The organism is Winogradskyella sp. 266wxhm, assembly GCF_058964685.1.
Map to the genome: position 1 here is coordinate 772229 of NZ_CM179559.1, position 57671 is coordinate 829899.

General features: G+C 32.9%; 53 protein-coding genes, 1 tRNA gene and 1 pseudogene (2 of these 55 running past the window's edge). 23 read left to right on the forward strand and 32 right to left on the reverse strand.

The genetic code is table 11. The annotated features are described in order from the left end of the window. The 7 genes from AC2H4K_RS03540 to AC2H4K_RS03570 all read right to left on the reverse strand — a co-directional run. A protein-coding gene (locus AC2H4K_RS03540; RefSeq protein WP_281138355.1) for a LytR/AlgR family response regulator transcription factor crosses the window boundary here: on the reverse strand, positions 1 to 601 show its 5' portion. 113 nt of this gene lie to the left of the window's left edge; the window shows 601 of its 714 coding nt (coding positions 1-601); it begins with the start codon at positions 599 to 601; its stop codon lies off the left edge, out of view. Between the two features lie 9 nt (positions 602 to 610). Next, positions 611 to 928 carry an Hpt domain-containing protein gene (locus tag AC2H4K_RS03545; RefSeq protein ID WP_281138357.1) on the reverse strand — a complete coding sequence of 106 codons (318 nt, stop codon included), beginning with the start codon at positions 926 to 928 and terminating at the stop codon, positions 611 to 613. Next, positions 915 to 1952 carry a sensor histidine kinase gene (locus AC2H4K_RS03550; protein ID WP_348634878.1) on the reverse strand — a complete coding sequence of 346 codons (1038 nt, stop codon included), beginning with the start codon at positions 1950 to 1952 and terminating at the stop codon, positions 915 to 917. Before AC2H4K_RS03550 ends, AC2H4K_RS03545 begins: the two co-directional genes overlap by 14 nt. Positions 1953 to 1976: 24 nt before the next feature. Next, positions 1977 to 3110, reverse strand: a complete 1134-nt coding sequence (locus tag AC2H4K_RS03555; protein WP_281138359.1) for an FIST signal transduction protein — start codon at positions 3108 to 3110, stop codon at positions 1977 to 1979. Between the two features lies 1 nt (position 3111). Further along, positions 3112 to 5091 carry a PAS domain-containing sensor histidine kinase gene (locus AC2H4K_RS03560; RefSeq protein ID WP_281138792.1) on the reverse strand — a complete coding sequence of 660 codons (1980 nt, stop codon included), beginning with the start codon at positions 5089 to 5091 and terminating at the stop codon, positions 3112 to 3114. Further along, positions 5091 to 5630, reverse strand: a complete 540-nt coding sequence (locus tag AC2H4K_RS03565; RefSeq protein ID WP_281138360.1) for a heme NO-binding domain-containing protein — start codon at positions 5628 to 5630, stop codon at positions 5091 to 5093. Before AC2H4K_RS03565 ends, AC2H4K_RS03560 begins: the two co-directional genes overlap by 1 nt. A 100-nt stretch (positions 5631 to 5730) precedes the next feature. After that, on the reverse strand, positions 5731 to 6141 hold the full coding sequence (locus AC2H4K_RS03570) for a response regulator (protein WP_281138361.1): 411 nt from the start codon (positions 6139 to 6141) through the stop codon (positions 5731 to 5733). Positions 6142 to 6450: 309 nt separating this feature from the next. Here AC2H4K_RS03570 and AC2H4K_RS03575 point away from each other — a divergent pair, with 309 nt between their 5' ends. From AC2H4K_RS03575 to AC2H4K_RS03595, 5 genes and pseudogenes are all read left to right on the forward strand, one after another. Beyond that, complete coding sequence (locus AC2H4K_RS03575) at positions 6451 to 6822, forward strand: transposase (protein WP_281138362.1); 372 nt, start codon at positions 6451 to 6453, stop codon at positions 6820 to 6822. Positions 6823 to 6851: 29 nt separating this feature from the next. Continuing rightward, a pseudogene (locus AC2H4K_RS03580) lies at positions 6852 to 7673 on the forward strand (IS3 family transposase); the annotation flags it as partial. 63 nt (positions 7674 to 7736) lie between these two features. Then, positions 7737 to 8642 carry a hypothetical protein gene (locus AC2H4K_RS03585; protein ID WP_281138363.1) on the forward strand — a complete coding sequence of 302 codons (906 nt, stop codon included), beginning with the start codon at positions 7737 to 7739 and terminating at the stop codon, positions 8640 to 8642. Positions 8643 to 8870: 228 nt separating this feature from the next. After that, positions 8871 to 9464 carry an acyl carrier protein gene (locus AC2H4K_RS03590; protein ID WP_348634880.1) on the forward strand — a complete coding sequence of 198 codons (594 nt, stop codon included), beginning with the start codon at positions 8871 to 8873 and terminating at the stop codon, positions 9462 to 9464. 185 nt (positions 9465 to 9649) lie between these two features. Further along, positions 9650 to 9997 carry a VOC family protein gene (locus AC2H4K_RS03595; protein ID WP_281138364.1) on the forward strand — a complete coding sequence of 116 codons (348 nt, stop codon included), beginning with the start codon at positions 9650 to 9652 and terminating at the stop codon, positions 9995 to 9997. Positions 9998 to 10137: 140 nt separating this feature from the next. Here AC2H4K_RS03595 and AC2H4K_RS03600 read toward each other — a convergent pair whose 3' ends face one another. From AC2H4K_RS03600 to AC2H4K_RS03635, 8 genes are all read right to left on the reverse strand, one after another. Continuing rightward, the gene (locus AC2H4K_RS03600) at positions 10138 to 10338 is read right to left on the reverse strand and encodes a hypothetical protein (protein ID WP_281138365.1); all 201 of its coding nucleotides are present in this window, start codon (positions 10336 to 10338) and stop codon (positions 10138 to 10140) included. Between the two features lie 55 nt (positions 10339 to 10393). After that, positions 10394 to 10466: transfer RNA gene (locus AC2H4K_RS03605), tRNA-Met, on the reverse strand. Positions 10467 to 10585: 119 nt separating this feature from the next. Continuing rightward, positions 10586 to 11428 carry a leucine-rich repeat domain-containing protein gene (locus AC2H4K_RS03610; protein WP_281138423.1) on the reverse strand — a complete coding sequence of 281 codons (843 nt, stop codon included), beginning with the start codon at positions 11426 to 11428 and terminating at the stop codon, positions 10586 to 10588. A 141-nt stretch (positions 11429 to 11569) separates the two neighbouring features. Continuing rightward, a complete protein-coding gene (locus AC2H4K_RS03615) occupies positions 11570 to 11752 on the reverse strand; it encodes a CPXCG motif-containing cysteine-rich protein (RefSeq protein WP_281138424.1) in 183 nt (60 codons plus the stop codon). A 14-nt stretch (positions 11753 to 11766) separates the two neighbouring features. Further along, entirely contained in the window at positions 11767 to 13083 is a 1317-nt protein-coding gene (locus AC2H4K_RS03620; RefSeq protein WP_281138425.1) for a TolC family protein, read from the reverse strand. Continuing rightward, positions 13073 to 16270: an efflux RND transporter permease subunit gene (locus AC2H4K_RS03625; protein WP_493742840.1), complete on the reverse strand. Its 3198-nt coding sequence runs from the start codon at positions 16268 to 16270 to the stop codon at positions 13073 to 13075. The genes AC2H4K_RS03620 and AC2H4K_RS03625 overlap by 11 nt, the downstream gene beginning before the upstream one ends. After that, positions 16270 to 17409 carry an efflux RND transporter periplasmic adaptor subunit gene (locus tag AC2H4K_RS03630; RefSeq protein WP_281138427.1) on the reverse strand — a complete coding sequence of 380 codons (1140 nt, stop codon included), beginning with the start codon at positions 17407 to 17409 and terminating at the stop codon, positions 16270 to 16272. The genes AC2H4K_RS03625 and AC2H4K_RS03630 overlap by 1 nt, the downstream gene beginning before the upstream one ends. A gap of 63 nt (positions 17410 to 17472) precedes the next feature. After that, the gene (locus tag AC2H4K_RS03635; protein ID WP_281138428.1) at positions 17473 to 19383 is read right to left on the reverse strand and encodes an ABC-F family ATP-binding cassette domain-containing protein; all 1911 of its coding nucleotides are present in this window, start codon (positions 19381 to 19383) and stop codon (positions 17473 to 17475) included. Positions 19384 to 19491: 108 nt separating this feature from the next. Between AC2H4K_RS03635 and AC2H4K_RS03640 the strand changes: the two genes are divergently transcribed. After that, the gene (locus tag AC2H4K_RS03640) at positions 19492 to 19881 is read left to right on the forward strand and encodes a DUF983 domain-containing protein (RefSeq protein ID WP_281138429.1); all 390 of its coding nucleotides are present in this window, start codon (positions 19492 to 19494) and stop codon (positions 19879 to 19881) included. Between the two features lie 3 nt (positions 19882 to 19884). Here the strand turns inward: AC2H4K_RS03640 and AC2H4K_RS03645 are convergent, their stop codons facing one another. The 9 genes from AC2H4K_RS03645 to AC2H4K_RS03685 all read right to left on the reverse strand — a co-directional run bounded on the left by AC2H4K_RS03645 (position 19885) and on the right by AC2H4K_RS03685 (position 30975). Then, positions 19885 to 20931 (reverse strand): NAD(P)/FAD-dependent oxidoreductase, encoded by a 1047-nt coding sequence (locus tag AC2H4K_RS03645; protein ID WP_493742841.1) that lies wholly within the window; start codon positions 20929 to 20931, stop codon positions 19885 to 19887. Between the two features lie 108 nt (positions 20932 to 21039). Continuing rightward, entirely contained in the window at positions 21040 to 21951 is a 912-nt protein-coding gene (gene porN, locus AC2H4K_RS03650; protein ID WP_493742842.1) for a type IX secretion system ring subunit PorN/GldN, read from the reverse strand. Between the two features lie 49 nt (positions 21952 to 22000). Continuing rightward, positions 22001 to 23575, reverse strand: coding sequence for a type IX secretion system motor protein PorM/GldM (gene porM / locus AC2H4K_RS03655; RefSeq protein ID WP_493742843.1), 1575 nt, complete (start codon positions 23573 to 23575; stop codon positions 22001 to 22003). Positions 23576 to 23627: 52 nt separating this feature from the next. Then, positions 23628 to 24260, reverse strand: coding sequence for a type IX secretion system motor protein PorL/GldL (gene porL / locus AC2H4K_RS03660; protein ID WP_281138433.1), 633 nt, complete (start codon positions 24258 to 24260; stop codon positions 23628 to 23630). Positions 24261 to 24345: 85 nt separating this feature from the next. Beyond that, positions 24346 to 25692, reverse strand: a complete 1347-nt coding sequence (gene porK, locus AC2H4K_RS03665) for a T9SS ring complex lipoprotein PorK/GldK (RefSeq protein ID WP_493743059.1) — start codon at positions 25690 to 25692, stop codon at positions 24346 to 24348. A gap of 165 nt (positions 25693 to 25857) precedes the next feature. Further along, positions 25858 to 27024 carry a formimidoylglutamase gene (locus AC2H4K_RS03670; protein ID WP_493742844.1) on the reverse strand — a complete coding sequence of 389 codons (1167 nt, stop codon included), beginning with the start codon at positions 27022 to 27024 and terminating at the stop codon, positions 25858 to 25860. Positions 27025 to 27030: 6 nt separating this feature from the next. Continuing rightward, positions 27031 to 29544, reverse strand: a complete 2514-nt coding sequence (topA, locus tag AC2H4K_RS03675) for a type I DNA topoisomerase (protein WP_493742845.1) — start codon at positions 29542 to 29544, stop codon at positions 27031 to 27033. Positions 29545 to 29703: 159 nt separating this feature from the next. After that, positions 29704 to 30138, reverse strand: coding sequence for a hypothetical protein (locus tag AC2H4K_RS03680; protein ID WP_493742846.1), 435 nt, complete (start codon positions 30136 to 30138; stop codon positions 29704 to 29706). Between the two features lie 45 nt (positions 30139 to 30183). Next, entirely contained in the window at positions 30184 to 30975 is a 792-nt protein-coding gene (locus AC2H4K_RS03685; protein ID WP_493742847.1) for a hypothetical protein, read from the reverse strand. A gap of 144 nt (positions 30976 to 31119) precedes the next feature. Here AC2H4K_RS03685 and miaB point away from each other — a divergent pair, with 144 nt between their 5' ends. The 8 genes from miaB to groL all read left to right on the forward strand — a co-directional run bounded on the left by miaB (position 31120) and on the right by groL (position 38800). Then, positions 31120 to 32565, forward strand: coding sequence for a tRNA (N6-isopentenyl adenosine(37)-C2)-methylthiotransferase MiaB (gene miaB, locus AC2H4K_RS03690; RefSeq protein WP_493742848.1), 1446 nt, complete (start codon positions 31120 to 31122; stop codon positions 32563 to 32565). A 12-nt stretch (positions 32566 to 32577) separates the two neighbouring features. Further along, positions 32578 to 33507: a hypothetical protein gene (locus tag AC2H4K_RS03695; protein WP_493742849.1), complete on the forward strand. Its 930-nt coding sequence runs from the start codon at positions 32578 to 32580 to the stop codon at positions 33505 to 33507. A 2-nt stretch (positions 33508 to 33509) separates the two neighbouring features. Next, complete coding sequence (locus AC2H4K_RS03700; protein WP_281138441.1) at positions 33510 to 34778, forward strand: sigma-54 interaction domain-containing protein; 1269 nt, start codon at positions 33510 to 33512, stop codon at positions 34776 to 34778. A gap of 78 nt (positions 34779 to 34856) precedes the next feature. Beyond that, positions 34857 to 35363, forward strand: a complete 507-nt coding sequence (locus tag AC2H4K_RS03705; protein WP_281138442.1) for an LptE family protein — start codon at positions 34857 to 34859, stop codon at positions 35361 to 35363. A 7-nt stretch (positions 35364 to 35370) separates the two neighbouring features. After that, the gene (locus AC2H4K_RS03710; protein WP_493742850.1) at positions 35371 to 36306 is read left to right on the forward strand and encodes a DUF8458 domain-containing protein; all 936 of its coding nucleotides are present in this window, start codon (positions 35371 to 35373) and stop codon (positions 36304 to 36306) included. Position 36307: 1 nt separating this feature from the next. After that, entirely contained in the window at positions 36308 to 36649 is a 342-nt protein-coding gene (secG, locus tag AC2H4K_RS03715; RefSeq protein WP_493742851.1) for a preprotein translocase subunit SecG, read from the forward strand. A 144-nt stretch (positions 36650 to 36793) separates the two neighbouring features. Continuing rightward, the gene (locus tag AC2H4K_RS03720) at positions 36794 to 37069 is read left to right on the forward strand and encodes a co-chaperone GroES (RefSeq protein WP_281138445.1); all 276 of its coding nucleotides are present in this window, start codon (positions 36794 to 36796) and stop codon (positions 37067 to 37069) included. A 102-nt stretch (positions 37070 to 37171) separates the two neighbouring features. Continuing rightward, positions 37172 to 38800 carry a chaperonin GroEL gene (gene groL / locus AC2H4K_RS03725; protein ID WP_281138446.1) on the forward strand — a complete coding sequence of 543 codons (1629 nt, stop codon included), beginning with the start codon at positions 37172 to 37174 and terminating at the stop codon, positions 38798 to 38800. Between the two features lie 373 nt (positions 38801 to 39173). On the opposite strand, the gene AC2H4K_RS03730 is transcribed toward groL, so the two are convergent. The 4 genes from AC2H4K_RS03730 to xrtF all read right to left on the reverse strand — a co-directional run bounded on the left by AC2H4K_RS03730 (position 39174) and on the right by xrtF (position 41606). Continuing rightward, entirely contained in the window at positions 39174 to 40031 is an 858-nt protein-coding gene (locus tag AC2H4K_RS03730) for an HAEPLYID family protein (protein ID WP_281138447.1), read from the reverse strand. Between the two features lie 82 nt (positions 40032 to 40113). After that, positions 40114 to 40500, reverse strand: coding sequence for a hypothetical protein (locus AC2H4K_RS03735; protein ID WP_281138448.1), 387 nt, complete (start codon positions 40498 to 40500; stop codon positions 40114 to 40116). A 133-nt stretch (positions 40501 to 40633) separates the two neighbouring features. Next, entirely contained in the window at positions 40634 to 41062 is a 429-nt protein-coding gene (locus tag AC2H4K_RS03740; protein ID WP_281138449.1) for an exosortase F system-associated membrane protein, read from the reverse strand. Further along, a complete protein-coding gene (xrtF, locus tag AC2H4K_RS03745) occupies positions 41055 to 41606 on the reverse strand; it encodes an exosortase family protein XrtF (protein ID WP_281138450.1) in 552 nt (183 codons plus the stop codon). The genes AC2H4K_RS03740 and xrtF overlap by 8 nt, the downstream gene beginning before the upstream one ends. A 95-nt stretch (positions 41607 to 41701) precedes the next feature. Here xrtF and AC2H4K_RS03750 point away from each other — a divergent pair, with 95 nt between their 5' ends. Further along, complete coding sequence (locus AC2H4K_RS03750; protein ID WP_281138451.1) at positions 41702 to 42157, forward strand: GAF domain-containing protein; 456 nt, start codon at positions 41702 to 41704, stop codon at positions 42155 to 42157. 43 nt (positions 42158 to 42200) lie between these two features. On the opposite strand, the gene AC2H4K_RS03755 is transcribed toward AC2H4K_RS03750, so the two are convergent. After that, the gene (locus AC2H4K_RS03755; protein WP_281138452.1) at positions 42201 to 43451 is read right to left on the reverse strand and encodes an ABC transporter permease; all 1251 of its coding nucleotides are present in this window, start codon (positions 43449 to 43451) and stop codon (positions 42201 to 42203) included. A 139-nt stretch (positions 43452 to 43590) separates the two neighbouring features. Between AC2H4K_RS03755 and purH the strand changes: the two genes are divergently transcribed. From purH to rodA, 6 genes are all read left to right on the forward strand, one after another. Beyond that, complete coding sequence (purH, locus tag AC2H4K_RS03760) at positions 43591 to 45120, forward strand: bifunctional phosphoribosylaminoimidazolecarboxamide formyltransferase/IMP cyclohydrolase (RefSeq protein ID WP_493742852.1); 1530 nt, start codon at positions 43591 to 43593, stop codon at positions 45118 to 45120. A gap of 125 nt (positions 45121 to 45245) precedes the next feature. Next, a complete protein-coding gene (locus tag AC2H4K_RS03765) occupies positions 45246 to 46274 on the forward strand; it encodes a rod shape-determining protein (RefSeq protein WP_281138454.1) in 1029 nt (342 codons plus the stop codon). 10 nt (positions 46275 to 46284) lie between these two features. Further along, positions 46285 to 47106 carry a rod shape-determining protein MreC gene (gene mreC, locus AC2H4K_RS03770; RefSeq protein ID WP_281138455.1) on the forward strand — a complete coding sequence of 274 codons (822 nt, stop codon included), beginning with the start codon at positions 46285 to 46287 and terminating at the stop codon, positions 47104 to 47106. Beyond that, positions 47099 to 47605: a rod shape-determining protein MreD gene (locus tag AC2H4K_RS03775; RefSeq protein ID WP_281138456.1), complete on the forward strand. Its 507-nt coding sequence runs from the start codon at positions 47099 to 47101 to the stop codon at positions 47603 to 47605. Before mreC ends, AC2H4K_RS03775 begins: the two co-directional genes overlap by 8 nt. Next, complete coding sequence (mrdA, locus tag AC2H4K_RS03780; protein WP_281138457.1) at positions 47602 to 49545, forward strand: penicillin-binding protein 2; 1944 nt, start codon at positions 47602 to 47604, stop codon at positions 49543 to 49545. The genes AC2H4K_RS03775 and mrdA overlap by 4 nt, the downstream gene beginning before the upstream one ends. Before the next feature lie 3 nt (positions 49546 to 49548). Then, positions 49549 to 50826 carry a rod shape-determining protein RodA gene (rodA, locus tag AC2H4K_RS03785; RefSeq protein WP_281138458.1) on the forward strand — a complete coding sequence of 426 codons (1278 nt, stop codon included), beginning with the start codon at positions 49549 to 49551 and terminating at the stop codon, positions 50824 to 50826. 56 nt (positions 50827 to 50882) lie between these two features. Here the strand turns inward: rodA and AC2H4K_RS03790 are convergent, their stop codons facing one another. Both AC2H4K_RS03790 and AC2H4K_RS03795 read right to left on the reverse strand, forming a co-directional pair. Further along, on the reverse strand, positions 50883 to 51551 hold the full coding sequence (locus AC2H4K_RS03790; protein WP_493742853.1) for a hypothetical protein: 669 nt from the start codon (positions 51549 to 51551) through the stop codon (positions 50883 to 50885). A gap of 235 nt (positions 51552 to 51786) precedes the next feature. After that, positions 51787 to 54420, reverse strand: coding sequence for a valine--tRNA ligase (locus AC2H4K_RS03795; RefSeq protein WP_493742854.1), 2634 nt, complete (start codon positions 54418 to 54420; stop codon positions 51787 to 51789). A gap of 186 nt (positions 54421 to 54606) precedes the next feature. Here AC2H4K_RS03795 and AC2H4K_RS03800 point away from each other — a divergent pair, with 186 nt between their 5' ends. Beyond that, a complete protein-coding gene (locus tag AC2H4K_RS03800; protein ID WP_281138461.1) occupies positions 54607 to 55032 on the forward strand; it encodes a DUF1573 domain-containing protein in 426 nt (141 codons plus the stop codon). A gap of 33 nt (positions 55033 to 55065) precedes the next feature. Here AC2H4K_RS03800 and AC2H4K_RS03805 read toward each other — a convergent pair whose 3' ends face one another. Continuing rightward, the gene (locus AC2H4K_RS03805; RefSeq protein WP_493742855.1) at positions 55066 to 56445 is read right to left on the reverse strand and encodes an aspartyl protease family protein; all 1380 of its coding nucleotides are present in this window, start codon (positions 56443 to 56445) and stop codon (positions 55066 to 55068) included. A gap of 116 nt (positions 56446 to 56561) precedes the next feature. Between AC2H4K_RS03805 and AC2H4K_RS03810 the strand changes: the two genes are divergently transcribed. Continuing rightward, on the forward strand, positions 56562 to 57671 hold the 5' portion of the coding sequence (locus AC2H4K_RS03810; RefSeq protein WP_281138463.1) for a pyridoxal phosphate-dependent aminotransferase. 81 nt of this gene lie beyond the right edge of the window; only the first 1110 of its 1191 coding nucleotides appear in the window; it begins with the start codon at positions 56562 to 56564; the stop codon falls past the right edge of the window.

Here is a 57671-nt window from a genome sequence, read left to right on the forward strand (position 1 = left end):
TGATGATATAGGAACGATGAATTTTTAAAAATAGACTGTCTGGTAATTTGTCTTCAATCTTTTTTAAAGTGGAGTGTACGGTGTAGTTTTTTTCTTCGGTCTTTATTTGAATATAATCACCTTTAGCTTCAACCAAATAAATGCTAGGAATATCTATCTTAATAAGGCGTCTATCAATATTAACATAGAGATCATTTCCTGAAGTAGTTTCTACCTCATCGAAAGCTTTTGCTTTAGATTTTATAGGTTTTGCAGAACTCTCCGCTTTTTGTATCGCTTTACTAAAACGGTCTGGTGTAATTGGCTTTACTAAATAATCTACGATACAATCATATTCAAAAGCTTGAATGGCAAAATTAGCATCTGAAGTAGTAAGTATAATCTTTGGTGGGTTTTTAATGGTTTCAATAAAATCGAAACCTGTAAAATCTGGCATATGAATATCCAAGAAAATTAAATCTACATCATTTTGATTTAAATATTTAATAGCCTGAATTGCATTTGGAAATTCCTCGAGAACATTTAAGCTAGATTCGTTGGTACAAAGCTGAGATATAATAGCTCTGGCTGTGGCTTCATCATCAATAATTATACAATTCATAAAATAGGGTTATAAGGTCTCTAAAAAATCGGTTATGTTTTGCAAAATTGATTCAAATTCAATTTTGCCTTCTGTACTGTGTTCCATGAGGTTATTCTCATAATTCACAGCAACTTCATAACTCTTCTCAAGACCTAAAATACTAATTTTATGTTTAATCTTATGTACATTTCCTGCCGTTTCTTTATAATTACCAGCCTCTATATTACTGAAATAGAATGCTTTTTCATTTGGAAACTCTGCTTTAATAATATCTATGAGCTTTTGCTCAAAGTCTTTATCGCCACCAGACATATTATAAATGTAATTGAGATTAGGCTGCTCCACGAGGTTGTTTTTTTATAGTGAAATAAAATGTTGTGCCTTTACTCATTTCAGAAGTTAACCAAATTTCGCCACCATATATTTCTACTATCTTTTTTACGATTGATAAGCCAATTCCTGTAGAATCTCCATTGTTTTCAAGCTTTTCAAATGTGTTGAAAATCTTATCGAAATATTGCTCCTCAATCCCTAAACCATTGTCTTTAACGTAAAATTCCCAAAATGGTTCTTTGTTGCTAAAGCCTATCTTAATCTGGCATTGAGGTTTATCATTATACTTAATTGCATTACCAATTAAGTTTTGAAATAACTGTTGCAATCTGTACTTATCACCAATTATGGTTGGCAAATCTTCTATTTCAATGGAAACATGTTTCGGTATTTCCATCATTTTAAGCACATCTTTCAGTAATAAATTAAGATCTATGTTATATGCTTCTATTTGGTTTTTACCAATAGTTGAATAGTTTAAAATACCATTAATAAGCGCATCCATTTTTTCAACGTTTGAGCGGATTAAACCAAGTTGCGCAGTAACATGACCATCTAGCTTGTCTTTATTATCTTCCATTAACCAAGCGGTTAGTGTATCTACACTACGGAGTGGTGATTTTAAATCGTGAGACACCATATGTGCATAATCGCTAAGCTCTTGATTTTGATGCTCTAGCTCCTTCAAAAGTAGCTCTCTTTGATTATTTATCTCAACAATTTCCTTAGCCTGATTTTCTATAAAACCAACAAGTTCTATTCCGTTGAGTTCTTTGTCTTCTTTACTTTCAGAATTACTGTCAAAAAACTTTAATCTATTGATAACATTTTTAAGCTTGTCTATTAATTCTTTTTGTTCTTTAGCTTCTCGCTGTAGTTTTCTGTTGGCTTCAAACAACTCTTCAGAACTAATTTTCATAGCTCTTTGAATCATATTAGACTGTTCTTCAAAATTATTATAAGACAAATCAACAGCATTTAGAAAAGCTTCCAAATCTTTATTCTCCTTAAGTTCTTCACTTAAGAACTTGCGCATTTGTCTTTTGAGCAGTGAATTCATTTATTCACTAATTAAAGTAATAGTCATTGTTTGATTATGTAATTGGCATGCAACTTCACCATGAAAAGGAGCTATTTCTCCATAGGAATAAAAACCTGAAATAGTAGTGTCTTTCCCCAACACTTCAATGACCTCTTCTATTTCTTCTTCAACACGTTGGTCTAAAACCAATTTTCTACCTATGCAGCTAATTAGCATGGCAAGTTCAGGTTTTGTTTCTCTTAGCTCTAATGCTTGTTTTGCAGCTCTCTCTGATGCGTTGGCTATATTGTCTACATTGGTCATCATGAGTTGTACTTTAGCATTTTCTGCTATATCGCCTGCTAAAATTACAGCATTGGTTTCTTCATCAATATTTAAAATAGACCTTACTATAGATTGTTTTTCATTTTCTGAAGTTACATTCAATGGGTAAAGCAAAGCCGCACTTGGAAGATCTTTTGCTTTATCTCCTAAATACGATTTATACAAATCTAGTGCAGGTTTTCCGTCTAATTCATATAGAGTGTTACCTTCAGATTTAGTGACGATTCGTTCTGGTCCAAACGGTGTCCAACCACCATGAATAGAGAAAGAAATATCTAAAGTATCCCCATAAAAACCAATAGCTACAATTTCGCCTGACTTCGGATTTTCATTGTAGCCTGCTATTGTTTTTTCAAATCGGGTATCGTCACCACATAATCCACCTGTGATAATAATGTTATCTCCAGTTGAAGAACTCATTCCTTTTGTGAGCTGACTTCCGTTTATAAAACTTCCTTCAGATACCACAAAAATATATTTTAATCCTTCTTTTGGAAACTGACCAATTAACTCATCACCTGTTTTATAACTATCTAAATCTTTATTTAAAACATTACTAGTTTTAACTATAAAGTTGCTTTTTTCAAACTCTATGGCCGTTATGGTAATACTATTTTCATTAACTGTATCAGAAGATATTTCTGCACATGCAGATCCAAAAATAATTTCACCATCAGGAAAGAGCTCCTTTATTTCGTCATAAATTTTGGTATCTTCCAAAGCAAAACGATTACCGAACACTAATACTAAAGGTCTTTTCAAGTCTTGTTTTGGGGTTATATAATCCCAGCTTTTATTACCTTTTTTTACTAATTGTAATGTTTTCATATTATTTTTTTAATGTAAAATGAAACGTAGTTCCTATTCCTGGCTTACTGTTTAGCCAAATTTTGCCATCATGAAGGTCAACAATTTTTTTCACTATGGAAAGTCCGATACCTGTTGAATCTTTACTTTTATTTAAAGAATGAAAAATCTTAAATATTTTTTCATGAAATTTTTCTTCTATGCCTATACCATTATCACTAATTGAGAACTGGTAATAGTCAGAAGACACATTTAATTTTATGTCTATCTTTCCTTTAGGCTTATCAATGAACTTTACAGCATTACTGATAAGGTTTTGAAACAGCTGTTGCAGTTTTGTTTTATCACCAGTGACTATAGGGAGTTTATTATGAACCTCTACCTCAATATGCTCTGGGATGTACAGAATCTTTATTAAGTCATTAACTAAATCATTAGTGTCCACAGACTCATTTTTACTATTATCTGAACCTACACTAGAATATTCTAAAACATCAGAAATCAGTTGCTCCATTTTCTCTAATGTTGTTTCAATATGACTAATATTTTGCATACTCGCTTCATCCAACTTATCCTTATTATCTTCTTTTATCCATTGTAATAAAGCATCAATACTACGTAGCGGAGATTTTAAATCATGAGAAACAATATGTGCATATTCTTGAAGTTCATCATTACTTTTTTCTAGCTTTAAGAGCAAGTTTTCTTTTTGAAGATGAAGTGCCTTTATTTCTGTAATGTCATAAACAATACCTATAGAACCTGTGACTTGACCATTAAAATTATAATTCGGTGCACCACTTATTAGCCAGTGTCTTAATTCTCCTTTTTTATTTTTTATCCTAATTTCATAAGCGTTGGTTAATCCATTCTTTCTTTCCTTCATTCTCTCTTCCACCATATCTCTATCAGCTTTTGCTAATAGTATATCCTTACCTACCTTACCTAAGACTTCATCTTCAGAGTAACCTGTCATTTTAAGATAGCTCTGATTAGCCATCACAATGCGTTCTTCTTTATCTAGTTCTACCAAACCGAGATGCATGTTGGCAATGATGCTTCTGTATTTTTCTTTCTCTATTTCAATACTCTGCCTGTATCTCCTTTTTAAAGTTATATCTCTATATTTCCACAAATGACCTTTGTATTTAGAGTCACTAAAAACAGGTATATAATCTCGCTCTAGAATCTTTCCATTAACCATTTTGAGTTCATCGCCTAGAGTCAATTCCCTTTTTTCAACAATTTCATTGATTCTTTCTACGAATCCTTCTGGATCTAGAAACATGTTTTTACTTTGCTCTGCTGAATTTGAACAATCAGATCCAACTAACTGTTCTGGTAGTAGAGGAATCTCAAACAAGTTGCAAAACTTGTTATTAGTTAATACAATTTTTCTGTTTTCATCCTCTAGAAGAACGCCAGAATCTAAATTTCTTATGAGTGTAGATAATCTGTTTTCTGATTGTATAAGATGTTCTTCAGCCTCTTTATCCTTGGTAATATCTCTAACAATACCTTGTGCTGCTATAGGCTTGTTTTCTGAACCTATAATAATACTTGCATTGATTTGAACTAGCTTTTGTTCACCAGATTTCGTGTTAATTTTAACCTGAAAATTAGTTACTGCTCCTTGATTCATTAAAATATCGAAAGCTCCCATAACATTATCTACCTCTGATTCATCAGCCAATGTAATGAGATTGAAATCCTCTAATCTTTTATCATAGCCCAAAAGATGGACTGCGGCATCATTCATCTTTAGAACATTTCCCCACAAATCCATAACAACGTAAGCATCAATGATGTTTTCAAATACGCCTTTTAGTTCTGAAGTACGTTCTTGAACAATCTGCTCTAGCTTAGTGTTCGATATCTTTAACTCTTGGGTTAGGTTGTAAAGCTCAGTAGATTTCTCTTCAAGAATTTTTTCAGCTGCTTTTCTTGAAGCTCTTTCACGCTCTAGTGCTCTTTTTAAGATTTCTGTTTCATCTAAGGTCATCATGCTTTATTGATAAAAAACCGTACCTCTGTACCAGCTTCATTTAGTTTTTCAAGATTAATTTCAACAGGAGTTTTGAAAAGCTTGAATGTTTCTTGCATTAGACCTTTACCTAACATATACAATGCCTTATCTGATTTATAAACCATAACCATCTTATCGTCATTTCTATCTTCTAACTCAAAGGTTGGTAATTGGGCATCTGGATAAATTTTTTGAACCTCTACATGAATATGGTTTTCTATTGAAGCCAATAAATCCATAGGGTCTTTGTAGTGGTCTACAAGATTTGGGTGCGATCGCACAAGCGCTTTAAATAAATGCTCTGAGTACACTAACAATAAATCGTCTTTAGAAATATCTGTATTCTCACTAAGGTGCGTAAGCAATTGAAGCATTTCTGAAAACTCATAAGTTCCTACTGAAGTATAGATACCACCAGATTGTAGCTCGGATTGAGTGATAATTTTATCTACCATAGCTAAACCAAACTTCTCTTCTACGAGTTCTAAAAATTCAGTAAAAATTATTCCTTTCATGTGTTTATTTATATTGCTTTTGAATGACTACATGAAACCTTAATTATTAAAAATAATTACATAACTCTATGTCAATATTTATTTTAAAATCTTGAGTTCGCTATACCGTAATCAATTCATTTATACTCCAATATGCTAATAATTTTTCAATTTTAGAAACATAATCTTCATATTTTAAGGGTTTTAACACATATCCTGCGATACCGATTTTAAAACATTCTAAAAGATCACGTTGATTATTAGAGGTGGTTAATATAATTGTTGGAATATATTTTAAACGGTCATCGGCTTTTAAGATTTTTAAAAACTCAATACCATTGATTTTTGGCATATTTAAATCCAAAAGAATAATATCTGGAAGACTGTCTTTTTTCTCTAACAATTGTAAAGCTTCTTCACCATTGTTGGCTTCAGTAATTTTATGATTTAACTGTAATGAATCTGTAGCTCTTTTGAGCTTCATTACTTCTATCATATCGTCTTCTATAAGTAAAACATTGAGGGATTTCAAAGCATTAAATTTTAAATTTCCACACAAAATAACCTATTTATAATGCATTATTTTTTGAATTTAGTCTAAACGGAGTTTAACGTAGACGAATGGAAATTAAGTGTCGACGAATGGTAAAAATAAATACTAATGTTTACGATAATAAATCCTTAGAAACATATACTTATCTCACTTTTAACAGCTTATTAAATGATTTAAAAGATTTGTTATCTTAGTAAACCTATAATGTGGATATAGTTAATGCGTATATCCTGTTGTTGTGAGCAATTATGACCCGTCCTGAATAAAGGCTACATAATTTTAAACATTATGTACAAAAACGACAAAATCATCAGAAGGTATTCAGAACCTTTTAAACTGAAAATTTTAGACGAACTTACAACCGGTAAATTAAACAAGTATCAATTAGGTAAGGCTTATGGAATTAATCCAACCACAATCAACGAATGGATTAAAAAGTACAATCGTAAAGACCTTATGAACACTAGAATAACTGTGAAAACTAAAGATGAAATAACACGCATTAAAGAACTTCAAAAAGAAATTGAACAGCTTAAAAAACTCTTGTTAAAAAAAGACCTAGATGCCATGATTCAAGATTCATACCTTGAAGTTGCTGCGGAAGACCTTGGCTATAAATCGGTTGCTGAACTAAAAAAAAAGCTAAATATAGAGCGTTAGATAAAACTAAAGTCAATGCTAAAGGATTTGCGTCTTTAACCACAATTTGTAACGCTTTCGGACTTAAACGTGATGCTTACTATAAGTATAAAATCAGAGCTGATAATCGTTTAAAACTCGAACAACAGAGCATTCAAATTGTCAACCAAAAACGCAGATCCTTACCTAGAGAAGGTGTGCGTAAACTCAAAATATCTCTAAAAGATGATTTTGACAATGCTAACCTTAAAGTAGGCAGGGACACACTTTTCAACATTCTTAGAAAACACAATATGCTTATTAACAGAAAGAAACCTAGCTATAAAACAACCAATTCGTTACATAGGTTCTACAAACATAAAAACATTATCAAAGATGTCATTGTTAATAGACCTAATCAAGTCTGGGTAAGTGATATCACCTACATCAGAACTGTAAAAGGGTTTTGTTATTTAGCGCTTATAACCGACATGTATTCTAGAAAAATTATAGGTTATGACCTTAGTGACAGCCTTGAACTTAGCGGTTGTACCAGAGCGCTTAAAAAGGCTTTATATCAAGCTAAAAGCACAGAGAACCTCATACACCACTCAGATAGAGGAATACAATATTGTAGTAATGTGTACACGCAAATTTTAAAGAAAAACAACATCAAAATTAGTATGACAGAAGATAACCATTGCTACGAAAACGCTATTGCGGAACGTGTAAACGGCATCCTAAAAGACGAATTTTATCTCGACCAGACCTTTGATAGCGTGAAACACGCGAAAAGAGCTACCAAAAATGCTGTTAATCTATACAACCAAATAAGATTACATGTATCTTTAGACTATAAAACACCGAATATGGTATATTTAAAATCAGCTTAAAATCAATTTTTAACCTGTAGCCATATTTCAGGACTAGACATTAAAACCAACATTCGTAAAATTATGATGAAATCGCCATTATATGTAAGTGCAATAGAATTATTAGCACACGCTACCGAACTTTATGGAGAAAAAAATGATAGAAAATTTAAGTTTGTAATTCTTCATTTAGCGAATTCAGTAGAGTTAATTCTTAAAGACAAATTGTTAGTAGAAGGGAAATCAATTTACAGTACAAAAAATCAGAATTTGACAATTGGAATTTGGGACTCTTTCAAAGGTTTGGCAGATTTAGGAATTACTATACCTGAAAAACCAATAATTGAATTACTTGTAGATGATAGAAATACATTACAACACAGATTTGGTTTTCCTAATGAAGAGGCAGTCTATTTCTATTTGACTGGAACTAAAGATTTTTTCCATCGTTTTCTTAAAGATGAATATAATTCCTCATTAAGAGAAGAATTAGAAGTTTATCTCTCAAAAGATAATTTGGAACTATTAGGTATATCAAAAAGTGAATTAGACCACATCAAAAAGTTAAAGGATGTTTCGGTGAAAATGGCGATTCTACAAATATCTGGAGATATTGAGAAATTAGGTTTTGATATAATAAAACCATATCGTGAAACAAAAAACACGAGGGATATAAATATTCGTAGAAAGCTAATGATGCCAATGATGTATTCATTGAACGTATTATTGCGAATTCTACTCGAAACGAATGAATTAACCGAAGATGATTATTCTGACTTAAAAAATAAATATCATCAGTTTAGGGATTATCGTAACCAAATTTCTCACGGTCGATTAAAAAAGTCGGTAAGCAAGAAAAAATTAGAAGATGTTTACAAATATGGGATTGAACTATTAAAAGTTTTAAAAAACGGAACCGAAAAAAATATATTTACGCACGAGAGATTGGATAATGCTTTTGGGTTTAGTGATGAAGAAACTGACGAATAATAACTGCTCACAACAACGGCTATAAGTAATGCGGGATTAGGTGCTTAACCCGAAAGAAATCGTTATTTTGCAATGACTGCCAAAACCTTGTTTTGGCTTTTTGAAATATTAAGATAAAAACCCGAAAAACAAGGTTTTGGCCCTGTGCTCAACCGAAAGGAAAGTGCTTGTTTGCGCCCGCACTACTCATAGCCACGACCGTTGTAAAACATTTAAATCAAACCGATAATGGGATTAGATTCAGTCGAATTAGTGATGTCTATTGAGGACAAATTTGGAATACGAATTGAAGATTCTGAAGCCGAAAAAATTTATACTATTCAAGATTGCGCTAACATTGTTTTCAGCAGAATTATTATAAATCCCACAGATAAATGTCTAACTCAAATAGTATTTTATAGAATCAGAAAAGGGTTAAGAAATTTGACTTCGGCCGAAAAGGAAATAAAAACTGATATGAAAATATCGGAATTATTTAATCAATCGGAATTGAAAGAAAAGTGGAGTCAATTAAAAACGGAAATTGGACTTGAATTACCTGATTTAGTAGCGTTAGATTTTAATCCAGAATTAGGTTCTCACGTCAAAATTTTCGGAATTAAAACTATTAAACGAACAACACCTGTTTCAAAAGGAACATTAAGACAATTAGTGGATTGGACAATATCTTTAAACAGGGACAAACTAATTGACATTGAAAATATATCAAGCAAATATGAAGTTGAGCGAATTATTTGCGGAATAACTGAATATAATACTGGAGTTCCAATAAGTGAAATTGAATTACATCATTCTTTCACAAATGATTTAGGAATTGACTAATAAAAACGTTTTACAACAATGTGTATAGTTCATTGCTGGTAAAGGCTTACAACGGAAATTCCTGCGGAATTTCCTCGTCATTTTGTACTTGCAAAGTTAATCGCTAAATTCTCACAAGAAACCATAGCCAAAACCGTTATAAAGCATTAAATAAACCCTTTTGTCATTGAAAAATCCAATAATAAATGAAAATAAACCTTCTTGTAATCAGAACACAAAATCCTGACCATTTAAAAACTCAATATGAGGAAATCGGATTTGAATTTGATTATCACCAACACGGAAATGGACCTTTCCATTACGCAAGTGAAAATAATGGATTTGTATTCGAGATTTACCCTTTGACTAAATCAATGAGAGAAGCTGACAATTCTTTAAGACTTGGATTTGAAGTTGAGAATTTAGAAACGACAATTGATAACATTAAAAATACCAACTGGAAAATCCTAAATGGAATAAACATAACTGAATGGGGGAAAACAGCAATCATACAAGATTCTGATGGACGAAAAATCGAATTAAAAAATAAATAACGCTTTGCAACAAGGGCTATATTTCATTGCGGCTGGTTTTACTAACCCTCGACTTTATTCAGAATATACTCTAACATATTTTATCGCTAAAGGCTAATCTAAACCGAAAATATATACCTTTAAAATTATATAAAAATGATTTAGTTAGTCATTATATCATAATAAGGTAATTTCCCAATTTTAGGATTACGATAAGAGAAATAAACATACCAGCGTTTATTCAAATCCCCTTTGGCATTAAAGATCCTAGGTTCTGTAAATTTCGGTTTGTGTTCCAAATTGTGTTCTAAATCGTGTTCATTTTGACACTCTAAGGTAACCAATTCATGAATATAAAGCATAAAAAAACGGTTTAGAGTGAACTAAACCGTTGGTTTTGGTGCGATTTACGCTTAGTAGCGGGAACTGGACTCGAACCAGTGACCTTCGGGTTATGAGCCCGACGAGCTACCTACTGCTCTATCCCGCGATATCGGACTGCAAATATACAATGCTTTTTAGATTTGACAAGTTTTAATCAAAAAAAAACACTCAAATAATTTTTGAGTGCTTTTAATATTAAATTATGGCTAAGAAATAATTCTAAATTTAATCGTCGTCTTCCTCTTCATCTAAAGTTGCTAACTCCCCTTCGGTATTTGCTTTGTCTAGTTCAAAATCTACAATTTTAGGAAACTTCCCCTTTAATGCAGCAAAATTCCCCTGAAGTTGGTTATTGTTTAATAATAGAGTTCTTAGATTACTTAGTTGTGCTAATTCTCCTGGAATATTTCCAAAGAATGCGTTATTAGATAATACTAGTTCCTCTAACTGACCAAGTTCACCTAGTGAAGCTGGTATAGCGCCTAATAAGCTATTATCAAATACACTTAAAACTTTTAGAGATTTTAGGTTTGCTAAACTTTCTGGCAATCTTCCTATAAGGTTATTACTGCTAAGAATTAAGCTCTCTAATTTTGTAAGATTTCCAACTGAAGCTGGTATTTCACCAGTAAAATTATTGTTGAATAATTCTAAAGACTTCAAATTGGTTAACGATCCTATATCTGATGGAATTTTTCCTGTTAAATTGTTTGAAAACAATTTTACCTCAACAAGACTAGTCATACTAGTCAATGTTTTTGGTAATTCTCCTTCCAATTTATTAAATGATAGATCTAAAACTTTAAGACTTGATAATTTAGAAATAGACTCTGGTAATGTTCCTTCTAGTTTATTGAAGCTAAGATTAAGCTCTACAACACTTGAATCTTCAATTTTTACTCCAGACCATGTTGAAACTGGTTTTTCTAAATTCCACGTTCTATTCCACGATTTACCATTTGTAGAATTGTATAAGTCTATAAGAGCTGCTTTCTGATCCGTTGAAATCTCAGCAAAAGAGAGCAACGAAACGAAGCAGAAAAGTAGGGTTAGTTTAAGCATTTTCATTCAAGTAGGTTTTGGTTAGGGTACACACTATGCTTGCTTTAAGTAAACGAATATATAAGCAAATTCTATAAACTGCAACTTTTTTCGATGAACTGCACAGGGTGTTTTTTCAAATAATTGATTATCAGTTAATTAAAAAACTTACTGTTCAATGTTTTTTGCTTCAAAATTTATAATTTCCTGATTTTCAACCACTATAGACACTTGAATAGGGTTACAGCAAATCTCACAATCTTCTATATAATTTTGATGATTTTGGGAGGTATCTACAAGCATAGATATTTGCTCCCAACAATAAGGACATTGAAAAAAATACTCTTCCATAAATTTTACCTCTTTTAAAACTGAACATTAAGAAGTTCACCACTTATCTGTAGTATTTGTAACTCTGATAACTTTGCTTCAAACTTAGCGCTATTTCTACTTAATTCTGCATTTAATAAGTTAAGTTGAGCTTGCCTAAACTCTATGGAATTAACTTGACCTATTTTAAATTTTTCCTCTGTACGTTCAAAATTATTCTGAGCCGTTAGAATATTTTTTTCTTGAATATTATAAATTTCAAGTTTATTCATATAATCATCCCAAGCATTATTAAAATCTCTTTCAATACTCAATAGCAAATTTTCTTTTTCGAGCTGCTGAGTTTCTAAATTAATTCTAGCATTTTTCACCCTTGTTATGGTAGCTCCACCATCAAACAAATTCCAGCTTAGGTTAACGCCACCTGATAGACCTGTATTTGTAGATACGGCAACGAAAGAAGCCGCATTATTGTTGTTTTTATTCCAACCATAAGAACCTGTTAAACCCACTGTTGGTAGGTAAGCAGATTTACCTGAATTAATATCTAACTTACTAATGGCTATATTTTTTTCGGTCTGAAGTAAAGCTACGTTTCTAGATTTAGCTTTTTCAAACAGACTATCTTTCTGAAACTGTAACGTAAAATCAACCTCAGTTTCAACCTGAAAATCCTCTGTAAAAGTTTCACCTAAAACAAGCTTAAGATCACGTTTTGCATTCTTTAATTCTTGTCGAGTATTAATGATATTAATACTGTCGTTATTAATATCTACTTCGGCATTCAGTACTTCTAATTTAGTATTTTGACCATATTCAAACTGGTATCCTGCTCTAACCAATCTATCTTTTGTAACATTCAATGTTTGTTTTAAAGCATCTAGATTATCCGTGAGTTGAGCTGCATTGTAGTATACCGAAAACAGTTGTAAAATGGTATTCTCAATGGTTTCTCTTGCCTGAAGTTCTGTTAATTGATACTCTTCTTTGAGTCGCTTGTAATTGTAACGTCTTCCTAAACCATCAAATAAAACATAGTTCACATTAACCGAAGCATTGTAACGTGAACTTTCAGCACCATTAAGGATTGTGGTTTCACCGTTAGAAAATTCAGCTTCGGTATTATCTAAATTATAGGTAGCTCCTGCACTTCCTGAAACAGTAGGCAAAAATCCTGCATTAAGAATACTAGTATTATTATCTGCTACCTCTACAGATTTCTTAGCTATTTTAACACCATAATTATTATCAAGAGCAGTGGCAACAGCTTCTTCTTTGGTCAATACATTCTGTGCTGTAAGACCACTACAAATCCAAGCAAACACAACAGTCAGGTAATATTTAGTCTTCATGTAGTTCATTCTGTTCTTTTATTGCGCGTTCTACTTCTTCTTTTGTGACTTCTTTACCTGTAGCCAACCACTTGGTATTCTTTTTTATGTTATTACTAAAAGATAAGAACAATGGTAATACCAATAGGGTTAAAACTGTAGCGTAAGCGATTCCGAAAGAAATTGAGATTGCCATAGGTTTTAAAAACTGAGCTTGCCGACTTTTCTCTAATAGTAATGGTGCTAAACCTGCAATTGTAGTAAGTGATGTTAAGAATATAGCTCTAAAACGGGATTTACCTGCTTCGGATAAAGCATCATCAAAAGGCATTCCTTCTTTGAGGTTATTGTTGAATTTCCCTATTAACACCAAACCATCATTTACCATAATACCTATCAAAGCAATAATACCTAGAAGTGATAATATATTTACCTGAAAATCTAACAACCAATGTCCCCAAGCTACAGCCGTTAAGCTAAATGGAATAAGTAAAATAAGTAGCAGTGGTTGCGAATAACTTCTGAATGTGAAAGCTATAGTAACATAAATCAACAATAAAATTATTGGACCTGCAACCGCCAATGAACTGGTTAATTTTCCTGCTTCTCTATTCTGACCTTCGTAAGACGCACTTATCGTAGGATATTTTGATTGAAGATTGGGAATGAATTCCGTTCTTATTTCATCAATGATATCTGTAGCACTAGTTGCGGGATTTTTTAAATCTGCATAAACCTGAATTTCTCGTTTTGCATCAAGATGGTTAATGGCTACATCCCCACGTTCTATGCTATAAGTTGCTATATCTTTTAAGGTAACACGCTCACCAGAAGGGGTAACAATTCGCATTTCATCTAAATCGTTAATAGAGCTTCTATTGTTTCGATCGTATCTAACCCAAACCTTTATTTCATCTTGTCCTCTTTGAAAACGCTGTGCTTGTGAACCAAAGAAACCTGAACGAATCTGAGACATTACTGTTCTTAAATCTAAGCCGAGCAAGTAAGCACTTTCTTTAAGCTCTAATTTAATCTCTTTTATTCCTGCAGGATCATTATCACCTATATCTTTTAGCAAAGGATTGGATTGCAGATACTTTTTTAATTCTTGCTTCGCAGCTTTTAATTCGTCTATATTATTACTCAATAAAGAAACTGAAACAGGATTACCTCCAAAATTACCTCCAGAACCGTAGATTAGTCGTTCTGTTCCTATAACCGGACCAACTAATTCCTCTAACCGATTAGTGATTAAAAAAGATTGAATTTCGTCAGGTCTTTCCTCTCCTGGCAACAGGTTGATTCTAAGATTAGCTGTAGAACTACTACTAATATCAACAATTGTGTTTTCAAAAAGCTGTTTTCCTGTTCCTTTAAGATACTTTTCTGTTAGCTCTTCATTGACGATAAAAGACTTTTCTTCTATCATTGAAATAATAGAATCTGTAATCTTCACATTAGTTCCTGCAGGCATTACCAATTCTATGTTTGCCGCATCACTTGCGATTCTAGGAAATATTGTAACACCTATTATTCCTCCACCTAATGATCCAAAAGTCAATACCAACAAGGCTAAAAATACGCCTAGCGCAAGTAATTTAAAACTCAGCACAAAATTTAAAACAGGCTCATAAAACTTATCTCTCATAAAAGACATAATTCTATCACCCATTTTATTTAAACCTCTCATAAAAGAGAAGAATTGTTTTGTTTTAGATGAATTATCACTTGGTTTTTGTTTACGTAAAGCTTTAGAATGGGCTAAATGGGCAGGTAATATTATAAGTGCTTCAACTAAAGAAACTACTAAAGTTAAAATTACAATGACCGAAACTTCACTAAAAAACTCACCTATTCTACTATCCAAGAAAAAGAATAATGAAAAGGCCAACAATGTTGTAATAATTGCAGAAACTACTGGTGGAATTACCTCCATAGTTCCATCTATGGCTGCTTGAACTGGTTTTTTTCCTTTTTCGTAATGCTGGTAAATATTTTCAGCGATGACAATACCATCATCTACTAAAATACCAATTACGATAATCATCCCAAAAAGCGATAGGACATTTATAGTAACATCAAATTGAGATGCAAACATAAACATCCCTAAAAATGAAATTGGCAGACCAAAAGCAACCCAAAGTGCTAAACGTGTATTTAGGAAAATAGAAAGAAAAAACAGCACTAGTAAAACACCTTGCCATGCATTTGTAAAGAGTAACCAAGTACGCTGAATTAAAGGTATAGATCTATCACTAACAACATCAATTTGTACATTATTATACTTTTGATTGTATTCTTCAATATAAGTGTTCACCTTATCTGCTGAAGAAATTAAATCTTCATTATTTGTACTTGTTATAGCAATATTTACAGCTAATTCCTGATTAAAATATGTTGCATTTGGTGTTTCAGAAAAACGATCTCTTATAATTGCAACATCCTTTAATCGAATTACTTTCCCATCAGATGAAGCTCTAACTACAATATTAGAGAGCTCTTTCCCATAATATTCCCTATTATTAGCTCTAATTAAATATTCCTCAGCAACAGTCTTTACATTTCCACCTGTAACTAAAATATTAGAACTACTAACGGCTTCAGCTACTTCAGAAAACGTAAGATTATAAGCTAATAAATCTGTTTCATTAACTGCAATCTCAATCTCTTCTTCAGGAAAACCAGAAATTTCAATTTGAGAAATTCCATCTATAGCTCTTAAGTCGGATTCAACCTGACGCGCAATTTGTTTTAAGGTTACAAGAGGAATATCTTTTCCACTTATAGCAAAAGAAATGGTTTCTCTTACAGCCTCTTGTTTAGACACAACTAGAGGCTCCATTCCTGTTGGAAAAGAAGGCACTCTATCCACAGCATTTTTTACTTCAAGAAGCATAAAATCTAAACTCTCACCTTTTTCAATTTCTACAGTTATAGTTCCACTGTTTTCCTTTGAAGTAGATGTTACTCGGTCTATGCCTTTTAAACCTTTTAAGTTATCTTCAATCTGAAGTACGATACCTTCTTCAATTTCTTGAGGAGACGCTCCAGGATAAGTTATGGCAACATTTATTATTCGTGATTCTGTAAGTGGGAAAAACGATGATTTCAATGAAAGGTAACCGATAATACCAAAGACAAAAAATGCTAGGATAAAAACATTTACCGCAACATGATACCGAATAAAATATTCAATTATCCTTCTCATTATTGTATCGAATCTTTAGATTTCTCAACTAGATCTGCAGCCTTTACCTGCATGCCTGCATAAGCACCTGGTACAGGTTTTCTTAAAATAATTGTACCATCTGGCACTTCTCTTAAAACTACTTTCTCACTAGAAAAATGTACTGGTTTCACCGGAATAACATCCAACAAGCTATCTCTAACCACATAAATTTCTTGGCTATCTAACAGAAGATTTCGATCAATTTCAATGGCATTTTCAACCTTTTCAGCATTTAATTCTGCTTCGAGATACATCCCTTCTTTTAGGTCTGGACTTTCAACTTGGATAAAAACAGTAATGGTTTGTGTTGTTGCATCTATGCTGCCATTAATTCTAGAGACTGTTCCGTAGTAAGTTTTAGTTTTTTCCAAATTGGTAAGTTTTACGGACTCTCCTTCTTTTAATACTTCTGTAAAAGATTTGCTTATGGCAACTTCCATTTCATAAACCGAAGGATTAATGAACTCACCCAACTTTTGTCCATTTCTAACCAATGTTCCTTCTGTAACTAAAGCTTCGGTTAAAATTCCTGAGAAAGGTGCAGTAATTCTATATTTAGCTAAACGTTGTTCAAGATTTCTAACACTGTAGTAGGAACTTATAATTCCTCTTCCTGTAATAAAATAATTTTCTTTTTCATTGGAAATTTCTGGAAGTGTTGGTGTTGTTTTATTTAAATCAAAACCATTTAAATAGGTTTGCCATTTTGGAAAAACATCAGGAAAATCTAATCTTAAATCTGGCATTATTGCAGCAATACTGTTATACAGGTTACTTTTTGCAGATTGTACACTAGCATAATATTCTGATGCATCAATACGAATTAAAACTTCTCCTCTATTGTATTTTTGACCAGGTTTAAAAAGTTTAGATCCTGTTTTAAATATACCCTGAACTTCCGAATACAATTCCACACGTTCTTTAGCTGTGAGATTACCATTTGCAGAAACTACAATGGGTACAGAACCATTCTTCACAGTATCAATCAACACTGTTTTTATAACCTTTGGAACAACAGGTTTTGGTTTGTTTTTATTATCTATAAGATATTTGGCGAAGATGAATGCACCTACAATAAGGGCAATACCTAGGGCAGAGAGAATAACTTTTCTTAGCATGTTTATGATAGTCAGTAAACTGCAAAGTTATCTTTATCAATAAGCGAAATCGTTAAAAAATTCTTAATTATTGATAGTGTCCAATTCTTCTTGTACACTTTCCCAATCATTCATTAAAGATTCTAAAGATTTCTTCTTGGCTTGGTAATCATCAAAAAACTTTGGATCTGAGGCTGTTTTATCATAATCAGTTTCTAATTTAGTATCATCTGCTTTGATATCTTTTTCTAACTGATTTATCTTAGCTTCAATATTGCTCAACTTATTATTTAAGGATTTAATTTTCTTTTGATCTTCGTAACTCTGTTTATTACTCTCTTTTGGTTGTTCTGTAACTACCGTTCGTTTTTCAGCTTCTCTTAAATTTTCAATATTACGCTGTTCTAGGTAGAAATCAATATCACCTAAATACTCTTTAATATTTTGGTCTTTGAATTCATAAATACTATCCGTTAAACCTTGAAGAAAATCCCTGTCGTGCGATACCAAAACTAGCGTACCTTCAAACTTTTTTAAAGCCTCTTTAAGAACATTTTTTGATTTAATATCTAGGTGATTCGTAGGCTCATCCATTATTAGAACATTCAATGGTTGAAGCAAAAGCTTAGCCAAAGCTAAACGATTTCGTTCACCACCTGAAAGTACCTTCACATATTTTTCAACCTCCTCACCTCTAAACAAAAATGAACCTAATATATCTCTAACTTTACTTCGGTTGGTTTCGTTTGCAGCATCTATCATGGTATCTAATACTGTTTTGTTACCATCTAAGTATTCTGCTTGGTTTTGAGCAAAATACCCAATCTGAACATTGTGTCCTAAAGTTACTTTACCTTCATGCTTTAATTCACCAACAATAATTTTAGCTAAAGTGGATTTTCCTTGTCCATTCTGGCCAACAAATGCCGTTTTAACATCTCTAGGAACTGTTAAATTTACATGGTTTAAAACCTGAAGATTTCCATAATTCTTTGATACGTTTTCAACCTCTACAACAACTTTTCCTGGTGTGATGGAAACTGGAAAGTTTAAAGTCATAACGCTATTATCATCTTCATCGACTTCAATCCTATCAATTTTATCCAGTTTTTTAATAAGCGATTGTGCCATCGTTGCTTTCGATGCTTTAGCTCTAAATTTTTCAATCAGTTTTTCGGTTTGCTGAATCTGCTTCTCTTGATTTTTTTGAGCTGCTAACTGTTGTTCCTTTATTTCTTTTCTAAGTTCTAAAAACTTTGAATAAGGTTTGCTGTAATCATAGATACGACCTAAGGAAATTTCGATTGTTCGGTTGGTAACATTATCTAAAAACATCTTATCGTGAGACACAATAACTACGGCACCAGGATAAGTTTTAAGGAAATTTTCTAACCAAATAATAGATTCTATATCTAAGTGGTTTGTTGGCTCATCTAACAGCAATAAATCGTTATTTTGAAGTAATAGCTTAGCGAGTTCTATTCGCATACGCCAACCACCAGAAAATGTATCAGTAAGCTTGTTAAAGTCTTCACGCTTAAAACCAAGACCTTGAAGAATCTTTTCTGTATCACCTTGATAATTATAGCCGCCTAAAATCTCATATTGATGCTGTATTTCATTGAGATCTACCATTAATTGATGATAAGATTCGCTTTCGTAATCGGTTCTTTCGGCCAATTGCGTGTTGATCTCTTCTAGTTTAGCCTCGCAATCTTTTATTTCTTTAAAGGCTTCATACGACTCATCTAAAACTGTTTTACCAAAATCAAAGTCTATATCTTGTTTTAAGAATCCTATTTTTAGATTTTTATCAGCAGCTATTTGTCCTGTATCAGAATCTTGCTCTTTTGCCAATATTCGCAACATGGTAGATTTTCCGGCTCCATTCTTACCAATTAGACCTACACGATCACCAGGACCTAATTTAAATGTAATGTCTTCGAATAAGTACTCTCCTTGAAATGAAATTGATAAGTTATGAATATTTAGCATACTATTTCTGAATAATTCAACTGTAAAATGTCACAATTGTTACAATGCCAGAACTACAAATATTTATCTTTGCATTGTATTAAAAACGCAAAAGTAAAGGTTTTAGTTATGATTAGAAAAGGAATGAAATTATATAGCATACTTTTTGGAGCTTGCCCAAAATGTCACCACGAGTCTATGTATGTTAATAAAAACCCTTACGCACTTTCTGAAACATTAAAGATGAATGATGTGTGCTCTCATTGTAAAACCAAATACCAAATAGAGCCGTCATTCTTTTATGGTTCAATGTATGTAAGCTATGCTGTGGGTATTGCTTTCGCAGTTGCAGCTTTTATTATTAGCCATGAATTTATTGGGTTTGGCTTAATGAATTCCTTTATAGCTATTGTGGTGACTTTGATAGTGTTTATGCCAATTATAATGCGCCTTTCTCGTAATATTTGGATCAATTTATTTATGAGTTACGATAAAGAACTTGCTGAAAAAAGCAAATAAAGATTAGGATTTGAAACGATTAACATCAATTTCTTTGTCTAAAGCTTCTTCTTTTTCTATAAAATTAAATAGTTTTTCTGCTACATATGGAGCTATCATAACTCCACGTGTACCTAAACCATTTAAAATATAAAGGTTTGAATACTTTTCATGGTGACCAACCAAAGGTCTTCTATCCTTTACTGTAGGTCTTATTCCTGCAACATGATTCACAATTTCAAAATCACAATTAATGAAGGTTTTCAGTTTAGAAATTAACTCTTGCTTTCCTTCTTCGGTTGGTTCATTGGTTTTATCTGTCCAATTATAGGTCGCACCAACGTTATAGAGATCATCTCCTATCGGAAGTATAAAAACTGAAGACTTAATTGCATAGTCTATATTTAAATCTGGCGCTTTTATAGTGAGAACTTCTCCCTTTGTTCCATTAAGTGGCACAACATTAAAAAAAGGATTTTTCTTTACACCAAAACCTTCTGTAAATACAATTTGCTTAGAAGAAATAGTATTGTATTGTACCGTTTTATCAGAAATTTGAAGACTATCATATCTAAATGTTTCTTCCTTAAAGCTATCTATTGTATTCAAAAAAGATTTGTATTCTGATATTAATGTATCTGTATCTAAACGACCTGCGTGCAATACTTCTCCAAAACCATAAGGAGCATTTACAAAGGTATTAGTGTTTTTTAAGAGCTGAGTAGCGAGGTAAGGTTCTAAATTGGGTTTATCAGAAGCATTGAACCAATTGTTTTGTTCTTCTATTGAATTGAAAAGCCTTAAGATTTTAAGCTTATAATCTATTTTTATATTTAAATCTTTTTCAATTTTGGCATATACCTCTGAAGCCAAACTTAATTGTTCGTTAGCTTTCCACACTTCAGAAAATCGTTTAAGAATAACAGGATTATACAATCCTGCTGCCACTAAAGATGATTGTTGAGAACTATCATCAAATACTACAAAAGATTTTTTTTCAGCTCTTAATTGTTCACAAAAAGCAATACTAGCTAAACCACAACCTACAATAATATAATCTACTTCCTTCATTATAATGCGAAAATATTAAAAAGATTCCTGCTGCTGCATAAATAATAGCCATAAAAAACGCCCACTATAAAGTGAGCGTTTTTATTTAAAGCTTGTAAGAGTTAATAATTAGTAACTCCACATATCTTGTTCAAAGTTTCTGATTTTTTCTTTGATTCTATCAGATTCTAAAAGTTGCATTAAAGCATTTTCAGCAACATATTCTTTAATCTCTCTATCACCATAAACGTTTTCTTCTTTGTAGATTAATCCACTAAAACGTCTACTGTTAAGTATATGATCAAAAGATAATGGAACAGCACTGTTTTTATTATTGAATGCTTTAGCATCGTGTAAAATATCTCTTATCTCTGGATAAAAGATCCAAAACATTGGAATTGGTTCTTTCATAGAATCATCTTCAGAATCGATAAAGTTAACGTCTGGTGCCGCAGGAGCGATACCTAAAATACGATACTTCAATTCTCCTTGACGCTTATCGAAATACCATAATCCCTTAATTAAATAAGAACTGATATCAGCAGGACCAATTTCACGACGAATAACATACTCTTCAGGAACTAAAGATACATCTGTTACACCTTCAGCATTCATCCACTCGATACCTTCATCAGTAACTTCTTCTTTTTTAAGAGAAGGAGCTAAATCCTCTAAAGTACGCTCAGTAGTAAAGTATGAATCACCATAAACTTTAGGAATATTTCCATCCTTAACATTTTGTAATAAAACATTGTAAAGCGACTTTCTATCATCACCTAAATTTTCTTCTACAGGAAAATATAGTGGGAAGTTTGCACGCTCATCTAGAACTACCTTTTCCCAAGTCATTTTAGAAAATAAGATATCTCTATCTCCTACATAACCGTATTCTAAAGGTTTATCATTATCTAGAAGTAACTGTGCTTCAGTCTTCATACCAATTTCTTCTGGTATTTTAGCGTTAAGGATATTAGCTTGAGCAAACATAGTATTTGCAGCAAACAATCCTAATCCAATACATAAAAAGCTTTTTAATTTCATCTTATCTAATTATTAATTTGGGATTTCTTTTTTTGTAGTGTATCTAATTTTAGTTAGTTACTTCTACGGTTACAGGTGAAACACCTTTCAGTTGGTATGTGCTATTACCTTGAATCTTAGCTTTAATATCAAAGATAGCAATAACATCACCTCTACGAGCTCTAGCAATAGCTGCCTTAGCTTGACTGTTCATTTTTGTTCCAGCTACTTGAACTGTAGGTTGTCCAGGTACTTTAATCTTAAATGATGTTACGTTAATCGGTAAATCAAAGACAAAATCTTCTAATACCGCACCAACTGTACCTATTTCAACATTACGTTTAGGTAGTTTTACAATACCATCTTGTCCTGCTATTGTACCTGTTGGCTTAGGAATATCTTTAATTCTGAATGTTTGCTGATCACTAGCCTTTGAACCATCGTCTAAAGTAGCTGTTACATTAATAGTAACCTCTCTACCTGAACCAGGGTTCATCACATATTTACCAATACCAGAAGCTTTTGATAAACCAGCACCTGACGCATTTACTTTGTTATCTGGAACACCAGCAAAAGAAATTGTCATAGGGTTAGCAACACCACGATAAACTACATTCATTTTATCTGCAGAAATTGTTGCAGAGTTTGGTCTTGGTACAACTACATAGTTCGCTACAATTGGAATAGGTAATTCTTTACCATTTTCAATAAAAGTAAACTCTCCTTTAATATCATGTTCACCAACATTACCAACGTTAAAATCTAAAGTTGCAGCTCCGGTAGAATCGATAGCTTTTGACAAATCTACTTCTTCTCCTTGTACTACTAATTTAGTAGGTGGTACATTGGCATACTTTCCAATAACTACACGTCCTTGAAACTTTTCACCTGCGAAAAACGCAGATTTATCAGCTAATACAATTGCTTTATAATTATTAAGAGTTGTAGCTTCTGCTAATGTATTTCCTAAGAATAAGTTATACAAATTAGCTTCTGTAACTCTAACATCATTTTGTAAAGCTGTTAATTTAGTATAAGATGCAATTGCAGGATAACCTTGGAAATTATAATTTAACCAATCGATTTTCTTTCCATCCTTATTAACTTCTTTCTCTGTACTAAATGTTTTTTCAAAAGTTTCACTTTCTCCTCTATAAGCCTCATCTTTAGCTAAGACCGCTTTCACAGAAGATTTATACTCATTAACTTGAGCCATAAATTCTTCACCTTTCTTAGTTAAACGATCACCTGTAAACCAAGCTTCATCCAAGATATCTGTTTTATCCATTGCTTCGAATGGTAATTTACCAGTTTCAGGATCTACTTCATATTTACCAGCTTTAATTAAATCAGCTTTAACTGTTTCTAAGTACTTATAAAATTTATCTGAAGCTATTTGCACTTGTTGTGCTCTTGCTGCTGGTATTTTAAATTCCTCAGGTTTCTCTTCACCTTTAGTTTTTAAATCCGTCAACATTGCTTCGTTTCTATTTCCTGTAGCCTCATTTGCATCAGCAAATTTTGACTCCATTAATCCAAATGCAGATAGTACCTCTTTAGACATATTCATCGCCATCATAGCAATAAACACTAAGTACATTAGATTAATCATTTTCTGTCTTGCGGATAATTTTCCTCCTGCCATGTTCTAATTAGTTTTTTTAATAATGAATTAATTTATATCTATAAAAACCTAATTAGTTTTTGTTCATTGCAGATAGCATACCTCCATAAACACCATTTAATGATGATAGGTTAGATGCTAAAGACGCCATTTGCTCTTTTAACTTTTGTGCATTTTCTACAGCTTCTTCGTTGATAGCTGCTTGACGATTTGCACTTTCCATTTGTACTTTGTAAAGACTATTTAAAGACTCCATTTGAGCAGCAGCTAAAGACATTTCTTCGCTATATTTCTTTTGAGCAGCCATAGAATCTACAGTTGGTGAAATACCTTTTGCAGCACCTTCGAAATTCTTGATACTATCTCCTAGGCTAGCCATAAGAGCACCATCAATTTTAGCTTCTTTCAATAAGTTATCTAATTTTTTAGATAATAAACCTTCTGCATCTTTAGGCTCTTCTTTTTTAGCCTTTTTTCCTGTAGATTGTCCACCTGCTAATTCTGGATAAACAAGAGACCAATCTAAGTCATCACCTTGCTTTTCGAATGCAGATATTGTAAATACAAGAGCTTCAACAATCATACCTATCGTTAAGATAAGAGATCCATAAGGCCAGTGTTGGATTTTAAATAACGCTCCAACGATTACGATTGCAGCTCCAAGTCCATAGACCATATTCATTGTTGATAATTTCTTTTGTGCCATGATTTTTTAAGTTTTAGTGTTTTAAAGAGTTAAGTTGTTAATTAACTCAATGTAAGGATTAATATTTAGTTTAAGTTAAGTTTAATTAGTTTGTTGCTGCGTTTTTAGTTACTTCAGTTCCCATGTAATCTTGAACTGTTCTAAATCCAATGTAACTTCTAGCTGAATCCGCATATTCGTAATCTCTAGAACTTACTTGTAAGAAATACGCTACATCTTTCCAAGAACCACCTCTAACAACTTTACGAGCATTGTCTTGATCGTTAACATTAGGGTTGATTGTTGAAGAATATTCATAAGATGCAGGATCATAAGAACCATTTACCCATTCTGACACATTACCTGCCATATTATATAGGTTAAAGTCATTAGGATCGTAAGCATCTGCTTCTACTGTATAAAGTGCTTGGTCAGCAGCATAATCACCACGTAAAGGTTTAAAGTTTGCCATGAAACAACCTCTATCATTTTTAGTGTAAGGCCCACCCCAAGGATACGTAGCACCTTGAAGACCTCCACGAGCAGCGTACTCCCACTCTGCTTCAGATGGTAATCTGTATGAGTTTATAGGTTGTTTACCTTTACTTTTCTGATATGCATTATGGTATAATGTTCTCCACTGACAGAAAGCTCTTGCTTGTTTCCAAGATACACCTACTACAGGATAGTTTCCGTAAGCATCATGCCAAAAGTAATCATTGTGCATTGGCTCATTATAAGAGTAAGCAAAGTCTCTAATCCAAGCTGTAGTATCAGGATACACCTCAACTTCTTGTTGTACAACAACCTCAGAACGCTTTAAACCTCTGTTTCTTGCAGCTTTTTGGATATCCATATAAGTATATTGGAATTTGAATTGCTTTACATCCCAAGTTCTTTGACCATTATAAGACTCTTCTAATGGTAAGTACATGCCATCCATAACTTCAGCATATAACTCATCTGGATAATCGGCTGTATCAAAAATAAGATCTACATCACGATTAATTTTTCTTTGCTCGTTACCATAAGTATTAAGCATGTAACTTTCGTAGGCATTAAGTTCATCTGGGTCTGAATCTTGGTAAGCAAACTCACCAATATCTCCATTACCAGGAGTTTTACCTTCTAAATCAGCCATCTCAGCTAATTTCAATCTTAGAATAGAGTCACGAACCCATTCTACAAACTGACGATACTCGCTATTTGTAATTTCGGTTTCATCCATGTAAAATGCACGAACCGTTGCGGTTTTAGTTGGCGCATCTTGTACACCAGCTAGGTCATCATCAGATTTTCCCATAATAAAAGCTCCGCCAGGTACCAAGGTCATCCCATAGGGCTTTTCTGGATGCCATGATTTTCCTCTAACTCCTACTAATTGTCCACGGTCTCCAGAATTACAACTGGACACCAAAACTAGTACTGCGGCAAGTAAAATAAACTTATTAATATTCATAGTAACTCGAGGTTAAATTAGTCATTTTTAATTTTGAGGTCGTAAACATATTTATATATTTTCGAATAAACAACTTTTTTTCAAATTTTTTTGCATTTAAACCTAAAAATATGCATTTCGTCGATGAAAAAAATGTTAAATATCGATAAAAAGCCTCTTTTAAAAGCTATTCTTCCTGAATGCCTTATACCAGCGCTCTGGTATCTCACCCTGTGTTGCGAGCACATAATCGGAATGCATACACGGTAATAACGTGTGCTTTTTTAATTTATTATTAACATCTGGTAAAAAAGGAATCTCTATCCACCATCTACCTGTTTTTAAACTTTTATAGAAGATAAGTTCATCATCTTCTACCAATACATTATATTTTTGATAATAATTTTCGTTTGTAAAATCATCATCTTTTACTCTACAGTTAACACCTTCGATAAAATACCATATCATCTGAGATATAAGCATTGACGTAGAGTTGTCTTTTTGAGAACTTAAATATTCATAAATACCAAAAGAAGACACCTTATTGCTTATTCCTGCATAGCGACTTATGGCACAAATTTCTTTCCCTGTGAATCCGTTAGGTGAATATTTTTGATTCTCACTAACCTCAGCTGATCTAATTGACTTTAAATCTACTGATACTATGTGAGCATCTCTCATTAAAGGTTCAACCTTATTAATATCACCTGATATCTCTCCAAGTCGGTGAGCTTCGAAATATAATTTCTCAATAAGGTCTAACTCTTCTTGTGAATTAAAATAGGTTTGATAACCTATAGTGGCATAATTAAAAAGATTGTAGGGTTGTTCCACTATAATCTTACCAACATAGCTATTATTCTTTATTGGCAAGTTAGCGTCACCGAGATCAAAATTAGTATCAACACTTACAATGTTTACCATTGGTAAAATATTATCGTAAGCCCTATAATTAGCATAAGTTAAATCTTGGCTTCCACCTAATACAACAGGAATAATATTTTTTTCAACAAGAACCGTAATGGCTGTTCTAATAGCATAATAGGTGTCTTCAACTGTTTCACCTGGCTCTATATCACCTAAATCGGCTATAGTTGTATGCCAATTACCCGGAAACAGGGTATATAAGGTAACTCTTATAGAATCGAAATTGACGTCTGCACCAATATAATTGACATCATTTCTATTTTCTTTAACTCCGATGATAGCTATCTGCACATCATCTAAATCTGGAATACCGTTTTGACGAGAATGAATCTTGATTTTTTTTCCCAGCGCTTGTTGCGCTATTAGTTCGTTATGAGCTAAAACCGCATCTGATACAGGCGTTAGAAAGCTAAAATTCATATAATATTACTTCTTTTTGGTCGTCGTTTTCTTTTTAGTAGTCTTTTTTCTTGTTGTTTTCTTTTTAGGAGCGTTTTTCTCAAGCAGAGCTTTTGCTTCTTCTAAAGTCATATCGCTAACATCAACTGTTTTTGCTAGCTCAACTTTTTGCTTACCTTTTATAACATTGTGTCTACCCCATCTTGCCTTCTCAACTCTAATGCCTTCGTCTTCCCAAACGTGAATAAGTTTATCTTTTTCCTTTTGGATTTTGTCTTCGATCAAAGTTACAATGTCTTCTTCAGATAAATTGTCCCAATCGTATTTTTTATTCACATTTATAAACATGTTGTTCCACTTGATGAATGGCCCAAAACGTCCTTTTCCTTTTGTAACTTCTAAACCGTCATAAATATATATAGGTGCATCAGCCTTTTCTTTCTCCTTAATATATATAATAGCTTCATCTAATTCTACACTTAAAGGATCTACACCCTTTGGTAACGAAACGAATTTTTCACCATATCTTACATAAGGTCCAAAACGTCCGTTATTAACCTCTACTTCATCATCTTTATAATGACCCAAGGCTTTTGGTAGTTTGAAAAGATCCATAGCCTCTTCAAAAGTTATAGAGTTGAGTTGTTGATCTGGTGATAAACTAGCAAATTGAGGTTTTTCTTCTTCGTCTGCAGTTCCTATCTGAACCATCGGCCCAAATTTCCCTAAACGCACACTTACTTGACGACCAGTTTTAGGATCTGTTCCTAAAATACGTTCACCAGACTCACGCTCGGCATTTTCTTGAACATCTTCAACTTGTGGATGAAAGCCTTTATAGAAATCTTTCATCATTGCTCTCCAATCTTCTTTGCCTTCAGCTATATCATCAAAACTCTCTTCTACCTTCGCTGTGAAGTTGTAATCTAAAATACTTTCAAAATGATTCACTAAGAAATCGGTTACAATGAAACCAACATCTGTAGGTACTAATTTTCCTTTATTAGAACCTGTTTTTTCAGAAAGATTCTTTTCTTTTATTTTTTGATTTTCAAAAATCAGTTGCTTGTACTCACGCTCATCACCTTCATGAGTTCCTTTTTCTATATAATTTCTATTTTGAATTGTAGAAATTGTTGGTGCGTAAGTAGAAGGACGACCGATACCTAATTCTTCTAACTGCTTTACCAATGACGCTTCCGTAAATCTTGCTGGTGGTCTTGTAAATCGTTCTGTTGCGGTAATATATTTATTGCGTAAGCTTTCGCCAATTTTAAGATCTGGCAAAATACCTTCTTGCTCTACATCTTCATCATCTGTGCCTTCTAAGTAAACTTTTAAGAAGCCATCAAAAGTTATGATTTCACCATTAGCTGTAAATTCCTCATCAACTTTATTTTTGGAATTCACTTTTACCCTAAGGTTTGTACGCTCTAGTTCTGCATCACTCATTTGAGATGCAATAGCTCGTTTCCATATTAAATCATACAATCTTGATTGATCGCGCTCAACATTTACAGTGTGGCTCGAAAAATCTGTAGGTCTTATGGCTTCGTGAGCTTCTTGAGCCCCCTTTGCTTTTCCTTTATAATTTTGAGGTTTACTATATTTTTCGCCGTAAGCGGAAATAATTTCTTTTTCAGCTCCTTTTTTAGCCTCATCAGAAAGATTTACACTATCCGTTCTCATATAAGTAATAAGACCAGCTTCGTAAAGTCGCTGTGCATTACTCATAGTTCTACTTACCGAAAATCCTAATTTACGTGATGCTTCTTGTTGAAGTGTTGATGTTGTAAATGGTGCCGCTGGTGACTTTTTAGCAGGCTTCTTTTGTAAATCGGAAACTTGATACGTAGCCTCAATGTTATCATTCAAGAACTTTTCAGCTTCTTCTTTTGAATTGAAATTTTTTGGCAACTTAGCCTTGAAAGACGTTCCGTCTTCAGTGGTAAATTCAGCATCTACTCTATAGGAAGCTACAGCTTCAAAATTTTGTATATCTCTTTCGCGCTCTACTATTAACCGTACCGAGACAGATTGTACTCTACCTGCAGAAAGCCCTCCTTTGACTTTTCGCCATAATACTGGAGATAATTCGTAACCTACAATTCTGTCTAATACACGTCTTGCTTGCTGCGCATCAACTAAATTATAATCTATACCTCTAGGGTTTTCAATTGCTTTATTGATAGCACTTTTAGTAATCTCGTGAAATACAATACGTTTTGTTTTGTCTTTATCTAAATCTAAAGACTCAAATAAATGCCAAGCAATAGCTTCTCCCTCGCGATCCTCATCACTTGCCAACCAAACAATTTCTGCTTTCTTCGCTAAATCTTTTAGTTTCTTAACAACATCTTTCTTGTCTTTAGAAACCCGATATTCTGGTTTAAAATCTCCTTCTACATCTACACCCAATTCTTTGGAAGGCAAGTCAGCAATGTGTCCAAAACTAGACTCGACTTTATAATCTTTTCCTAGAAATTTTTCAATGGTTTTAGCCTTTGCAGGTGACTCTACTATTACTAGATTCTTTGGCATTCTTAACTTTTTTGAGGTTACAAATGTATATGAAAATTAATTTACAATCCTAATTTGGTCTGAAATCTGACACATTTTATCGTATTTTTAACTACTCATCAATGTAAAAAGCCTTACAAAGTGTAAGGCTTTAATATTTAAATCTAAGATTATATTTTATTAATATGTATAGTTTATTGACTCTTCAAATCCTTCTATATTGAGAACAACCTCTGTTGTCCCTTCTATTGATAATGAAGATAAATCAAAAGATTGACTCTTGGTTAAAACTGCTAGACAAGCTTCATTATTAAACAACTCTAGCTTTAAATAGCGTTGAGGCGGAAAAGACTCTGCAACACTACCAGAATCTATCAATGAAAGTTGCCAAGCATCTGCATCACAACCACTCGATGAAATTTCAATATTGAGACAATCACCTTCAATCTCATAATTCACAATACTGTAATTTGCTGACTCCGAATTTTCGTATGCTGTATTATCTACTATAACCAAAGTATCACAATCACTATAAATGACTTCTTCTTCATCACACTGAAAATTAAAAAGCAATAAGCATAAGGCTAAAACCGAAAAAACTTTACTGTATTTCATAATTTAATGTTTTAAAAAAGATGAAAAACACATGAAAGGGTTGCGTTAAAAAGTAACCTTTTCATCTAAGTCCATTAAAGTATCATCTAAATCAGGATCAGAATTAAAACCAATAATATCTTTATATATAAGGTATGGAGGCAAGTAACTAAACGATGCTGTGACATAAATCCCAACAAAACACATTAAAAACCCAATAATACTAGCTACCATTCCACCAACGAATAAAAGTCCGAATGTTATCAACCATTTTTTATTTCCGAGCTTAAAACTTAAGTTAATAATATCAGAAATAGACATATCTGGATTAAAAGCATAAAAAATCACTATATAAGACAACGGTACAATAGCATATATTATAGGTATAACACACAGTAGAGTTGCCAACATACTTATTCCTGTAATTGCAAGAGCTAATTTTATGGTCTTCCCTAAATATGGCTTTTTGAAAAAGTAGAAATAATCTTCTTTACCCATTTCTTCCAAATCTTTCAATTTGCATATTCTATAAAACCCTGCTTTTAACCCAAAACCAATGGTACTCATTGCTATAATCATAAAAATATACAACACTCCCATCACCAATAGCATTAAGGGACTCATTTCTGGTTGAGCATAAGGATCGTGAGAATTAGTATAAGCCTCTATTACACCCATAAAAACCATTGGTATATAAAACACCATTACAAAAGGTATAGCCATCACTGCACTTAATAAAAGTGTAACTAAACCTTGTACCCAAGTCTTTTTAAACAACTCTATAGAGTCATTAAAAATTCCACCAAAGTCTAGGTCTTTAGCATTATCTATTTTTTGTTCAAAATCTGAAGTTCTCATAATATTAAATTGGTTAGTGTTTCAAAAGAAATCTATTTTTCAGCAAAAATTCAAATAAAATATTACAACTGCCACTTTGTCACAATCAATAAAATAATCATATCTTTGCATGCTTATTGAGAATTGAAAAATTCATTTTAGCTGATGGAAAAGACTATAGACGAAAACAAACAGGGAGAAGCCTTAATACTAGACCAAAAAGACAGCAACCAACGTAAACTTTTTATTGAAAGTTATGGTTGCGCTATGAACTTTAGCGATAGTGAAATTGTAGCTTCAATCCTTTCCGAACAAGGTTTTAACACTACTCAAAATCTTGAGGAAGCTGATCTTGTTTTAGTAAACACCTGCTCAATTAGAGACAAAGCAGAACAAACGGTAAGAAAGCGTTTAAAACAATACAATGCTGTAAAACGTATTAATCCAAATATGAAAGTTGGAGTGCTTGGTTGTATGGCAGAGCGTCTTAAAACTAAATTTTTAGACGAAGAAAAAATAGTAGACCTTGTTGTTGGTCCTGATGCTTATAAAGATTTACCTAATCTTTTAGCTGAAGTTGATGAAGGTAGAGATGCTATAAACGTTATTCTTTCTAAAGAAGAAACATACGGAGATATTTCTCCCGTTAGACTAAACAGTAATGGTGTTACGGCTTTTGTTTCTATAACTCGTGGTTGTGATAATATGTGCACATTCTGTGTTGTACCATTTACTCGTGGTAGAGAACGTAGTAGAGATCCTCAAAGTATTATTGAAGAAATTAACGGATTATGGACTCAAGGCTATAAAGAAATCACACTTTTAGGTCAGAATGTAGACAGCTACCTTTGGTATGGTGGTGGACTTAAAAAAGATTTTGAAAAAGCTTCAGATTTTCAAAAGGCTACCGCTGTAAACTTTGCTAAGCTTTTGGAAATGGCTGCAAAAGCACAACCAAAAATGCGCATTCGTTTCTCTACATCTAATCCACAAGATTTTACTATAGATGTTATTGAAACTATGGCTAAGTACAACAACATCTGTAAGCATATTCATTTACCTGTTCAGAGTGGAAGCGATCGAATATTGAAAGAAATGAACAGACTTCACACACGTGAAGAATATTTTGAAATTATAGATAACATCAAACAATTAATACCTGATTGCTCCATAAGCCAAGATATTATTGCTGGTTTTCCAACGGAAACAGAGGAAGATCATCAAGACACATTGAGCTTAATGGAATATGTACAATATAATTTTGGTTATATGTTTGTCTATTCTGAACGCCCTGGAACTTTGGCTGGTCGTAAAATGGAAGACGATGTTCCTGAGGAAGTAAAAAAACGAAGACTTACAGAAATTGTAAACCTACAGAGAAAGCATAGCGCTCTAAGAACTGAGCAACACCTCAACAAAACAGTTGAAATTCTTATCGAAAAAGAATCTAAAAAATCTGATTTGCACTGGTCTGGTAGAACTTCTGATAATACAGTTGCCGTATTCCCTAAAGAGAATTACAAAGTTGGTGATTTTGTAAATGTTCATATTTCAGATTGTACAAGTGCCACACTCATTGGTGAAGCCGTGGGTTATTCAGAAAATAATTAAACAAACAAAACAATGAAGAAAATACTATTTATATTATTATCACTAACCTTGATAACCTCTTGTAACAACGAACCTATAGACCCAGAATTAACTGGAGAAACTGGCGGCAATAATGGTGGTGGCAATAACGGAAATACGAGTGAAGAATTTTTAGCATTATCTAGCTACTCATACAATACAAATACCAATGTTCCATTTTTTGGTGAAATTGTAGTTGACATTGATTACACTTTCAACTCAGATAATTTACTCGATGGGTTTATAACTGATTCACCTGTTTTTGGGCAAGAAATTATAACAAATACTACAGTTACTAGAGATGCTAACAATAATATTATAGAAACTAACACCTATTATCAAGGTAGTCTAAGTGACGTTACAACTATAACATATAATGGATCTGGACAAATAACCCAAATTGCATATAACGATATAGAATCTGATGATGAGGATTATGAATTTAACTATACTTACAGCGGTAGTGAAATCACTAAAACTGAAGTAGATTCTGATATTGTTACTGTTTACACTTTTAACGGAAACGGCAGATTGGTTAAGAAGGAGTCCTTTATAAATGACAGCTCAATTCAGCTTGAAATATTGAATTATGATAGTAATGGCAATGTAGTTTCTTCAGTAATGTCGGGTGAAATAAATACTACTTCAAGTTATATTTATGACTCTAATGACAACCCGCTGTTAGAACCTTTTCAAGCCAGAGATCAATATAGTATTATCGGAGATTATTATGACGATCAAGCAGGCAATAGTATAGCACATTTTAGCGGTTCAAATAATTGGACTGGTGTTATTTCTGATAGTTCAGAGTACAATTTTACAATCACCTATGATAGTGAAAACAGAATACTAACTCGTAACGGTTCATTTGGTGATGCAGAAGTTCAAATTTCCCAAGATGAAATTTTCACTTACGTTAATTAATTATGGAATCTGTACAAGCTATTAAACAACGCTTTGGTATTATAGGGAACGACCCTAAACTCAACCGTGCCATAGAAAAAGCAATACAAGTTGCGCCTACTGATATTTCGGTATTAGTCACTGGCGAAAGTGGTGTTGGTAAAGAAAGTATTCCAAAAATAATACATCAACTTTCGCATAGAAAGCATGGCAAATATATAGCGGTAAACTGTGGCGCAATTCCAGAAGGCACCATAGACAGTGAACTTTTTGGTCATGAAAAAGGAGCATTTACAGGAGCTACACAAACACGATCTGGTTATTTTGAAGTTGCAGATGGCGGAACTATATTCTTAGATGAAGTTGGCGAATTACCACTAACAACTCAGGTACGTTTACTCCGTGTTTTGGAAAATGGCGAATTTATAAAAGTTGGTTCTAGTAAAGTTCAAAAAACCAATGTAAGAATTGTGGCAGCAACAAACGTTAATATGTTTGAAGCCATAAAAAAAGAAAAATTCAGAGAAGATCTTTATTACAGATTAAGTACAGTAGAAATCAACCTACCTCCACTTAGAGATCGTAAAGATGATATTCATTTATTGTTTAGAAAATTTGCGAGTGATTTTGCATTAAAATATAAAATGCCAACAGTAAAGCTGAACGATGATGCTGTCAATCTACTTTTAAAATACCGTTGGAACGGTAACATTCGTCAACTAAGAAACGTTGCCGAGCAAATTTCTGTTTTAGAGCAAAACCGTTCAATTAACGCTTCTACCTTACAGAATTATTTACCAAACACAGGAAGTACGCTTCCTGCCGTAGTAAGCTCTTCAAAATCTGAAAGTGATTTCAGTAGTGAAAGAGAGATTTTATACAAGGTGCTTTTTGATATGAAAAGTGACCTGAACGATCTAAAGAAGCTAACCATGGAATTGATGAAAAACGGTAGTGCTTCAGATGTGCAAAAAGACAACGAGCATCTTATTCAAAAAATTTATGGTAACGACAATGATGATGATGATTTTGAAAATGCAGTTGAAGATTTAGAAGTTCTATCGATACCAGAACATTCCGAGGTTAATGAGTCTGTTTCTTCAGATGTTGAAGATAAGTATCATTTTGCTGAAGAAATTGAAGAGGAAGAAACCTTATCTTTACAAGACAAGGAGTTAGAATTGATAAAAAAATCTCTAGAACGTCATAACGGTAAACGCAAATTAGCTGCCGCAGAACTTGGTATTAGCGAACGCACGCTTTACAGAAAAATTAAACAGTACGATCTTTAAGACAAATTTATGAAGGTTGCAAAAATATGAAGCGTCACAAAATCGTTTCTTTGAAAAAGCAATCTAATCACATATAAAATGAAATATTTAAAATACATCTTTGCTCTATTAGTCTTAACGACGCTTACTAACTGTAACGTTCAGTATTCTTTTACAGGAGCCCAAGTTGGAAACGCAAAGACTTTTCAGGTGAATTTCTTTCAGAATAATGCCGATTTAGTAGAGCCTGGATTGGATATTGATTTTACAAATGCTTTGCAAGATTATATCCAAAACCAAACAAGTTTATCTTTAGTAAATTCTGGTGGAGATCTAATCTATGAAGGCGAAATAACCGAATATAGAATTGCTCCAATGACAGCGACAGCACAAAACACAGCTGCCCAAAACCGGTTAACCGTCTCTGTAAATGTTAGATATTTCAACATGAAGGATACCGAAAAAGATTTTGAAAAGAATTTCTCCTTCTTTTATGATTATCCTGCAAATGCGCAACTTATAGGAGGTACAAAAGATGAAGCTTTTGAAGTTATCTTTGAGCGTCTAACCCAAGATATTTTTAATGCATCTTTAGCAAACTGGTAATTTATTTATGCAAAACCAAGAACTAACATATCTTTTACAACATCCTGAAGCGGTTACCGCTACTCAGGTAGAAGCGTTACGTTCTAAAATTGAAGAATTCCCATATTTTCAGCCTTTAAGAGCTTTATATCTCAAAGGTTTAAAACAGAAAGAAAGTTACAAGTACAATAATAGCTTAAAAATTACTGCAGCTTACACGGCTGACAGAAGTGTACTTTTCGATTATATAACTTCAGATATTTTCACTCAGAATGAAATATCTCAACAAATAAAACAGAATTCTGAAGTTATTAAATCTTATGAAGTTAATGATATAGATGACATTTCGGTAAACAAAAGCGTTACTATTGACGAAGCCTTAAAAGAACATATAAAATCTACTGATGGTGTTTTAGATCCCGATTTGTTTAAGGCCAAACCAATTGACACTTCTTTAACACCTGAAGAACCTGCAAAACTTGAAGATTCTATTATAGCGGTTGATGTAAAAAACATTACACCTGAAGAAAAACTGAACATAGGTAAACCGCTAGATTTTGACAAAAATGAAAGTCACTCTTTTGTAGAGTGGTTAAAAATCACAAGCTTTAAACCTATAGTTAGAGAGGAAGAGTCAGGACAAGAGGAAGCAGTTGAAAATGAAATTTCTACACCTCCTTTACAGAATAAATTAGATATCATTGATAAGTTTATTAGTGAAAACCCTAAAATAAAACCTGTAAAAAAAGATCATACACCAAAACCCAAATTAGTAAACAATAACGACGACGTTTCAGAAAGCATTATGACTGAGACTCTTGCTCGTATATACTTAGAGCAAAAAAACTATGATAAAGCTATTCAATCTTACAAAATTTTAAGTTTGAAATATCCAGAAAAAAGTAGTTTCTTTGCAGACCAAATAAAATTGGTACAAGAATTAAAAGATAATAACACAATATAAAATGAGTGCATTTACAATATTTTTAGTTTTAATCGTAATCGTTGCATTTTTGCTCGTAGTAGTAATCATGGTACAAAACCCTAAAGGTGGAGGTCTATCATCATCGTTTGGTGGTGGAGGTACACAACAATTAGGAGGAGTTAAGAAAACTGGTGACTTCTTAGATAAGAGTACTTGGTTTTTAGCCACTGCTTTAATTGTTTTGATTTTAGCATCTAACCTTACTATTGACACACGTTCTTCAATAGAATCTAAGGCTTACGATGCTGATGAAACTACAACTATGCCAGTTACACCATCTGCTAACGATTCTGGTACTGCAATTGATACAACTCAAGGTTAAATAAACCTTTTATAAACAATATTTTAAAGCCAGCTAGATAGCTGGCTTTTTTATTTCTGCAAGTTTGTCAGTCCTTCTGACTTGGCATAATTTTCGAAATACGCTAAAGCGTAATTTAATAAACAACTAAAAACATTATAACAAATGGGCTTAAACATTAAACCTTTAGCAGACCGCGTTCTGGTAGAACCAATGGAAGCTGAAACTAAAACAGCTTCAGGGATTATCATTCCTGATAATGCAAAAGAGAAACCGCAAAAAGGAACTGTTGTCGCTGTTGGCAATGGAAAAAAAGATGAACCTTTAACAGTAAAAGTTGGCGATACTGTACTTTATGGAAAATACGGTGGCACAGAACTTAAACTTGAAGGTAAAGACTATTTAATGATGCGCGAAAGCGACATATTAGCAATTGTATAAAACTTTAGCTATTAGCCTTTGGCTAATAGCATCTTAAAATTAATTAATAAACGTGTAAGCCAATAGCGAATAACTATAGGCAAAAAGCTAAAAATTTAAGAAATGGCAAAAGATATAAAATTTGATATTGAAGCACGCGACGGCCTAAAACGTGGTGTCGATGCTTTAGCAAACGCAGTAAAAGTAACTTTAGGACCTAAAGGTCGTAACGTAATTATTGGAAAATCATTTGGTGGACCATCAGTAACTAAAGATGGTGTATCTGTAGCAAAAGAAATTGAGCTTGAAGACGAGCTTGAAAATATGGGAGCACAAATGGTAAAAGAAGTGGCTTCTAAAACCAATGATTTAGCTGGTGACGGAACAACTACTGCAACAGTATTGGCACAAGCTATCGTAAAAGAAGGTTTAAAAAACGTAGCTGCTGGTGCTAACCCAATGGACTTAAAAAGAGGTATTGACAAGGCTGTTGAAGCTATTGTTGCTAATCTAGATAAACAATCTCAAAAAGTTGGTAGCTCTTCAGAGAAGATAAAACAAGTCGCTTCTATTTCTGCTAACAATGATGATGTTATTGGCGATTTAATTGCAACTGCATTTGGTAAAGTTGGAAAAGAAGGTGTTATTACTGTTGAAGAAGCAAAAGGTCTTGACACTTATGTTGATGTTGTTGAAGGTATGCAGTTTGACAGAGGTTACTTATCTCCTTACTTCGTTACAGATTCTGATAAAATGGTGGCTGATTTAGAAAATCCATACATTTTATTATTCGACAAGAAGATTTCTAACTTACAAGAAATCCTTCCAATTTTAGAGCCAGTTGCACAATCTGGTCGCCCGTTATTAATTATTGCAGAAGATGTTGAAGGACAAGCTTTAGCAACTTTAGTTGTAAATAAATTAAGAGGTGGTCTTAAAATTGCTGCTGTTAAGGCACCTGGTTTTGGTGACAGACGTAAAGCAATGTTAGAAGATATTGCCATCTTAACTGGTGGTACTGTAATTTCTGAGGAAAGAGGTTTCTCATTAGAAAATGCAGATTTATCAATGTTAGGTACTGCTGAAACTGTAACAATTGACAAAGACAATACAACTATTGTTAATGGTGAAGGTAAAGCTGCTGACATCAAAGCTCGTGTTAACCAAATTAAAGCTCAGATAGAAACAACAACTTCTGATTATGATAAAGAAAAACTTCAAGAACGCTTAGCTAAATTAGCAGGTGGTGTTGCTGTACTTTATGTAGGTGCTGCTTCTGAAGTTGAAATGAAAGAAAAGAAAGATCGTGTTGATGATGCTCTACATGCTACACGTGCTGCTGTAGAAGAAGGTATTGTTGCTGGTGGTGGTGTTGCTTTAGTGAGAGCTAAAAAGACTTTAGAAAAAATCACAACTGATAACTTAGATGAAACTACAGGTGTACAAATCGTGAACAAAGCTATTGAAGCTCCTTTACGTACCATCGTAGAAAATGCTGGTGGTGAAGGCTCTGTAGTTATTAACAAAGTTCTAGAAGGTAAAAAAGATTTTGGTTACGATGCAAAATCCGAACAATATGTAGATATGCTTAAAGCAGGGATTATAGATCCTAAAAAAGTAACGCGTATTGCTTTAGAAAATGCTGCTTCTGTAGCTGGTATGATCTTAACTACCGAGTGTGCTTTAGTAGACATCAAAGAAGATGAACCAGCTATGCCACCAATGGGAGGCGGAATGCCAGGCATGATGTAATTCGTAGCATGGACAAGTATTGAACTCACCGTTACTGATATGTTGAGTTTTAATATATAAAAACAAAAGCCTTTGGTGAAAATCAAGGGCTTTTGTTTTAAATAATAATTACTAAAATATAAAACCACCTCTTTTGGAGGTGGTATAATAATCTTACTTACCAAAAAATGAGGCTTATACTTTGATAAACCGTCCACAAATTACTTCTTCTTTGGAGAAGCCTGTGGAGTCTTCTTAGGCGCTTGTTTTGCCACTGAAGGTTTGCCTTTAGACTTTGTTTGTCCCATAACTTATATGTTTTAAAAGAACATATTAAAGGTACTTATAAAGTAAATCCGTGATATTTTCATTGGCAAATATTTAACTAAAATATTTAGTGCCTATGCTTTGGCTCCCATATAAGCCTAAGAAACGAACTAAACCTTTCATTTTCTCTACTTATAGGAACTCCTGCTATGATGCCTATCATCAGATCATCTGCTATCCCCAACCGCATTTGCGGACGCAACGTCATATCAAAATCACCTCCATCAAATGTCTTATTAAATTCAATACCTAGGAAATTTCTAGTTCCTGTTATCATATAATGAAAACTTGTATTAATATCATAGGTTGTATGGAATTCATTTGTACTAAAATCCTGCCCAATCATTGGCCCTGTATATATTAATGAATGAAAATTATTCCCCCAACGTTTCGCTACAACAAGAAAAGGATTATAAACATTTCCTTTTATAAAAGGTTTACCAAAATCTCTAAAACTAGATAACTCAAATTCATTGATATAGCCTATTGCCATAGAAGTAGCCATTGGTTCACTTACAAAAAATGACCATTGAGCTGCTACTTTTATGCTGTTAAGTTGATTAGAAGGAATGTCACTTCTAGGGGTTCCATTTATGGGTGAATAAAACGTAAAAGGCAGCTCTACCTCTAGCCCTAACCTATCCATTGGTGCCCATTCATACTCTATAAGGGCTTCATAAGAATCAAAGTCTGTATTATCCGTAAGTCCTAATCCAAGGTTCCATTCTCGCTCCCCTTTTCTAGCTCCTAAATCCCGTATTAAATCAATATACAAAGGTTCTGCGTGTAGAACTTTAGCTGGTTCTTTATCTTTTTCTACTTCTTGAATATAAATGCTATCTTTTAGTGTCTCTTTATTTTGAGCAAAAGCATAAGGTGATGATACCAATATAATTATTAGCATCAGTATTTTATTGATGTTCATTTTGATTTGTTTATTATGTATTAAAAATTTACCCAATACATTTTATAGAGTATTGGACTAAAAAAGTCTTATAAAAAACAAATCAAACTTTAGGCGGTGGACTATCTATTTCCTTAAAACCATTGGCTAAATGAGAACTGTAGTCTAGGAAATTATTTTTCTTTTCGGTTAGCCAGAAGTGCGACTTAGCTTCATTATCTGAGTCTAGGTAAACCAAAAAGTCAATCTTAGAATTCTTTTTTGTATTATGATCTTCGGAATCATAATCGTCATATTCTTGTATGGCATCTTCGTAGCCTAATACCTTTTCTAGAATAAATTCAATTATACTTTCTTGATCATTAAACGATAAATCTTCAGGAATATATTCTGGGTTAGGGTCTGCCGCATCAACACTTATATTGAGAAAATAAAGTCCCATGAAACCCCAAAGAATTTTAGAAAAAAGGCTATTTCTTATACTTTCCATTGCATTTCAAAACTAAAACTTATACTACATTTTTCATAGCAATATGCTCTTTAAGTTTTTAAAAAAACATTTAAAAACTTAATTTAATGTTTTTCAGATAGTTAAATTCACTTATGGGACAGACACCAATAAATTAGCGATGAATTTTATGATAGTAAAAAGCAGGTAATAGCAGTATAAATAAAATTGGCTGAATCAGAAAACGCCTAATATTAAAGAATAAATAATAATCTTCTTGCTTTGGATTAATGACAAAATATAAAAAAGGAATAATCAAAAGGATATAAGCCACACTGAAAATAATGACTGAAAATTTCAAAATACCTTTATCCCTAAAAACCAAATACAAAATTCCTAATGAAATAATTGAATTTAAAACAAAACGTAAAGTTGTATTTAAAACCAATTTTACAACTTCTCGCCTTGGACTATCCATGTGCAAATAATCATTTTCAAAAAAAGTGAGGTAAGGATCATAAAACAAAACATCTTCAAATGCTCTTATAAAAACCAAAAGCAAGAGCAGAACTCCTATCAAAATAAATCTTAAAGCTTTATGCATTGGTTTTTAATTTTTTCGAAAATCGGTTAACCCAAACCATCCAAAGTATAAAAACCACACCGTAAATAAGCATCGGAAAAATCACCTTGTGTAGTAGCTCTTGATGCTCTGGATAATGATACAATCCTATAGACAATATCACAATTCTCATAATGTTAAAGACATAAATAATAATGCTTCCTGCAAAACAATAGATTAGTGTTGTTTTCCAACTTCCTGAAAAAGCTACTACAAATGCAATAAATAAAATAATGATACTTACAGCATTACATCCTTCTATTACTCTTGCTACAAATTCACCGTTGATAATAACTTTTATAGAGGGCTCATTAGAGTGAGGTAATATACTTGCATTATATCCAAATCCGTTAATTACTGTATTAGTCTGCCTTGCTACTAAATTAGTGATATAATCAGGATAAAATTGCGAACCATCTGAAAACTTCAGGTATAAATGATACTCTAAAATCAACATTCCATAAACTACCAAAAAGGTGACAATAAACCGAATAACTAATTTATATTTTGATATTAGAGCTCTCAAGTAAAGACTATGTTAGTTTGGTGTTAAATTTATAAAAACAGTATCTCAAAATAGATCATTTTAAAATACTTTTGCAAAAAAGCTTTAAGGAAACAATGACATTACAAGAATTAAAACCACAAGTTAAGTCTATTATTGCTCAACAAGATGTTGATGTTGATGCGCAATTATTGAAAATTTGCGAACTCTTAGAAGCAAATGTTGATTATTATAATTGGGTAGGTTTTTATTTTAAAAATGGAGATAAAGACGAACTAAAGCTTGGGCCATATGTTGGTGAACCAACAGACCATACTATTATTCCATTCGGAAAAGGTATTTGCGGACAAGTTGCCGTAAGTAACAAGAACTTTGTAGTGCCAGATGTTTCTGCTCAAGACAATTACATTGCTTGTAGTATTACAGTGAAAGCGGAAATTGTAATACCAGTTTTTGTTAATGGTGAAAATGTTGGGCAAATAGATATTGACTCTAACACTCCAGATCCTTTTACAGAAGATGATGAAAGATTTCTAGAATTTGTTTGTAAGCAAGTTGCTAAATTGCTCTAAAGTGTAATTTAACTTAATTACTGCTTACTGCTTACTAAAAATACTACATACCAGTCCTAATAGCTTCCACAGGATCTAGTTTTGAAGCAGATATAGCTGGAATAACTCCAGATATTAACCCGATTAATGTAGAAAGCCCAAAGCCAATAAACATATTCCAGAATGAAAGAACGAAGGTGAAGTCCTCTACCACGTTATTCATTATCATGGCTATTCCCCAAACCAAAAACAGACCAACCAAACCACCAACAACAGCTAAAATTACCGCTTCAAATAAAAACTGAAATAATATAAACCTGTTTTTAGCTCCCAAAGACTTTTGAATACCAATAAGATTGGTACGCTCTTTTACACTTACAAACATAATATTGGCAATTCCAAATCCACCTACTAAAAGAGAAAATGCGCTTATAACCCAACCTACAGCATTTAATCCAGAGATAATGGCATCAATGAAAGTCACTAAACCGGATAATTTATTGACAAAGAAATCATCATCTTCATCAGCTTTAAGACCTCTGTAGGCTCTAAATTTTTGTTTTAGTACCTGTTCAAAGGCACCAACATCTACACCTTTTTCTGGTTTTATAACCACAGCACCAGGTAAACCATCAACTCCTCCATTTCTAAAACGACGCACAAAATTGGCAGGCACAAAAGCTTTATCATCTGGTGAATCACCCATTCCTGCTCCATATTTTTTCAAAACACCTATTACCGTAAGCTTTCTACCAAAAATTCTGATGACTTTTCCAATTGGGTTTAAATCATCAAAAAGGTTTTCTGCCAAATTAGTGCCTAGTACCACAACAGGAGCTCCTGTATCAGATTCTAATTCAGAATAAAAACGTCCATTTTCAATTTTTAAATCATCTATGGCATAAATTCCATGTGAGACTGGCGTCACATTAACATTAGAAATTGTCTCAGCCTGATAGCGTACAGTTTCACTTCCACCAAAGATTACATAAGCCGCCTCTTCAATGTCTGGTACATTTCGTCTTATAAACTCATAATCATCGTGATCTACCTGTGGAAAATTATCACGCTTCCAACGTGGCACTTCGCTAGGTCCAAAAGAAAATTTGGTTAAGTAAATGGTATTCTTATCAAGTCCTGAAAGATTTTCTTTAATGTTTCTATCCAAAGAATCCACAGCTGCCAAAACAGCAATTATAGAAAAGATACCAACCGTGACTCCTAAAAGAGATAAAAATGTACGTAACTTGTTATTTCTAAGCGCATTTAGCGCAAAAGAAAAACTTTCTTTAAATACCCTTAAATAGACAAGCATGTATTGGCTGTTTTAAAACAATTTAAAGATAGGACGTTTTCAACAATTTATTGTTACAAAAAACTTAAAGAAACTGTATTTTACTATAAGCTTTTCTTTGGTAATATGTGTATTTTTGCGGCATCAACAACACAACATTATGACTAACAAAACCATTTCATCGGCACTTATTTCTGTATTCAGTAAGGATGGATTAGCACCAATTGTAAAAAAATTAAACGATCTTAATGTAACCATCTACTCTACTGGTGGTACAGAGAAATTTATAAAGGATTTAGGTATAGATGTGGTACCTGTAGAAGACGTTACGTCTTACCCTTCAATTTTAGGTGGTAGAGTAAAAACTTTGCATCCAAAGGTTTTTGGTGGAATTCTTAACCGCCAAAACCATGATGGTGATGTTGCTGAATTAAAGGAATATGACATTCCACAAATAGATTTGGTTATTGTTGATCTATATCCTTTTGAAAAAACAGTAGCTTCAGGAGCTAGTAACCAAGATATTATTGAAAAAATCGATATAGGTGGTATATCTTTAATTAGAGCTGCTGCTAAAAATTATGCTGATGTTACTTGTGTATCTTCAGTTGATGATTATGCTGAATTTTTAGAGTTACTTGAAACTAAAAATGGTGAAACTTCAGAAGAAGACAGAAAGCGTTTTGCTTCAAAAGCATTTAATGTATCCTCTCACTACGATTCTGCTATTTTTAACTATTTCAATAAAAACGAAGAAGAAACGGTTTTAAAAATTAGCGAGACCAAAGGAAAAGTGTTGCGTTATGGAGAAAATCCACATCAAAAAGGATTTTTCTTCGGTCATTTTGATGCAATGTTTACCAAACTTCACGGTAAAGAACTAAGCTACAACAACCTTCTTGATGTTGATGCAGCTGTAAATCTCATATTAGAATTTAAAGGTGAAGCTCCTACTTTTGCCATCTTAAAACATAATAATGCTTGTGGTTTTGCACAAAGAGATACTATTCATCAAGCCTATATAGATGCATTGGCTGGAGATCCTGTTTCTGCTTTTGGAGGTATTTTAATTTCAAATACAGAAATCGACAAAGCAACTGCTGAAGAAATTCATAAGTTATTCTGTGAGGTTGTAATTGCACCTTCATTTAGTGACGAAGCTTTAGAGATTTTAAAAGGAAAGAAAAATAGAATCCTTTTAATTTTAAATGATGTTGAATTATCTGAAAAAACTGTTAGAACATGTTTAAATGGTGTTTTAGTTCAAGATAAGGATAACAAAACCGACAGTCTTGAAGATTTAAGTACAGCCACCAAAAAAGCGCCTACAGACGCTGAAAAAGAAGATTTAATTTTTGCTTCAAAACTTTGTAAACACACCAAATCTAACACTATAGTTTTAGCCAAAAACAAACAACTTTTAGCAAGCGGAACAGGCCAAACAAGTAGAGTCGACGCCTTAAACCAAGCCATTCATAAAGCTAAATCTTTCAATTTTGACTTAGAAGGTGCTGTTATGGCAAGTGATGCGTTTTTCCCTTTCCCTGACTGTGTAGAGATTGCTGACAATGCTGGAATTACTGCGGTTATTCAACCTGGCGGATCAATTAAAGATGAGTTAAGCATTAATTATTGTAACGACAATAACGTGGCTATGGTCTTTACAGGAACACGTCATTTTAAGCATTAAAAGCGGGTCAGAAAAAAATAATGTAATAAACGTCCATAATCATTAAATTATCGTATAATTTATTACATTTACAGATAGTCGCAAGAAGTAGACAAAATAACCCAAAATAATTATAAGTACAGCGCATGGGATTTTTTGATTTCCTAACCGAAGAAATAGCCATTGATTTAGGAACCGCAAACACACTAATAATACACAACGATAAGGTTGTTGTTGACAACCCTTCTATAGTAGCAAGAGACCGCATTAGCGGAAAAATCATAGCAGTTGGTAAAGAAGCCAACATGATGCAAGGAAAAACGCACGAAAACATTAAAACCATCAGACCTTTGAAAGATGGTGTTATTGCAGATTTTGATGCATCTGAGCAAATGATTAGTATGTTTATAAAAAACATACCCGCTCTAAAGAAAAAGTTTTTCAATCCTGCACTTAGGATGGTGGTTTGTATTCCTTCTGGAATTACTGAGGTAGAAATGCGTGCTGTAAAAGAATCTTGTGAACGTGTTAACGGTAAAGAAGTTTACTTAATTCATGAGCCAATGGCTGCGGCAATCGGTATCGGTGTTGATATTATGCAACCAAAAGGAAACATGATTGTTGACATAGGTGGTGGAACTACTGAAATCGCGGTTATTGCACTTGGTGGTATTGTTTGTGATAAATCTGTAAAAGTTGCTGGTGATGTATTCACTAACGACATTATTTATTACATGCGTACGCAACACAACTTATACGTTGGTGATAGAACAGCTGAAAAAATAAAAATACAAATTGGTGCTGCAACGGAAGATTTAGAATTACCACCTGAAGACATGAGTGTTCAAGGTCGTGATTTATTGACTGGTAAACCTAAACAGGTTAATATCTCTTACCGTGAAATTGCTAAAGCATTAGATAAATCAATTCTACGAATTGAAGATTCTGTTATGGAAACTCTATCTCAGACTCCACCAGAACTGGCTGCAGATATTTACAACACAGGTATCTATTTAGCAGGTGGTGGATCTATGTTACGCGGCTTAGACAAACGTCTGTCTCAAAAAACAGACTTACCGGTTTACATTGCTGAAGATCCTTTAAGAGCTGTTGTTAGAGGTACAGGAATCGTACTAAAAAACTTATCTAAATACAAAAGCGTATTGATAAAATAAGAGGTAAATAATGCAACAAATATTCAATTTTGTTATACGAAACAAAACGTTTCTGTTGTTTTTATTACTCTTTAGTATTGCATTAGCCTTAACTATTCAATCACATTCTTACCACAGAAGCAAATTTATAAATTCTGCAAACGGAATTACTGGTGGCGTTTATGGTACTGTTAATTCTGTTGACCAATATTTTGATTTAAAAGACGAGAATCAAATTTTAGCTGAAGAAAACAGATTGCTAAGGGAAAAAATATTAAATCTAGAAAATAAATCAGATTCTTCTTTTATTGACACCTCATACGCTAAAGAAAAATATAAAGTATTTACTGCTGAAGTTTACAAAAACAGCTATTCACTTTCGGATAATTACCTCACTATAAACAAAGGTGAAAAAGATGGCTTAGTAGAAGATTTTGGTGTAATTACCTCTAATGGTATTATTGGCATTATTGATAACACTTCTAATGGTTATGCAACCGTACTTTCTATATTGAATAGAAAAAGTAGAATTAACGCCAAATTGAAATCTACAAATCATATAGGCTCACTAAAGTGGAATGGTAAATCCCCTGAATTCACTCAACTGATTGATGTCTCAAAATTTGCACCTGTAAAAGTTGGTGACACTATTGTAACAGGTGGTCAATCTTCTATTTTCCCTCAAGGTATTGGGATAGGAACTATTGATAGTTTTGAAACTGACATTAGTGGTGACACCTACAACATTAATGTGAAGTTGTTTAACGACATGACCAATATTGGAACAGTATACATACTTCAAAATTTAGATGCAGAAGAAATTAAAACACTACAAAACAGCATAGATGAATAGTGTTATTGGATCAAATATCGTTCGGTTTGTAATATTGCTATTGTTGCAAGTTGTTATTTGTAATAACATCAATTTTTTTGGTTACATCAATCCATATATCTACATAATATTCATCTTTTTATATCCCGTAAAAGAAGACAGATTGATTTTACTATTGGTTAGTTTTATGCTAGGCATGTTTGTCGATATGTTTTCAGATTCTGGTGGTGTACACGCTGCTGCTGCTGTATGCTTAGCATACGCTAGGCCTATACTTCTTAAGTCTTCTTTTGGTATGCTTTACGAACACCAAAGTATTAAGTTCACTAACACCGAAATTGGCAGCTTAATAAGCTATGTTACTTTCGGTACTATTTTGCATCACCTTATACTTTTTTCACTTGAGATATTTAACATAACCGATATACTATTAATTTTAAAAAAGACGTTATTTTCTAGTATTTTCACTATAATACTTAGTGTATTGATTATAATTTTATTTAGCCGAAATCGTAAATGAGAAAACTCCTACTCTTAACCACTGTTATTTTAGTTGGACTCGTTTTTATTGCGCGCTTATTTTATCTTCAAGTTTATGATAATTCTAACTACGACCTTTTTGAAGATACCGCAATAAGAAAAGAGTTTAATTACCCTAAGCGTGGTTATGTCTATGATAGAAACGGTAAGCTATTGGTTGCAAACCAACCTTCTTACGATGTTATGGTTATCCCTAGAGAAGTTGTTCCTCTAGATTCTACAGACTTAAATGAGTTTTGCAGTTTATTAAAAATCACTAGGGAGGATTACAATAAAAAACTAGAACGTGCCACAACATATTCACCAAGATTACCATCTCCTTTTGTTTCTCAGTTATCTAAGACAGACTATGCTGTGCTTCAAGAGAAAATGCGAAAATATGAAGGATTCTATATTCAAAAACGTTCATTACGTTCTTATCAGACAACTATTGGCGCCAATGTATTGGGTGATATCGGAGAGGTAAACCGCTCAATAATTGCTAAACAACCGTATTACAGATTAGGGGATTTGATTGGTAAACAAGGTATCGAAAAAACCTATGAAGATATTCTACGAGGTACAAAAGGTATAAAATTCATTCAAAAAGACCGTTTTAACAAAAATATTGGTCCATACAAAGATGGCATTTACGATACCTTACCAAAACCAGGAAAGGACATTACTATTACCATAGATGCTGAATTGCAAGCCTATGGAGAATTATTAATGACCAATAAACGTGGAGGAATAATAGCCATAGAGCCAAGCTCTGGTGAAATTTTAACTATGGTCTCTGGACCTTCTTATAACCCAAATTTACTTGTTGGTAGAGATCGATCTAAAAATTTCAGCAAACTTTACAGAGATACAATTGCTAAACCTCTATTCGATAGAGGCCTACAAGCTATGTATCCTCCCGGATCACCATTTAAGACATTAAATGCCTTAGTAGGTTTACAAGAAGGAGTTGTTACTACACAAGAGCGTTTTAGCTGTAATATGGGTTATCGCTATGGCAACCGTAAAATGGGGTGTCATGCTCATGCAAGTCCCGTAAATATGAATATCGGTATTTACGAATCTTGCAATGCCTATTTTGCTAATGTTTACAGAAAAATCATGGACAAATACGATACTCCAGCAGAAGGCATGGATGTCTGGAGTAATCATATTAAAAGTTTTGGCTTAGGAAATTATCTAAATAATGACTTATCTGTTGGCCAACCCGGAAAAATACCAGATGCAGAAACTTACAACAGAGGTTATGGTGAAAACAGATGGTACACTACATTTACCCTTTCTAATTCCATTGGTCAAGGAGAAGTCTTAGCAACACCTATACAACTTGCAAATATGGCTGCTGCTATAGGAAATAGAGGTTATTATTTTACTCCACATATCATTAAAAATATTGAAGAAGACTCTATACCTTCAGATTTTACAACACCAAAATATACGACAATAGACAGAAAACATTTTGAACCTGTTGTTGAAGGTATGTTTGATGTCTACAACAAAGGAACTGCCAAATACCTTAAAGTCCAAGATATTGAAATCTGTGGTAAAACTGGTACGGCTGAAAATTTTGCTATGATTGACGGTAAAAAAACGCAATTAACTGACCATTCAATTTTTGTAGCATTTGCACCAAAAGATAATCCAAAGATAGCTATTGCTGTTTTTGTAGAAAACGGCTATTTCGGTAGTCGTTTTGCAGGTAGAATGGCTAGTTTAATGATTGAATATTATCTTAAAGATGGTGAAATAACTAGAACAGATATGGAAACTTTCGTGTTGCAACATTCTTTAGAACATGAATACGAAAAACCCTATTCTGGTGAGCCTTTTGGCATAAACAGACAAACAACTTTAAACCCTGTTACTGAGCAGGAGTTTCAAAATTTACTCGAAATAAAATCTGAAATTCCTAAGTCGTAAGTTATGATAAGAGATCAAAGACGTTTTAAATTCGACTGGATTACCATAATTATTTTCTTATTATTAGTAGGTTTTGGTTATGTAAATATACTATCTGCATCTCATGTAGGAGAAGTTACAAGTTACTTTGATTTGGATCAATCCTACGGAAAGCAAACCATTTTTATAGGCTTAACATTTGTTCTAATTATCCTCATACTATCCTTTGAAGCTAAATTCTACGAGCGTTTTGCAAGTGTTATTTATCTGGCTGCCATTTTAGCGCTTGTTGGTCTTTTCATCTTTGGAAAGGATGTGAATGGCGCTCGCTCTTGGTATGGCATAGGAAGTATGACTATACAACCAAGTGAATTTGCCAAGTTTGCCACTGCACTTGCTGTAGCAAAATATATCAGCGATATGCAGACCAATATGCAAACCATTAAAGATCAAATTAAGGTTACGGCTATAATCATAGTGCCTGCATTACTCATATTACTTCAGAATGATGCCGGAAGCACCATTGTTTACTTAGCTTTTTTCTTTGTCTTTTATAGAGAAGGCTTACAACAAGTTTACCTTGTTATTGGTTTGTCATTAATAATCTTAGCTGTTTTGGGTCTCAAATTCGGTGCTTTAATTGCTGGTTTGGTAGCTGCTGTAGTGTTAACGATTGCCTACTTTTTTAGAAAGAAAAAAAGAGGTTCTATATTTCAGTATATCATCGTTCTTTTAGTATGTATAGGTTTTTCTTATGGTGTAAAACTATTTTATGAACATGGTTTAAAAGCCCATCAACAGAACAGGATTAGTCTTTGGTTACGATTAGAAAAAGATCCGGCCAAATTAGAGCGCATGAAAAAAGAAGAGGCCTATAACCTCATCCAATCTGAACAAGCTATAAGTTCTGGTGGTTGGACAGGAAAAGGATTCTTAGAAGGTACAAGAACCACAGGAAAGTTTGTACCAGAGCAGCATACTGACTATATTTTTAGTACTGTAGGTGAAGAATGGGGTTTCTTAGGAAGTAGTTTTGTCGTGATACTTTTTGTTGCTTTAATACTTAGAATTTTGTTCTTAGCAGAATCCCAGAAATCACAATTCAGCCGTGTGTATGGCTATGGAGTTGCATCTATATTATTTATTCATTTTACCATAAATACGGGTATGGTAATGGGTTTAATTCCTACGGTTGGTATTCCATTGCCATTCTTTAGTTACGGTGGATCTGGGCTTTGGGGCTTTACAATACTGCTTTTTATTTTTATAAAATTAGATAGTAATAAGATAAATGAATGGTAAATAAAAAAGGACAGATTTAAAATCTGTCCCTCACTAATTATCTAACGAAAAAACTATTATTGCTCTTCATAATCAGCAATTTTATCATTCTTTTTTATTTCTTCATTATACTCTTCAACAGCAGCTTTTTTCTTTCCTTTTTTCATTTCCTCGTTATATTCTTCAATGGCATCTGCATGATTTTTTAAATACTCATTAACGGTTTCCGTTAGCTCTTCTTGCAAATCATCAAACTGTTCTGAAAGCTCTTCAAGGTTTTCTTCTCTTTCCTTAGCAGTTGTACTTTTTTCATTTACCAACTCCTTATATTCTTTCTGAACGTCAGCGACATCTTCCATAACTTCTTCAGTTTTTAACCAATCTGGTATTGTATTTTGAAGATTAGCAATCACTCCATCCCAACTTGCAATTCTCTCATTTGTAGTTTGGAGTTCTGCCGCTTCCACTTCTGATATTTCATTGTTTAATGTGTTATATGCTTCCCAATCTTCTAAAGATTCTACACCATCATTTCCTAAACTATAACTTATTTCACTACCATCATTCATGGCATACTCGCGAGTTGTTACTGTATTATCAATAGTTTTATTAGAATTGAAACTAGAACTCATTGCAGTGACTTCAGAATCGTTCATTTTAACTTCCTTTGTTTTTCCTTCATTACAAGACATTAAAACAAATCCTGTAGCTAAAAATGTAGTTGTAAATAATTTCATCGTTTTCATAATCATTTTGATTTTAAAATTATACACTGATAAAATTAAAAGCGATCTTGAAAATTTGAAAACATCTCAAACTAAACTATTCTTAAAATATTGATCAGTTTTAACAAATTGAAGTAATTACTTAACACTTTATGAGAAGGTTAACTTAAATTAGACGTTTTTAAGATTTATTCTTGAAAAAGAAAAGCCTCAAAATTTTCATTAAGAGACTTTAGTTCTAATCTTTAAAATAGTCTTATTGTAAACTTGCCAAACTAGATTTTATAGTTTCAATCTTAGCTAAAGCATCTGCTTCTTTTTTCTTTTCTGAAGCTACAACTTGTTCTGGCGCATTATTTACAAAACGCTCATTCGATAATTTTTTCTGAACTGACTTTAAGAAGCCTTCAGTATAATTTAACTCTTCAGTTAACTTATTAATTTCAGCTTCTACGTCTATACTACCTTCCATAGGAATAAAGTACTCATTAGACTTTACCCTAAACGTTAAGGCACCTTCAATTGGCTCTTTTATATATTCAAAACTATTTAAATTACCCATTTTTGAAATTAAACCATCAAAAGTAGAGGCTACATTTTCGTTGTTCACAACAGAAAAACCAATAGCATCTTTAAAAGCTATGTTCTTTTGTTTTCTAATATTTCTAATACCAGAAACAACTTCTGCAGCAAAATCAAACTCGGAAATTAATGCTTCATTAATTGGTTTACTTGCTGGCCATTTTGCAATAATAAGCGCTTCTTCTGGTGAACGCTCCTCTATATATTGCCAAATTTCCTCGGTTAAGAAAGGCATAAATGGATGAAGGATTTTCAATAAATCTTCAAACACAGCAATAGTAGCCTTAAAAGTTGTACTATCTATTGGCTCTCCATAAGCTGGTTTAATCATTTCTAACAACCATCCGCAGAAATCATCCCAAATCAACTTGTAAGTTGCCATTAAAGCATCACTCAATCTATATTTGCTGAAGTGATCCTCTATCTCAATTAGTGTTTTTTGCAATTTGGTTTCAAACCACTCTAACGCTATTTTACTTGATTGAGGTTGCTCAATACCTTCACTAACGTCCCATCCTTTTACTAATCTAAAGGCATTCCATATTTTATTAGCAAACTTCTTTCCTTGATCACATAAGTCTTCATCAAACAACAAATCATTTCCAGCAGCAGAGCTTAACAATAAACCTACTCGCACTCCATCTGCACCAAACTGTTCAATAAGCTTTAAGGCGTCTGGTGAATTACCAAGCGACTTAGACATTTTTCGTCTTTGCTTATCTCTTACCAATCCTGTGAGATATACATTTTCAAATGGTCTTTGGTCTTTATACTCATAACCTGCAATAATCATACGAGCTACCCAAAAGAACAGAATATCTGGACCTGTTACCAAATCATTGGTTGGGTAGTAGTATTTTATTTCTTCATTTTCAGGATTTCTTATACCATCAAATACAGACATTGGCCATAACCAAGAAGAGAACCAAGTATCTAGTGCGTCAGTTTCCTGTCGCAAGTCTTTAGTTGTTAGTTGTAAGTTGTTAGTCTTTTCTTGCGCAAGCTTAACAGCTTGCTCAAGTGTTTCAGCAACTACAAAATCTTCTTTTCCATCACCATAGTAGTAAGCAGGAATTTGCTGTCCCCAAAGTAATTGACGTGAAATATTCCAATCTCTGATGTTTTCCATCCAGTGACGGTACGTATTTTCAAACTTTTTAGGGAAAAGCTTTACATCTCCATTCTTAAGAACAGCATCTAGAGCTGGTTTTGCTAAGTCTTCCATTTTTAAGAACCATTGGTCGCTTAAACGTGGCTCTATAATGGCTTTAGTACGCTCTGAAATACCAACTCTATTAGTGTAATCTTCAATCTTTTCAATTTGCCCTAAAGATTCTAACTCCTTAACAATAGCTTTACGCACTGCAAAACGATCTTGACCTTCGTAGTGCATACCAAAGCTATTTAAAGTCGCATCTTCGTTAAAGATATCTATAACTTCTAAATTATGCTTATCACCTAAAACTTTATCATTTTCATCATGAGCTGGAGTAACTTTAAGGCAACCTGTACCAAATTCCACATCAACATAATCATCTTCAATTATCGGAATAACACGATTACAAATTGGTACAATTACTTTTTTACCCTTAAGATTTTGATGTCTTGGGTCTTCTGGATTAATACAAATAGCAGAGTCTCCTAAAATTGTTTCAGGACGAGTCGTAGCTATAGTTAAAGTGTTATCACTGCCTTCAATCTTATAATTAACATAGTAAAGCTTTCCTTGTTTTTCAACATACTCTACTTCTTCATCTGATAATGTTGTTTTAGCTTCCGGATCCCAATTTACCATGCGGTATCCACGATAGATAAGTCCTTTATTATATAAGTCTACAAAAACTTTAATAACAGCTTCAGACATATCGTCATCCATCGTAAATTTGGTTCTATCCCAATCACAAGAACATCCTAGTTTTTTTAATTGTTCTAAGATTACTCCACCATATTCATGTGTCCAATCCCAAGCGTGCTTCAAAAACTCTTCTCTAGACAGATCATTTTTATCTATACCTTCAGCTTTTAACTTAGCAACTACTTTAGCTTCAGTTGCAATTGAGGCATGATCTGTACCAGGTACCCAACAGGCATTCTTTCCTAATAAGCGTGCACGACGAATAAGTACATCTTGAATAGTGTTGTTTAGCATATGTCCCATATGTAAAACACCTGTAACGTTTGGAGGTGGAATTACAATGGTATATGGCTCTCTTTCATCTGGTGTAGAGTGAAAATAATTATGTTTCATCCAGTAGTCGTACCACTTATTCTCTACTGACAGTGCATTATATTTTGATGGAATTTCCATGTTTTGGTATTGTTTTTGCTAAGTAACTGACAAAAGTACTTATATTTCTTTTTTTGAAAAATTATTAGGTGATTATTGTGTTTACAAATCTTTAATTATTGTTAAATACGCTGTATTACGTCTAATTAATTTTGAGGAGAACGAAAAAGTACCTAGTTTTGAAAGTATCTATTTAAAATTAAAATGATGAAAAATTTAATAGCAATTTTATTTGTAAGTTTTATAGGCTTTACATCTTATGCTCAAGAAAAGACAGCAAAAATCGAATTTGAAACCGATGTTATCGATTATGGAACTATCGAGAAAGGTGCTGATGGTGTAAGAATTTTTAAGTTTACCAATACAGGCGATGCACCACTTATTATATCTAATGCTAAATCTACTTGTGGATGTACAGTGCCTAGTTGGCCAAAAGATCCTATCGCACCAGGAGAAAAAGGTGAAATAAAAGTTAAATATAACACTACAAGAGTTAGCCCTATTAGAAAGACAATAACTATAACTTCTAATGCTGAAACTCCTACAGTTGCCTTAAAAATTAAAGGTTTAGTAGTTGACTCTAGTAAGACAAGTGTTTTAGAAAAGAAAGAAAAAAGTATGATTGAAGAGTAAATTTCAATCTAATTAATAAAATTTAAAGAGCACTCAATTTGAGTGCTCTTCTTTTTTGAAGGCGTTATCTAACTTAAATTTAAATCGTATTATTTGTCCGTTTCGCAATACACTTAATCTTATAGTTCTACCTGTTTTTCCATATAGGTCTTCATTAATTTGCGCAAGAGTAGTTTTTTCACCAACCTTCTTTCCATTAATACCAACCAAAAGATCACCTATTTTTAAACCTACTAAATAAGCATTAGAAGATTTCCTTAACTCTACAATTTTAAATAATGGCTTTAGTCTAGTCCTATAATTAACTAAATCGCGAAGTTTGAAAGCTACACCACTATTAGCACTAGTAGACGACCCTTCATGCTTTCCATAGTTAGTCTTAACTGGTATTATAACTTTTTCTTTAAAAAAAGTAAAACCATCATTCTCAAATACAATCCCGCTGTTATTGTAAGTAAAAGGATCTTTAAACATGTTATTTTTCTTTAAATACAACCTTTCATGTGTATAATCAAAAAAGAGCCTAAATCGTTTTAAAATCTCTCCCCCCAAACTACCTTTTCGGTTACGTGTCGTTTTTGTAATATCAACCGATAATGAATCAGGAAAAGCAACATTAACATTTTTGAGATCAAACTCACTTATACTAAACATATCAACTTTAGATCGTTTTCCATATACGGAACCACTCAGACCTTTACCTAAATAATCTTCAAAAAATAAATCTTCGTTCGGCTCAATGCCTAATTCTGTTTCTTCAAACAACCATAAAGCATCACTACTTCCTGTGTCTATTAATAATTTAACTTTATTAATAGATTCTTCAATGTTAACTCTAGCATTTATATAAGGTTTCTTATTATAAATTTTAAGAGGTATTGTTTCCCATTTTCTTGATATCTTGGGCCTATAGCTATCAGGCTTATATAATCTAATATATTCCGAACCATAATTAATCTCTACCACAAAATCTTTAAAAATATTATAACCAATAATTCCATGAACTAATACACCTAACCTAGATGCAAAATTGATATCTCTATCAAAAACTACATATACATCTTGTTTTAAACCAATAGCGTCCCCTATTTTCAGTTTATTATAACTAGATTTTATGGCTTGAATTTTCCCATCACCTCCTAAACCATGTAGATAAAATGTTTCAACATTTTTTAAATCTAAAGAGTCTTTTTCTGATAAATTGAAGAGAATTGGCTTACTTACTCCTGTATCTAAAACGAACGATAATTTGACTCCATTAATTTCTACAGGTACTATGATTAAATTATTGATGAATTGAAATTCAATCTTTTTACTAACATCTTCTTTTAAAAAAAATTTACCCTGAGCTGGTAAAAACCCAAACATTAAAGACATTAATACAAAAACATTATGTCGACAAAAGAAAGTCAAAGATTCATGTATTTTAAATTAAGTTACAAATCTTTAGCCTAAATCATATTTTTTAAGGCTTTTTTTTAAATAAACTTTAAGAAATTTAAGACCTTAGCATTTTTAAAAACTATTATATGCCAAGAATTTCTCACAAAGGAGTTAATATGCCTGAATCACCAATCAGAAAATTGGTGCCATATGCTGAAGAAGCTCATAAAAACGGAAAAACAGTTTATTACTTAAATATTGGACAACCAGATATTAAAACACCTACAGTTGCTTTAGATGCTGTTAAGGTTCATTCCCTTGATATTTTAGCCTACTCTAGATCTGAAGGTTCTGAAGATTACAGAAAAAAGATTGCTCAATACTACGAACGTAATTCTATTGAAGTTACCCATAACGACATAATCGTTACAACAGGTGGTAGTGAAGCTTTACTTTTTGCTTTTGGAAGTATTATGGACGCTGATGATGAAATTATTATTCCGGAACCATTTTATGCTAATTATAATGGTTTTTCAACCGCTTCGGGAATAAACATAGTACCTGTAATTTCTAAAATTGAAGATAATTTTGCATTACCTCCAATCGAAGAATTTGAAAAACTTATTACACCAAAAACCAAGGCCATACTTATTTGTAACCCAGGAAACCCAACGGGTTATTTATACTCAAAAGAAGAAATAAAAAAACTTGCTGAAATCGTTAAGAAACACGACCTTTTCTTAATCGCTGATGAAGTATATCGTGAATTTGTTTATGATGGTATTTCACATTATTCTATTCTTCAAGAGCCAGGTTTAGAAGATCACGCTATTGTTATCGATTCTGTTTCTAAACGATATAGTATGTGTGGTGCACGAATTGGTTACTTAGTTTCTAAAAATAAAGAAGTGATTAAAACGGCTTTAAAATTTGCTCAAGCTAGGTTGAGTCCGCCAACATTAGCACAAATTGCTAGTGAAGCTGCTCTAGAAACTCCTCAAAACTATTTTGATGAAGTTAACGAAGAATATGTAAAGCGTAGAAATACATTAATTGCCGAATTAGAAAAAATTGAAGGTGTTAAAGTAGCAAAACCTAATGGTGCTTTTTATTGTATAGCCGAATTGCCAATTAAGAATTCTGATGATTTTGCAAGATGGTTATTAGAGTCTTTCGATTATGAAAACAACACTGTAATGGTAGCACCTGCTGCTGGTTTTTATTCTACTAAAGGAGTCGGCTTAAACCAAATTAGA

Coding starts and splice junctions, on each gene's coding strand:
- AC2H4K_RS03710 (WP_493742850.1), top strand. CDS start 35,371: ATGCAAAACCAAGAACTAACATATCTTTTACAACATCCTGAAGCGGTT.
- AC2H4K_RS03750 (WP_281138451.1), top strand. CDS start 41,702: ATGACATTACAAGAATTAAAACCACAAGTTAAGTCTATTATTGCTCAA.
- porM (WP_493742843.1), bottom strand. CDS start 23,575: ATGGCAGGAGGAAAATTATCCGCAAGACAGAAAATGATTAATCTAATG.
- rodA (WP_281138458.1), top strand. CDS start 49,549: ATGATAAGAGATCAAAGACGTTTTAAATTCGACTGGATTACCATAATT.
- porN (WP_493742842.1), bottom strand. CDS start 21,951: ATGAAATTAAAAAGCTTTTTATGTATTGGATTAGGATTGTTTGCTGCA.
- AC2H4K_RS03730 (WP_281138447.1), bottom strand. CDS start 40,031: ATGAACATCAATAAAATACTGATGCTAATAATTATATTGGTATCATCA.
- AC2H4K_RS03645 (WP_493742841.1), bottom strand. CDS start 20,931: ATGAAGGAAGTAGATTATATTATTGTAGGTTGTGGTTTAGCTAGTATT.
- AC2H4K_RS03740 (WP_281138449.1), bottom strand. CDS start 41,062: ATGCATAAAGCTTTAAGATTTATTTTGATAGGAGTTCTGCTCTTGCTT.
- AC2H4K_RS03775 (WP_281138456.1), top strand. CDS start 47,099: ATGAATAGTGTTATTGGATCAAATATCGTTCGGTTTGTAATATTGCTA.
- porL (WP_281138433.1), bottom strand. CDS start 24,260: ATGGCACAAAAGAAATTATCAACAATGAATATGGTCTATGGACTTGGA.
- AC2H4K_RS03610 (WP_281138423.1), bottom strand. CDS start 11,428: ATGAAAATGCTTAAACTAACCCTACTTTTCTGCTTCGTTTCGTTGCTC.
- AC2H4K_RS03625 (WP_493742840.1), bottom strand. CDS start 16,270: ATGAGAAGGATAATTGAATATTTTATTCGGTATCATGTTGCGGTAAAT.
- AC2H4K_RS03720 (WP_281138445.1), top strand. CDS start 36,794: ATGGGCTTAAACATTAAACCTTTAGCAGACCGCGTTCTGGTAGAACCA.
- AC2H4K_RS03800 (WP_281138461.1), top strand. CDS start 54,607: ATGAAAAATTTAATAGCAATTTTATTTGTAAGTTTTATAGGCTTTACA.
- AC2H4K_RS03755 (WP_281138452.1), bottom strand. CDS start 43,451: ATGCTTGTCTATTTAAGGGTATTTAAAGAAAGTTTTTCTTTTGCGCTA.
- AC2H4K_RS03565 (WP_281138360.1), bottom strand. CDS start 5,630: ATGAAAGGAATAATTTTTACTGAATTTTTAGAACTCGTAGAAGAGAAG.
- AC2H4K_RS03620 (WP_281138425.1), bottom strand. CDS start 13,083: ATGAAGACTAAATATTACCTGACTGTTGTGTTTGCTTGGATTTGTAGT.
- purH (WP_493742852.1), top strand. CDS start 43,591: ATGACTAACAAAACCATTTCATCGGCACTTATTTCTGTATTCAGTAAG.
- AC2H4K_RS03790 (WP_493742853.1), bottom strand. CDS start 51,551: ATGAAAACGATGAAATTATTTACAACTACATTTTTAGCTACAGGATTT.
- AC2H4K_RS03735 (WP_281138448.1), bottom strand. CDS start 40,500: ATGGAAAGTATAAGAAATAGCCTTTTTTCTAAAATTCTTTGGGGTTTC.
- AC2H4K_RS03765 (WP_281138454.1), top strand. CDS start 45,246: ATGGGATTTTTTGATTTCCTAACCGAAGAAATAGCCATTGATTTAGGA.
- AC2H4K_RS03680 (WP_493742846.1), bottom strand. CDS start 30,138: ATGAAATACAGTAAAGTTTTTTCGGTTTTAGCCTTATGCTTATTGCTT.
- secG (WP_493742851.1), top strand. CDS start 36,308: ATGAGTGCATTTACAATATTTTTAGTTTTAATCGTAATCGTTGCATTT.
- AC2H4K_RS03615 (WP_281138424.1), bottom strand. CDS start 11,752: ATGGAAGAGTATTTTTTTCAATGTCCTTATTGTTGGGAGCAAATATCT.
- AC2H4K_RS03590 (WP_348634880.1), top strand. CDS start 8,871: ATGGGATTAGATTCAGTCGAATTAGTGATGTCTATTGAGGACAAATTT.
- AC2H4K_RS03555 (WP_281138359.1), bottom strand. CDS start 3,110: ATGAAAACATTACAATTAGTAAAAAAAGGTAATAAAAGCTGGGATTAT.
- AC2H4K_RS03630 (WP_281138427.1), bottom strand. CDS start 17,409: ATGCTAAGAAAAGTTATTCTCTCTGCCCTAGGTATTGCCCTTATTGTA.
- mrdA (WP_281138457.1), top strand. CDS start 47,602: ATGAGAAAACTCCTACTCTTAACCACTGTTATTTTAGTTGGACTCGTT.
- AC2H4K_RS03575 (WP_281138362.1), top strand. CDS start 6,451: ATGTACAAAAACGACAAAATCATCAGAAGGTATTCAGAACCTTTTAAA.
- AC2H4K_RS03695 (WP_493742849.1), top strand. CDS start 32,578: ATGAAGAAAATACTATTTATATTATTATCACTAACCTTGATAACCTCT.
- topA (WP_493742845.1), bottom strand. CDS start 29,544: ATGCCAAAGAATCTAGTAATAGTAGAGTCACCTGCAAAGGCTAAAACC.
- AC2H4K_RS03585 (WP_281138363.1), top strand. CDS start 7,737: ATGATGAAATCGCCATTATATGTAAGTGCAATAGAATTATTAGCACAC.
- AC2H4K_RS03700 (WP_281138441.1), top strand. CDS start 33,510: ATGGAATCTGTACAAGCTATTAAACAACGCTTTGGTATTATAGGGAAC.
- AC2H4K_RS03795 (WP_493742854.1), bottom strand. CDS start 54,420: ATGGAAATTCCATCAAAATATAATGCACTGTCAGTAGAGAATAAGTGG.
- AC2H4K_RS03550 (WP_348634878.1), bottom strand. CDS start 1,952: ATGCGCAAGTTCTTAAGTGAAGAACTTAAGGAGAATAAAGATTTGGAA.
- AC2H4K_RS03705 (WP_281138442.1), top strand. CDS start 34,857: ATGAAATATTTAAAATACATCTTTGCTCTATTAGTCTTAACGACGCTT.
- AC2H4K_RS03560 (WP_281138792.1), bottom strand. CDS start 5,091: ATGACCTTAGATGAAACAGAAATCTTAAAAAGAGCACTAGAGCGTGAA.
- miaB (WP_493742848.1), top strand. CDS start 31,120: ATGGAAAAGACTATAGACGAAAACAAACAGGGAGAAGCCTTAATACTA.
- groL (WP_281138446.1), top strand. CDS start 37,172: ATGGCAAAAGATATAAAATTTGATATTGAAGCACGCGACGGCCTAAAA.
- AC2H4K_RS03600 (WP_281138365.1), bottom strand. CDS start 10,338: ATGCTTTATATTCATGAATTGGTTACCTTAGAGTGTCAAAATGAACAC.
- AC2H4K_RS03595 (WP_281138364.1), top strand. CDS start 9,650: ATGAAAATAAACCTTCTTGTAATCAGAACACAAAATCCTGACCATTTA.
- mreC (WP_281138455.1), top strand. CDS start 46,285: ATGCAACAAATATTCAATTTTGTTATACGAAACAAAACGTTTCTGTTG.
- AC2H4K_RS03635 (WP_281138428.1), bottom strand. CDS start 19,383: ATGCTAAATATTCATAACTTATCAATTTCATTTCAAGGAGAGTACTTA.
- AC2H4K_RS03640 (WP_281138429.1), top strand. CDS start 19,492: ATGATTAGAAAAGGAATGAAATTATATAGCATACTTTTTGGAGCTTGC.
- AC2H4K_RS03685 (WP_493742847.1), bottom strand. CDS start 30,975: ATGAGAACTTCAGATTTTGAACAAAAAATAGATAATGCTAAAGACCTA.
- AC2H4K_RS03670 (WP_493742844.1), bottom strand. CDS start 27,024: ATGAATTTTAGCTTTCTAACGCCTGTATCAGATGCGGTTTTAGCTCAT.